Source organism: Blastomonas natatoria (assembly GCF_003201955.1).
Lineage (GTDB): Bacteria > Pseudomonadota > Alphaproteobacteria > Sphingomonadales > Sphingomonadaceae > Blastomonas > Blastomonas natatoria.
This window is the reverse complement of record NZ_QJJM01000003.1, coordinates 1-56,897: the sequence shown is the minus strand read 5'-3', so window position 1 is coordinate 56,897 and position 56,897 is coordinate 1. Positions and strand designations below refer to the sequence as shown.

At 64.6% G+C, this 56,897-nt stretch carries 54 protein-coding genes (1 of these 54 running past the window's edge); 39 read left to right on the top strand and 15 right to left on the bottom strand.

Translation table 11 applies throughout. The features are described 5' to 3' along the window. The 8 genes from C7451_RS04475 to C7451_RS04440 all read left to right on the top strand — a co-directional run. Positions 1–381: the end of an acyl-CoA dehydrogenase family protein gene (locus tag C7451_RS04475; RefSeq protein WP_110297777.1), read on the top strand. It extends 711 nt beyond the left edge of the window; only the last 381 of its 1,092 coding nucleotides appear in the window; its start codon lies beyond the left edge, outside the window; the stop codon is at positions 379–381. After that, positions 378–770, top strand: coding sequence for a Zn-ribbon domain-containing OB-fold protein (locus C7451_RS04470; protein WP_110297776.1), 393 nt, complete (start codon positions 378–380; stop codon positions 768–770). Before C7451_RS04475 ends, C7451_RS04470 begins: the two co-directional genes overlap by 4 nt. A 118-nt stretch (positions 771–888) precedes the next feature. Continuing rightward, the gene (locus C7451_RS04465) at positions 889–2,034 is read left to right on the top strand and encodes a thiolase family protein (protein ID WP_110297775.1); all 1,146 of its coding nucleotides are present in this window, start codon (positions 889–891) and stop codon (positions 2,032–2,034) included. A gap of 3 nt (positions 2,035–2,037) precedes the next feature. Further along, entirely contained in the window at positions 2,038–2,808 is a 771-nt protein-coding gene (locus tag C7451_RS04460) for an SDR family NAD(P)-dependent oxidoreductase (RefSeq protein ID WP_110297774.1), read from the top strand. A gap of 11 nt (positions 2,809–2,819) precedes the next feature. After that, entirely contained in the window at positions 2,820–3,569 is a 750-nt protein-coding gene (locus C7451_RS04455) for a ThuA domain-containing protein (protein WP_110297773.1), read from the top strand. Positions 3,570–3,572: 3 nt separating this feature from the next. Beyond that, on the top strand, positions 3,573–4,781 hold the full coding sequence (locus tag C7451_RS04450; protein WP_110297772.1) for an acyl-CoA dehydrogenase family protein: 1,209 nt from the start codon (positions 3,573–3,575) through the stop codon (positions 4,779–4,781). A 179-nt stretch (positions 4,782–4,960) separates the two neighbouring features. After that, positions 4,961–5,872, top strand: a complete 912-nt coding sequence (locus tag C7451_RS04445) for an SDR family oxidoreductase (protein ID WP_110297771.1) — start codon at positions 4,961–4,963, stop codon at positions 5,870–5,872. A gap of 118 nt (positions 5,873–5,990) precedes the next feature. Next, positions 5,991–6,821, top strand: a complete 831-nt coding sequence (locus C7451_RS04440; RefSeq protein WP_244181589.1) for a helix-turn-helix transcriptional regulator — start codon at positions 5,991–5,993, stop codon at positions 6,819–6,821. A 161-nt stretch (positions 6,822–6,982) separates the two neighbouring features. Here the strand turns inward: C7451_RS04440 and C7451_RS04435 are convergent, their stop codons facing one another. Beyond that, a complete protein-coding gene (locus tag C7451_RS04435; RefSeq protein ID WP_110297770.1) occupies positions 6,983–7,534 on the bottom strand; it encodes a VOC family protein in 552 nt (183 codons plus the stop codon). 100 nt (positions 7,535–7,634) lie between these two features. Here C7451_RS04435 and C7451_RS04430 point away from each other — a divergent pair, with 100 nt between their 5' ends. The 9 genes from C7451_RS04430 (at position 7,635) to C7451_RS04390 (ending at position 15,973) form a co-directional block, all read left to right on the top strand. Beyond that, positions 7,635–8,852 (top strand): aromatic ring-hydroxylating oxygenase subunit alpha, encoded by a 1,218-nt coding sequence (locus C7451_RS04430; RefSeq protein WP_110297769.1) that lies wholly within the window; start codon positions 7,635–7,637, stop codon positions 8,850–8,852. Positions 8,853–8,995: 143 nt separating this feature from the next. Further along, complete coding sequence (locus tag C7451_RS04425; protein WP_110297768.1) at positions 8,996–10,381, top strand: aromatic ring-hydroxylating oxygenase subunit alpha; 1,386 nt, start codon at positions 8,996–8,998, stop codon at positions 10,379–10,381. A gap of 125 nt (positions 10,382–10,506) precedes the next feature. Next, positions 10,507–10,917, top strand: coding sequence for a YybH family protein (locus tag C7451_RS04420; RefSeq protein ID WP_110297767.1), 411 nt, complete (start codon positions 10,507–10,509; stop codon positions 10,915–10,917). Continuing rightward, positions 10,914–11,267: a putative quinol monooxygenase gene (locus C7451_RS04415; protein WP_110297766.1), complete on the top strand. Its 354-nt coding sequence runs from the start codon at positions 10,914–10,916 to the stop codon at positions 11,265–11,267. The genes C7451_RS04420 and C7451_RS04415 overlap by 4 nt, the downstream gene beginning before the upstream one ends. Further along, positions 11,264–12,061, top strand: a complete 798-nt coding sequence (locus tag C7451_RS04410) for an SDR family NAD(P)-dependent oxidoreductase (RefSeq protein ID WP_110297765.1) — start codon at positions 11,264–11,266, stop codon at positions 12,059–12,061. The genes C7451_RS04415 and C7451_RS04410 overlap by 4 nt, the downstream gene beginning before the upstream one ends. A 110-nt stretch (positions 12,062–12,171) precedes the next feature. Then, positions 12,172–13,650 (top strand): phytoene desaturase, encoded by a 1,479-nt coding sequence (locus C7451_RS04405; RefSeq protein WP_110297764.1) that lies wholly within the window; start codon positions 12,172–12,174, stop codon positions 13,648–13,650. Between the two features lie 188 nt (positions 13,651–13,838). Continuing rightward, on the top strand, positions 13,839–14,213 hold the full coding sequence (locus C7451_RS04400) for a GFA family protein (RefSeq protein WP_110297763.1): 375 nt from the start codon (positions 13,839–13,841) through the stop codon (positions 14,211–14,213). A 115-nt stretch (positions 14,214–14,328) separates the two neighbouring features. Further along, positions 14,329–14,922: an LOG family protein gene (locus C7451_RS04395; protein ID WP_110297762.1), complete on the top strand. Its 594-nt coding sequence runs from the start codon at positions 14,329–14,331 to the stop codon at positions 14,920–14,922. 118 nt (positions 14,923–15,040) lie between these two features. Continuing rightward, positions 15,041–15,973, top strand: a complete 933-nt coding sequence (locus C7451_RS04390; protein WP_110297761.1) for a phytoene/squalene synthase family protein — start codon at positions 15,041–15,043, stop codon at positions 15,971–15,973. Here the strand turns inward: C7451_RS04390 and C7451_RS04385 are convergent, their stop codons facing one another. Then, positions 15,974–16,411, bottom strand: a complete 438-nt coding sequence (locus C7451_RS04385; RefSeq protein WP_110297760.1) for a hemerythrin domain-containing protein — start codon at positions 16,409–16,411, stop codon at positions 15,974–15,976. A 158-nt stretch (positions 16,412–16,569) separates the two neighbouring features. Between C7451_RS04385 and C7451_RS04380 the strand changes: the two genes are divergently transcribed. The 6 genes from C7451_RS04380 (at position 16,570) to C7451_RS04355 (ending at position 23,456) form a co-directional block, all read left to right on the top strand. Further along, positions 16,570–17,694 (top strand): efflux RND transporter periplasmic adaptor subunit, encoded by a 1,125-nt coding sequence (locus C7451_RS04380; RefSeq protein ID WP_110297759.1) that lies wholly within the window; start codon positions 16,570–16,572, stop codon positions 17,692–17,694. Positions 17,695–17,706: 12 nt separating this feature from the next. Then, positions 17,707–20,787: an efflux RND transporter permease subunit gene (locus tag C7451_RS04375; protein ID WP_110297758.1), complete on the top strand. Its 3,081-nt coding sequence runs from the start codon at positions 17,707–17,709 to the stop codon at positions 20,785–20,787. A 98-nt stretch (positions 20,788–20,885) separates the two neighbouring features. After that, positions 20,886–21,419 (top strand): peptide-methionine (S)-S-oxide reductase MsrA, encoded by a 534-nt coding sequence (gene msrA, locus C7451_RS04370; protein ID WP_110297757.1) that lies wholly within the window; start codon positions 20,886–20,888, stop codon positions 21,417–21,419. A 90-nt stretch (positions 21,420–21,509) separates the two neighbouring features. After that, entirely contained in the window at positions 21,510–22,373 is an 864-nt protein-coding gene (gene galU / locus C7451_RS04365) for a UTP--glucose-1-phosphate uridylyltransferase GalU (RefSeq protein WP_110297756.1), read from the top strand. 74 nt (positions 22,374–22,447) lie between these two features. Continuing rightward, on the top strand, positions 22,448–22,759 hold the full coding sequence (locus C7451_RS04360) for a hypothetical protein (RefSeq protein ID WP_110297755.1): 312 nt from the start codon (positions 22,448–22,450) through the stop codon (positions 22,757–22,759). Positions 22,760–22,874: 115 nt separating this feature from the next. Next, positions 22,875–23,456 (top strand): hypothetical protein, encoded by a 582-nt coding sequence (locus tag C7451_RS04355; protein ID WP_110297754.1) that lies wholly within the window; start codon positions 22,875–22,877, stop codon positions 23,454–23,456. Positions 23,457–23,653: 197 nt separating this feature from the next. Here C7451_RS04355 and metK read toward each other — a convergent pair whose 3' ends face one another. Then, positions 23,654–24,871, bottom strand: coding sequence for a methionine adenosyltransferase (gene metK, locus C7451_RS04350; RefSeq protein WP_110297753.1), 1,218 nt, complete (start codon positions 24,869–24,871; stop codon positions 23,654–23,656). A gap of 72 nt (positions 24,872–24,943) precedes the next feature. Next, the gene (gene lnt, locus C7451_RS04345; RefSeq protein WP_110297986.1) at positions 24,944–26,479 is read right to left on the bottom strand and encodes an apolipoprotein N-acyltransferase; all 1,536 of its coding nucleotides are present in this window, start codon (positions 26,477–26,479) and stop codon (positions 24,944–24,946) included. 127 nt (positions 26,480–26,606) lie between these two features. Here lnt and C7451_RS04340 point away from each other — a divergent pair, with 127 nt between their 5' ends. Further along, complete coding sequence (locus C7451_RS04340; protein ID WP_110297752.1) at positions 26,607–27,284, top strand: hypothetical protein; 678 nt, start codon at positions 26,607–26,609, stop codon at positions 27,282–27,284. Between the two features lie 162 nt (positions 27,285–27,446). Further along, complete coding sequence (locus tag C7451_RS04335) at positions 27,447–28,532, top strand: sigma-54 interaction domain-containing protein (RefSeq protein WP_110297751.1); 1,086 nt, start codon at positions 27,447–27,449, stop codon at positions 28,530–28,532. 129 nt (positions 28,533–28,661) lie between these two features. Here the strand turns inward: C7451_RS04335 and C7451_RS04330 are convergent, their stop codons facing one another. Then, positions 28,662–29,333, bottom strand: a complete 672-nt coding sequence (locus C7451_RS04330) for a glutathione S-transferase family protein (RefSeq protein WP_031317962.1) — start codon at positions 29,331–29,333, stop codon at positions 28,662–28,664. Between the two features lie 267 nt (positions 29,334–29,600). Between C7451_RS04330 and C7451_RS04325 the strand changes: the two genes are divergently transcribed. Beyond that, entirely contained in the window at positions 29,601–30,140 is a 540-nt protein-coding gene (locus tag C7451_RS04325; protein WP_167398419.1) for an outer membrane beta-barrel protein, read from the top strand. Between the two features lie 73 nt (positions 30,141–30,213). On the opposite strand, the gene gltB is transcribed toward C7451_RS04325, so the two are convergent. The 4 genes from gltB to C7451_RS04305 all read right to left on the bottom strand — a co-directional run bounded on the left by gltB (position 30,214) and on the right by C7451_RS04305 (position 38,358). Beyond that, positions 30,214–34,737 (bottom strand): glutamate synthase large subunit, encoded by a 4,524-nt coding sequence (gene gltB, locus C7451_RS04320; protein ID WP_110297749.1) that lies wholly within the window; start codon positions 34,735–34,737, stop codon positions 30,214–30,216. Positions 34,738–34,803: 66 nt separating this feature from the next. Then, the gene (locus C7451_RS04315; protein WP_110297985.1) at positions 34,804–36,237 is read right to left on the bottom strand and encodes an NAD(P)-dependent oxidoreductase; all 1,434 of its coding nucleotides are present in this window, start codon (positions 36,235–36,237) and stop codon (positions 34,804–34,806) included. Positions 36,238–36,499: 262 nt separating this feature from the next. After that, a complete protein-coding gene (locus C7451_RS04310) occupies positions 36,500–37,303 on the bottom strand; it encodes an undecaprenyl-diphosphate phosphatase (RefSeq protein ID WP_110297748.1) in 804 nt (267 codons plus the stop codon). Between the two features lie 53 nt (positions 37,304–37,356). Continuing rightward, a complete protein-coding gene (locus C7451_RS04305; RefSeq protein WP_110297747.1) occupies positions 37,357–38,358 on the bottom strand; it encodes a hypothetical protein in 1,002 nt (333 codons plus the stop codon). Positions 38,359–38,650: 292 nt separating this feature from the next. On the opposite strand from C7451_RS04305, the gene C7451_RS04300 reads away from it, so the two are divergent. Then, positions 38,651–40,594 (top strand): alkyl/aryl-sulfatase, encoded by a 1,944-nt coding sequence (locus C7451_RS04300; RefSeq protein ID WP_244181586.1) that lies wholly within the window; start codon positions 38,651–38,653, stop codon positions 40,592–40,594. 3 nt (positions 40,595–40,597) lie between these two features. On the opposite strand, the gene C7451_RS04295 is transcribed toward C7451_RS04300, so the two are convergent. Both C7451_RS04295 and tsaD read right to left on the bottom strand, forming a co-directional pair. After that, positions 40,598–41,581, bottom strand: a complete 984-nt coding sequence (locus tag C7451_RS04295) for an NAD(P)H-dependent glycerol-3-phosphate dehydrogenase (protein WP_110297745.1) — start codon at positions 41,579–41,581, stop codon at positions 40,598–40,600. Beyond that, a complete protein-coding gene (tsaD, locus tag C7451_RS04285) occupies positions 41,578–42,768 on the bottom strand; it encodes a tRNA (adenosine(37)-N6)-threonylcarbamoyltransferase complex transferase subunit TsaD (RefSeq protein WP_244181584.1) in 1,191 nt (396 codons plus the stop codon). Before tsaD ends, C7451_RS04295 begins: the two co-directional genes overlap by 4 nt. A 40-nt stretch (positions 42,769–42,808) precedes the next feature. Here tsaD and hemC point away from each other — a divergent pair, with 40 nt between their 5' ends. The 5 genes from hemC (at position 42,809) to C7451_RS04260 (ending at position 48,278) form a co-directional block, all read left to right on the top strand. Then, positions 42,809–43,789, top strand: a complete 981-nt coding sequence (gene hemC / locus C7451_RS04280) for a hydroxymethylbilane synthase (RefSeq protein WP_244181582.1) — start codon at positions 42,809–42,811, stop codon at positions 43,787–43,789. Then, positions 43,789–44,511 carry a uroporphyrinogen-III synthase gene (locus C7451_RS04275; protein WP_110297744.1) on the top strand — a complete coding sequence of 241 codons (723 nt, stop codon included), beginning with the start codon at positions 43,789–43,791 and terminating at the stop codon, positions 44,509–44,511. Before hemC ends, C7451_RS04275 begins: the two co-directional genes overlap by 1 nt. Next, positions 44,508–45,413: a mitofilin family membrane protein gene (locus C7451_RS04270; RefSeq protein WP_110297743.1), complete on the top strand. Its 906-nt coding sequence runs from the start codon at positions 44,508–44,510 to the stop codon at positions 45,411–45,413. Before C7451_RS04275 ends, C7451_RS04270 begins: the two co-directional genes overlap by 4 nt. A gap of 18 nt (positions 45,414–45,431) precedes the next feature. Further along, complete coding sequence (locus C7451_RS04265; protein WP_110297742.1) at positions 45,432–46,055, top strand: NTP transferase domain-containing protein; 624 nt, start codon at positions 45,432–45,434, stop codon at positions 46,053–46,055. An 84-nt stretch (positions 46,056–46,139) separates the two neighbouring features. Next, on the top strand, positions 46,140–48,278 hold the full coding sequence (locus C7451_RS04260) for a transglycosylase domain-containing protein (protein ID WP_110297741.1): 2,139 nt from the start codon (positions 46,140–46,142) through the stop codon (positions 48,276–48,278). Positions 48,279–48,297: 19 nt separating this feature from the next. Here C7451_RS04260 and C7451_RS04255 read toward each other — a convergent pair whose 3' ends face one another. The 4 genes from C7451_RS04255 to petA all read right to left on the bottom strand — a co-directional run bounded on the left by C7451_RS04255 (position 48,298) and on the right by petA (position 51,674). Next, positions 48,298–48,600: a hypothetical protein gene (locus C7451_RS04255; RefSeq protein ID WP_110297740.1), complete on the bottom strand. Its 303-nt coding sequence runs from the start codon at positions 48,598–48,600 to the stop codon at positions 48,298–48,300. A gap of 320 nt (positions 48,601–48,920) precedes the next feature. Continuing rightward, on the bottom strand, positions 48,921–49,763 hold the full coding sequence (locus C7451_RS04250) for a cytochrome c1 (RefSeq protein ID WP_110297739.1): 843 nt from the start codon (positions 49,761–49,763) through the stop codon (positions 48,921–48,923). A gap of 30 nt (positions 49,764–49,793) precedes the next feature. Continuing rightward, the gene (locus C7451_RS04245; protein ID WP_110297738.1) at positions 49,794–51,089 is read right to left on the bottom strand and encodes a cytochrome b; all 1,296 of its coding nucleotides are present in this window, start codon (positions 51,087–51,089) and stop codon (positions 49,794–49,796) included. Between the two features lie 12 nt (positions 51,090–51,101). Then, complete coding sequence (gene petA / locus C7451_RS04240) at positions 51,102–51,674, bottom strand: ubiquinol-cytochrome c reductase iron-sulfur subunit (protein WP_110297737.1); 573 nt, start codon at positions 51,672–51,674, stop codon at positions 51,102–51,104. Positions 51,675–51,927: 253 nt separating this feature from the next. Between petA and C7451_RS04235 the strand changes: the two genes are divergently transcribed. The 7 genes from C7451_RS04235 to C7451_RS04205 all read left to right on the top strand — a co-directional run bounded on the left by C7451_RS04235 (position 51,928) and on the right by C7451_RS04205 (position 56,859). Continuing rightward, positions 51,928–52,389: a tRNA (cytidine(34)-2'-O)-methyltransferase gene (locus tag C7451_RS04235; RefSeq protein WP_110297736.1), complete on the top strand. Its 462-nt coding sequence runs from the start codon at positions 51,928–51,930 to the stop codon at positions 52,387–52,389. A 27-nt stretch (positions 52,390–52,416) separates the two neighbouring features. Then, positions 52,417–53,271, top strand: a complete 855-nt coding sequence (gene hemF / locus C7451_RS04230; protein WP_110297983.1) for an oxygen-dependent coproporphyrinogen oxidase — start codon at positions 52,417–52,419, stop codon at positions 53,269–53,271. 4 nt (positions 53,272–53,275) lie between these two features. Further along, a complete protein-coding gene (locus C7451_RS04225; protein WP_110297982.1) occupies positions 53,276–53,674 on the top strand; it encodes a VOC family protein in 399 nt (132 codons plus the stop codon). Positions 53,675–53,700: 26 nt separating this feature from the next. After that, the gene (locus C7451_RS04220) at positions 53,701–54,096 is read left to right on the top strand and encodes a cupin domain-containing protein (protein WP_110297981.1); all 396 of its coding nucleotides are present in this window, start codon (positions 53,701–53,703) and stop codon (positions 54,094–54,096) included. A 72-nt stretch (positions 54,097–54,168) separates the two neighbouring features. After that, on the top strand, positions 54,169–55,338 hold the full coding sequence (gene metX, locus C7451_RS04215) for a homoserine O-acetyltransferase MetX (RefSeq protein ID WP_110297735.1): 1,170 nt from the start codon (positions 54,169–54,171) through the stop codon (positions 55,336–55,338). Further along, a complete protein-coding gene (gene metW / locus C7451_RS04210; RefSeq protein WP_110297734.1) occupies positions 55,335–55,925 on the top strand; it encodes a methionine biosynthesis protein MetW in 591 nt (196 codons plus the stop codon). Before metX ends, metW begins: the two co-directional genes overlap by 4 nt. Positions 55,926–55,929: 4 nt before the next feature. After that, the gene (locus C7451_RS04205; RefSeq protein ID WP_110297733.1) at positions 55,930–56,859 is read left to right on the top strand and encodes an NAD(P)/FAD-dependent oxidoreductase; all 930 of its coding nucleotides are present in this window, start codon (positions 55,930–55,932) and stop codon (positions 56,857–56,859) included. Positions 56,860–56,897 lie beyond the last annotated feature (38 nt).

Here is a 56,897-nt window from a genome sequence, read left to right as displayed (position 1 = left end):
GGGCTGGCGCGGCGGCTGTTCGACGATACGCTCGCCTATGTCCGCCAGCGCGAGCAGTTCGGCCAGCCGATCGGGCGGTTTCAGGCGATCCAGCACCGGATGGTCGATGCCTATGCGCTGGTCGATCAAGCGAAAAGCGCGCTGATCGCTGCGGTCACTTCGGGCGAAGCGAACGAGATCGCGGGCATGAAGGCGGTGGTCGCGGAGGCCGCGCTCGCCATAGGACGCGAGGCGGTGCAGCTGCACGGCGGCATGGGCACCACCGACGAACTGGAAATCGGCCATGCGCACAAGCGCGTCCTGCTGCTGTCGCAATGGCTGGGCGATCCGGCGAGCGGGCTCGATGCCTATGCGCAGGCAGCGATCAGGGCAGCAGCATGAGCATGCCGCTTCCCGTTGCTGAGGGCCTGTGGACTGACGAAGCCGAACCGCGCCTCATCGGTGGCCGCCATATGCAAACGGGAGAGATCGTCTTCCCGATGCCCGAGGGCGATGCTGCGCAGCATTACGCGCCGCTACCCCTCTCTCCTACCGGTACGCTGTGGTCGTGGACCAGCCAGGATTTCCGCCCGAAATCGCCGCCTTATACCGGACCGGAGGAATTCGTGCCCTTTCTGCTCGGCTATGTCGAGTTGCCCGGCGAGGTGATCGTCGAGACGCACATCGAGGGGGCGGTCCTGAGCGACCTCAAGCTCGGCATGGCGATGGAGCTGGTGCTGATCGAGTTCGCACCAGGCCGGACCACGTTCGCGTTCAGGCCTTCCGCATGATCCAGCCCACCACCTCCCGTTTGTCCCGAGCGAAGTCGAGGGACGTGTGCGCAGAGGGTTGCGCATGCGTCCCTCGACGTCGCTCGGGAACGCGGAAAAGCTCGAGAGCCCTCTTTCCATGACCCAAGTCCACATAATCGGCGCAGGCATTCACCCGTTCGGGCGCACCGAGGGGCGGTCGGGCCGCGATCAGGGCGTGTTTGCGGTGCACCAGGCACTGGCCGATGCGGGGCTGGCATGGACCGATATCGAATGCGCCTATGGCGGATCGGAAGCCGCGGGCAATGCCGATATCATGGTCAACGAACTGGGGCTGACCGGCCTTCCCTTCATCAACGTGTCGAACGGATGCGCGACCGGCGGCAGCGCGCTCGCCTCGGCGCGCAACGCAGTCGCCTCTGGCCAGTGCGACATCGCCATGGCGGTCGGTTTCGACAAGCATCCGCGCGGTGCCTTCAACGCCCAGCCCGGCGACTGGGGCCTGCCCGAATGGTATGGCGAGACCGGCATGATGCTGACCACGCAATTCTTCGCGCTCAAGATCCAGCGCTACATGCAGCTGCATGGCATCAGCCGCGCGACGCTCGGCAAGGTCGCGGAAAAGGCGTTTCGCAACGGCACGCTGTGCGATCATGCCTGGCGGCGCTCGCCGGTCGATCTCGACACTATATTGAACGCCCCGATGGTCAACGACCCGCTGACCAAATACATGTTCTGCTCGCCCGCCGAGGGGGCGGTCGCGCTGATCATCGCCTCGGAGAAAAAGGCGCGCGAACTGGGCGCGGACGGGGTGAAGATTTCCAGCATCGCGGTGCGCACCCGTCCGCCCGGATCGTTCGAGGTGTTCGCGCCCGCAATCAGCGTCGAGCGCGGCGGCAAGCCGACCGAGCTGGCGAGCCAGGCGGCGTACGAAGCCGCCGGCATCGGCCCCGAGGATATCGATGTCGCGCAATTGCAGGACACCGAATCGGGCGCGGAAATCATGCACATGGCCGAAAACGGCTTCTGCCAGGATGGCGAGCAGGAGCAATGGCTGGCCGAAGGGCGCACCGAGCTGCACGGAGAGCTACCGGTCAATACCGATGGCGGCTGTCTGGCCTGTGGCGAGCCGATCGGGGCGTCCGGGCTGCGGCAGGTCTATGAAAATGTGGTACAGTTGCGCGGACGTGGCGGCGCACGACAGGTGCCGGGAAACCCGAAGACCGCGTACAGCCATGTCTATGGCGCGCCGGGCCTCTCGGCTGTCGCGATACTGGAGCGTTAAAATATGGCAATGATGCAGGGCAAGGTCGCGCTGATTTCGGGCGGGGCGGAGGGCATTGGCGGGGCGACCGGGCGGCGCATCGTCGAGGAAGGCGGCTGTGTCGTGCTGGGCGATGTGCAGTTCGACAAGGCCAAGGCGCTGGCATCGGAACTGGGCGAACGCGCGATGGCGGTCTCGCTCGACGTGCGCGATCTCGGCCAATGGCAGGCCGCGGTGCAGGCGGCGCAGGCGACCTTCGGCAAGCTCACCCACCTGGTCAATGTCGCCGGGATTTCCGAGCCGGGATCGGTGGTCGATGTCGATCTGGACAGCTGGAGCCGAACCATCGATATCAACCTCAATGGCACGTTCAACGGCTGCCGCGTCGCCATCCCCGCCATGGCTGCAGCGAAAGAGCCGGGCGCGATCGTCAATATCGGGTCGATGCTCGCGCTGCGGGTGGGCTCGGGCTTTGCCGCCTATTGCGCGTCCAAGGCGGCGGTCACCGCGCTCACCAAGACCATCGCGCTCGACTGCGCCGAAAAGGGCCTGCCCATTCGCGCCAATACCGTGCACCCCGGCGCGATCCGCACGCCGATGTTCGAACGCTATCTGGAAGCGTTGCCGGGGACGGCGGACGAGGTCGAGGCCATGTTCGCCGCAAACCATCCGATGGGCCGCGTCGGCGAGGCGCACGAGGTGGTCAACGCGATCGTCTTCCTGCTCTCCGACCAGGCGAGCTTCACCACCGGAGTCGATTTCACCGTCGATGGCGGCGGCCATTTCCGCAGCTAAGGGAGCGCAGCATGGCAGAACGGATCGATGCGCATTTCGTAGCGGCGGGCAAATATCACGATATCGACTTTGCCCGGCTGGAGGTGCTCAAGCTGCTCGCCGAGCATGACTTCATCCGCACCACCGTCGCGCATGATTATCATGGCGTGGGCGAGCGCTTGCCCGCCTGCCGGTTTCTGGTGACCTATACCTGCGACCTGATGCCCAGCGAGGCCGAAGCCCAGGCGATAGCCACGTTCCTTGAAGCCGGCGGGCGCTGGCTGGCACTGCATGGCACCAATTCGATCCTGCGCTTCACCGATGCCGGGGTGGACAGCCCCGAAGAGCGGCCCGACGTGATGCAGATGCTGGGCACCCAGTTCAAGGCGCACCCGCCCATCGGGGCACCGTTCACGGTCGAGATCGTCGATGCAGGGCACGACGTGACGCGCGGCATCCAGGATTTCGAAGTGGTCGACGAGCTCTACCTGATGAAGCAGATGAGCGACATCCGCACCCTCGCGCAGACCCGGTTCGAGGGCGAGGCCACCGGCTTTGTCGATGAGCACTGGCCCGAAACCGTGGTTCCCGTCATCTACACCCGCGCCATCGGTCAGGGCGGCATATTGTACAATACGCTCGGCCATTGCCGCGGGCATTATGACCTGCCGGGCATGCAGGATTTCTATCCGCATCCGGAAAAATGCGCGTGGAACTACCCTGTTTATTACGAACTGTTGCGCCGCGGCATCGCCTGGGCGACCGGAAATGGCGGAATCTGACCAATGGACATGGACTTTACCCCCGACGAGCTTGCGTTTCAGGCCGAGGTGCGCAGCTTCCTGAAAGCGCATCTGAGCGACCGGCTGATCGAGGGGGCGAAACGCACCCCCGGCGTGTTCGTCGAGCCCGATATCGGCCTCGAATGGCAGCGGATCCTGCACGACAAGGGCTGGCTCGCCATCCACTGGCCGGTGGAGGATGGCGGTACCGGCTGGACCCCGGTGCAACGCTATATATTCGAAAAGGAATGCGCGCTGGCGGGCGCTCCGGCGCTCGCGGTGCTGGGGCTGAAGCTGGTCGGCCCGGTGATCTGCCGGTTCGGCACGCCCGAACAGAAGGAGCGCTTCCTGCCGCGCATCCTCTCGGCCGAGGATTACTGGTGCCAGGGCTATTCCGAGCCCGGCTCGGGATCGGACCTCGCCAGTCTCAAGACCCGCGCGGTGCTGGAGGGCGATACGTACCGCATCAACGGTTCCAAGATCTGGACCACGCACGCGCATTACGCCAACTGGATGTTCTGTCTCGTCCGCACCGATCCCGACGTTTCCGCGCAGCGCGGCATCACCTTTCTCCTCGTGCCGATGGACCAGCCGGGCGTCACCGTCACCCCCATCGTCACCATGGCGGGCGATCATGAGGTCAACCAGGTGTTCCTCGACGATGCGAAAAGCCATGTCGGCAACCGCATCGGCGAGGAAGGCCAGGGCTGGACGATCGCCAAGTTCCTGCTCGAGAACGAGCGCGGCGGATCCTGCTTCGCGCCCAAGCTGATCGCCGATATCGATCAGCTCGCGCTCACCGCAGCCAAGGTTCCCAGCGGCACCAACGGCGCGCTCATCCACGATACCGAGATTTCGCGCAAGCTTGCCTCGTTGCGACTGCGCGCGCGCGCGTTCGAGATCAGCGAACTGCGCATCCTGGCGGAGATCGCCAAGGGCCGCCCGCCCGGCCCGCAGACCTCGCTGGTCAAGCTGTTCTCCGCGAACCTCAGGCAGGAGCTCGACACGCTGGCAATGGACATCCACGGGCTCGCCGGGCTGCAGCTGCCCGCAGAACGCCCGCTTTACGGCAACGAGGCGCCCGAGCCGGTGGGCAGCATCGAGGCGCAGATGGCCGCCGGCCGCTATCTCAACTCGCGCGCCTGGACGATTTTCGGCGGGTCGGACGAGGTGCAGAAGAACATCATTGCCAAGACCGTGCTGGGGTTGTGACACCTGAATTCCTCCCCGGTGCGGGGAGGGGGACCACGAAGTGGTGGAGGGGAAGCGAGGTGACACTGCCTTTGGGGCTTTCCTTATGGTCGCTACCCCTCCACCATTTGCGTTGCGAATGGTTCCCCTCCCCCGAGGGGGAGGATTTGTAAAAGCAAAAAGAGCAAGGAGAGCCCTGAATGGACATTGCGCAGATCATGTACCGGCCCGGCCTGATGCAAGGCGAACGCATCCTTGTTACCGGGGGCGGCACGGGGCTCGGCAAGGTAATGGCCGAGGCCTTCCTCTATCTTGGCGCTGAAGTGCATATCTGTGGACGCCGCGGCGCGGTGCTCGAGGCGACGGCGGACGAGCTGATGACCCGGCATGGCGGCACCGTGGGCGCGCATGTCTGCGACATTCGCGACGCGGCGTCGATCGATGCCATGGTGGCCGCGATCTGGGCGCAACACGGACCACTCACCGGTCTGGTCAACAACGCTGCGGGCAATTTCATCAGCCGCACCGAGGATATCAGCATCAACGGCTTCAACGCGATTTCGGACATCGTGTTTCGCGGCACCTTCTACATCACCCACAATGTCGGCAAGCGCATGATCGCAGAGGGGATTCGCGGCAATTTTCTCGCGATCCTGACCACCTGGGTGTGGAATGGCGGGCCGTTCACCGTGCCCTCGGCCATGTCCAAGGCGGGGATCAACGTGATGACCCAGAGCCTCGCGACCGAATGGGGCCGCCATGGCCTGCGCTTCAACGCGATCGCGCCGGGCACTTTCCCCACCAAGGGCATGACCGAGCGTCTTTCCCCCGGCAATGCCCAAGGCTTGCAGGGCCAGAATGCCGATCGCGGCAACCCGATGGGACGGGTAGGCGAGATGCACGAGCTGGCCAACCTGGCGGTGCTGCTGATGGGGCGCGGCGCGGACTATATCAACGGCCAGACCATCGCCATCGACGGCGCGGGCTATCAGGCCAATTCGGGCAATTTCTACCAGAGCCTGTCGCGCATGGACGACCAGCAATGGGCGGACATGGCGGCGATGATCCGCGGGGCCAATGCGAAGGACAAGGCGGCGCGGACGACCGGGTGAGACAGGGGATCGCCCGGCACCAAAAACCCATCACCGGGCTCAAGCATTCCGTAGCGTTACCCTGGGAGCTGGCGTAAGCTGCCGATCAGGAGAGACGGATCGAATCAAGGGGAAGACCATGATCGAGACAGATGCCACCATCAGGCAGGCCAAGTTCAGCGAGAATGCCGAGGGCCGCAACAGCCCGTTCAACACCCTGGCGCAGCGGGTCACCATCCGCCGGGTCGAGGACATTCGCGATGCTGCGCTGGCCCTGCACGAAATGGCGCAGACGCGCGGGTTCAGGGTCGCTGCCTGCGACGACATCTCTTCCAAGGAGCCGATGGTCGATGCCGATGGCGCGATCATCAACGGCGAGATCTTCGGCTGGATGGCCGATGGCGAACGCTGGTGGGAGGACAGTCGGCTGGCGCTGAACTCGCCACTGCCGCGCGCCTGCCGCTATGAGAGCGAGCCCTTCTGGTGCAACGAGACCGGCATGTTCGGGCGCTGGCGCAACGAATATCTCGAGGACATGGACCTTACCGATTTCCGCAAGCGATCGCTGGTGCACGCCGCGATCGTGGTGCCGGTCCACCTGCCGTTCGGTCAGATTTCGGCGGTCAGCTTCACGCCGATGGACAAGTCGCTCACCGATCTGTCCGAACTGTTCGAAAAGCATGCCGATCTGATGGCATCGATGACCCGCCGTTTCATTGCGGGCTATGTGATGGTGATGCGCACCAAGCGGCGGATGCCGTCGGACTGCATGCTGTCGAAACGCGAAGTCGAATGCCTGCGCTGGGCGGCGATCGGCAAGACCGACAAGGAGATCAGCATGATCCTCGACCGCAGCCACGCGACCATCCGCTATCACATCCACCGCGCGGGCGAGAAGCTCGACGCGGTCAACCGCAGCCAGACCATCTTCAAGGCCGGGCAATTGGGGTATCTGGGCGCGAGTGATTGATGGAACAGCTCTCTCCCCATCAGGGGAGAGACGCGAGACTTGGTGGCTCGCCACCTAGTCGCAGCAGAGAGGGGCTGTGCGCACCGCCCCCTCTCAACTTTGCCTAGCCAGCAAGCTGGCAAGGCTGCGTATCTCTCCCCTGAAGGGGAGAGAGCTATTGGCTAGCCCATCACCCTTACCGGCTCCGTGCCATCCCAGCCTTGCGCCGCCTGCGCGATCACCGCGAAGAACCCCTCGTTGCCACTCGCCGGGTGCAATATCTCGACAATCGCGCCCGCATTGGGCCGGGTTTCGGCCGGACCGCAATCGGCATAGATCACCGCGCCGTCCGCACCGACCTTGGCTTCGACCAGCACCAGGCCGCCACCCGATTCGACCGCCGCGCGCGCGGCCGCAATGTCGTCGGTGAGCAGGCAGACATGGTGCATCGTCTGCCCGCCCGGCCAATAGTCACCGCGATAGATCGAGGGCGCATCATTGTCCTGGCGGATCAGTTCGATCTGCACATCGCCCCATTGCGCCAGCGCGATGGTGAAGGTGCAATCGGATGGCTGCCCCAGAAACCGCGCATCCTCCAGCTGAATCCGCTCCATCACGAAGAATGGCCCCACCCCCATGGCTTCGGTCCAATGCCTGAGCGCCGCATCGAAATCATCCGGCACGAAGGCGATCTGCATCGGCTTGCCGATCGCGGCGATCGTGGCGTTGCGCATGGCGGCACTCCCTCCCCTCACTAAACCAATAGTGTCCTTGGCCTTCCCTCTTCTGGCATGGTGACTGCAATTGCCATTGTCCAATTTGGGAGGCCCGAACATGGCCGAGCGCGATCCTTCCGACAGCCTGACCCCGGACTGGGCGGCGTCGCGCAAGCTGCGCGCGCGCGAGATTCGCCGCAAGATCGTCGCGAACGTGGCGAACAGGACCACCGACATGGCCGATGGCCCGCTGCCTCTGCACAAATCGGTCTATACGGGCGAGGCGCGGTTCGAGGCCGAACGCGAGCATCTGTTCCTGGCGCAACCGCTCGTGGCGGGGCTTTCGGGCGATATTCCCGATCCCGGCGACTATCTGGTGTTCGATGCCGCAGGGCCTTCGATCCTGGTCATTCGCGGCAAGGATGGCGTGGTCCGCGCCTTCCGCAACCTGTGCACCCACCGCGGCGCGAAGCTGGTCGAGCAGGCCGAGCCGTTCACCGGCAAGGCGAGCCGCATTTCCTGCCCGTTCCACGCCTGGACCTTCGACAATCTGGGCAGGCTGGTCGGGCAGCCGGGCAAGCCGGGCTTTGCGGATTGCGCGATCGGCGCGCGCGACCTGCTCGAACTGTCGTGCAGCGAATATCTGGGCCTGATTTTCGTGCGCGCATCCGAAGGCGAGCCGATCGATGCGGCGGCGCATCTGGGCGAATTTGCCGACCAGCTTGCGCTGATCGAACTCACCCGTGCGGTGCCTGTGAAAAAGGGCCTATTGACCGCCGATTCGAACTGGAAATTCGCGCTCGACACCTATGGCGAGGGCTATCATTTCGCCGCGCTGCACAGCTCCACCATCGGTCAGACGCATTATAACGACATCTCGGTGCTCGAACGCTTCGGCCGCCATCACCGCATCAGCTTTCCCGACAAGACCATCGGCGATCTGGTCGGCAAGGACGAGGCCGAGTGGCCCGATACCGAATATGGCGGGGTCCATTATCTCTTCCCCAACACGGTGATCTTCTTCGGCGCGGTGACGCCCGGCGTCTATTTCACGCAAGTCTTCCGCCTGTTTCCCGATGGCGTCGGCAAGACGCGCTGCCAGTTCGCGGTCTATGCGCCTTTCGGCATCATCGACGACGAGTATCGCGGCGTCTGCGAGATGGCGTACGATGCCACGGCAACCGTCGTGCAGACCGAGGATTATCGCGTCGCCAGCCACGGCTATGCGAACCTCTTGACCGCGCCGGCGGATTTCCATGTCGTGCTGGGCGCGAATGAGAGCGCGCCGCAAGCGGTGCACCAGCACATAGCCGAGGCGATCGGAATGCCTTTGTAGCACCCATGGTTTGTCCCATCACCATCTCCGTTTGTCCCGAGCGAAGTCGAGGGACGTGATCGGAAACGGTGGTGCAAGGTCCCTCGACACGCTCGGGACAAACGGATGGGGGCTGAAAACGAGAAGAGATTGAGGAGAGCAAAATGGACAATGCGAGCCGGACCTATCCTGCCGACCGCTGCCCCGCGATCACCGTCGACGAGATTCTCGATCTCGACAGCCGCGAGGTGCCGCCCGAGGTGCGCGGCGACAGCTGGCGCGATCTGGGCACCGAGCCGGTCACCGCGGAGCGCTATACCAGCGCCGCGTTCTTCGAGGCAGAAAAGAAGCACATGTGGCCGAACGTATGGCAGATGGCCGCGCGCGAGGACGAGCTGCTGCAACCCGGCGATTATGTCGTTTATAACAATGTCGGACGCTCGTACCTGATCGTGCGGCAGGATGACGGGTCGGTGAAGGCCTTTCACAATGTCTGCCTGCACCGCGGCCGCAAGCTGCGCACCGAAAGCGGATCGGCGGACGATTTCACCTGCCCGTTCCACGGCTTTGCCTGGAAGACCGATGGCGGCCTCAAGCACATTCCGTGCGAATGGGATTTCCAGCATCTGAAAGAGCGCGACATGAGCCTGCCCGAGCTGCGGGTCGAACGCTGGCAGGGCTTCATCTTTGTTACCGAAAGCGCCGCGCAGGTGAGCTTGCGCGACTATATGGGCGCGGAGGTCTATGACCGGTTCGCCCGCTGGCGGCTCGACGAATGCTATACCGCCTTGTGGGTCGGCAAGGTCATCAACGCCAACTGGAAGGCGGTGTCCGAGGCGTTCATGGAGGCCTGGCACTCGATCGTCACGCACCCGCAGATCCTGCCCTATACCGGCGATGCCAACACGCGCTACTCGATGTGGGGAGATCATGCCAATCTGGCGCTGACCCCGTTCGGGCTGCCCAGCCCGCATCTGGCGGCGGATAACCTCAGCGAAGACGATATCATCGCCGCGTTCAGCCGCACCTCGGGCCGCTCGGCCTCGCTCGAAGGGCGCAAGCTGAGCGAAGGCGAGACCGCGCGCAAGGCGATGGCCGAGATCAACCGCGCCAATTTCCTTGATGCCCTGGGCTATGACAGTGCGGGCATTTCGGATAGCGAAATGCTCGACGCATTCACCTACAATATCTTCCCGAACCTCTCGCCCTGGGGCGGGTTCGTGCCCAATATCGTCTATCGCTGGCGTCCCTGGCCCGACCAGAATGCCACGCTGATGGAAGTGCGCCTGCTCGGCCGCAAGCCCAAGGACGGCACAATGCCCGAAGCGGCGGAAATGCGCTTCCTGACGCCCGACGAGCCTTGGGCCACCGTCACCGAATGGGGCGCGCTGGGCGAGGTGTTCGACCAGGACATGGAGAACCTGCCCTATGTGCAGGAGGGGCTGATCGCGTCTGCCAACAACCGGGTCGAGCTCGGCCGCTATCAGGAGGGGCGGATCCGGCAGTTCCACCAGACTATGGACAAGTATCTGGCGGGGCAATTGCCTTGAAAATGGCGGCACTGCTCCGAGACCCCAAACGCCCCACCTCCGTTTGTCCCGAGCGAAGTCGAGGGACGTATTCGGATAGGGTTGTGAAAGGTCCCTCGACACGCTCGGGACAAACGGAGGTTTGAATGGCGTTCCAAGGCCCAACCGAAGACCAAATCGCGATCCGCGCGCTGATCGACAGCTATGGCGACGCGGTGTTCCGCCGCGATGCGCAGGCCTGGGGTGCGACCTGGGCCGAGGATGCGGTGTGGAACCTGATGGGCACCGAAGTGCGCGGACGCGAGGCGATCGTCGGTCTTTGGACCCAGGCGATGGCGGGATTCCCGTTCGTCGCCTTCTTCGCACAGATCGGGCAGCTCGGCATCCAGGGCGATCATGCGACAGGCCGGGTCTATACCCACGAATATCTCGAACTGGCCGACGGATCGGTCAGCCGTCCGATCGGCCAGTATCTTGATGTCTATACCCGCACCGCCGACGGCTGGCGCTTTGCCGAACGGCATTTTCAGGTTCTCAAGGAGACACAGGCGAAATGAGTATCGTGATTGCAGGCGAAGTCGATTTTCCTCCCGAGAACCGCGACGCCGCGCTGGCCGGCGCCAAGTCCCTGATCGACATGGCCTTGGCCGAGCCGGGATGCCGCCATTATGCCTGGAGCGCCGACCCGCACGATCCGGGCCGGGTGCATGTGTTCGAGGAATGGGACAGCGCCGACGAGCTGCAGGCGCATCTCAAGGGCGAGGCCTATCGCGGGATGCTGGGGCATCTCTCGCAATACACCATCCTCAATGCCGATACGCGCAAATACCGGTTCGACCTCAGGGAGCCGGTCTATGGCCCCGATGGCATCGCCACCGCGCGCTTCCTGAGCGAGACCGCAGCATGACCGACCTGACGGCAAAGACCGCGATCGTCATCGGTGCCGCTGGCGATCATAACATGGGCCAGGTGATCGCACGGGCGCTCAGCGACGCTGGCGCGCACCTCATCGTCTCGGGCCGCAAGAGCGAGCCGCTCGAAGCACTGGCGAGCGAGATCGGCGGTGAGGCGGTGACGTGCGACCTGACCTCCCGCGCCGATGTCGATGCGCTGTTCGATGGCGTCGCAGCCCGCCATGGCAAGGTCGATATCGCGATCAACGCCACCGGCTGGGGGCTGATGAAGCCCTGGGCCGATGTCACCGACGAGGATTTAGCCCAGATGGTCGCGCTGCAGTTTACCGGAGTGCACCATATGCTGAACGCCTGCCTGCGCACGATGACGGGCGGCGGATCGGTGATTCAGATCAGTTCGGCGACCACGCAATGCCTGATCCATGACCATGCCGCCTATATCGGTACCAAGGCTGGATCGGAGGCGCTGATCCGCTGCTTTGCCAATCAGTACGGTCCGCTGGGCATCTGCGCCAATGTGGTCTCGCCCGGCCTCACCGCGACACCGATGGCCGCAGCCGCCGTGGCGACGCCGGGGCTCGAGGCAGCGTTCGCGAAGGAATATCCGCTGGGCCGAATCGGCACCGCGGACGATATCGCGCACACCGTGCTATGGCTGTGCGACGATCGTACCTTTGTCACGGGCCAGAATATTCAGGCCAATGGCGGGCTGACGCTGAGGCGCAATCCGCGGCCCGAGGAAATCGCGGCATCGGTGGGCGCGGCCATGGCCGCACAGGCGGGATAATGGCGGTTTTGCACCCAAAGCGCGCATCTGCTGGCACATTGCATTCGTAACGTTATAGTGCCGCACAATCTGCCCGCGCATTCGGGTCGCAACCAGGGGCCTTAAACCTAGTGAAAAAAGCTGCAGTTATCGGGTCCGGCTTCGGTGGGCTGGCGCTCGCCATCCGCCTGCAATCCGCCGGAATCGCCACCACCGTCATCGAGAGCCGCGACAAGCCCGGTGGCCGTGCCTATTTCTGGGAGAAGGACGGCTTCACCTTCGACGCCGGTCCGACCGTCATCACCGACCCGCCGTGTCTCGAAGAACTCTGGGCGCTGACTGGCCACCATATCAGTGAGGATGTCGACCTCGTGCCGGTCATGCCCTTCTACCGGCTGAACTGGCCCGACGGCACCAATTTCGACTATTCGAACGACGAGGCCAGCCTTCGCGCGGAGATCGCCAAGCTGAACCCGGAAGATATCGCGGGCTATGACCGGTTTCTTGAATACAGCGCCGGCGTGCACGACGAGGGCTATCTCAAGCTTGGCCACAAGGCGTTTCTCGACTTTGCCAGCATGATCAAGGCCGCGCCCGCCCTGATGAAATATCAGGCCTGGCGCTCGGTCTATTCGATCGTTTCCTCGTTCGTGAAGAACGAGAAGCTGCGCGAGGCACTGAGCTTCCACACGCTGCTGGTCGGCGGCAATCCGATGAAGACCAGCTCGATCTACGCGCTGATCCACAAGCTGGAAAAGGACGGCGGCGTCTGGTTTGCCAAAGGCGGCACCAACAAGCTGATCGCAGGCATGGTGAAGCATTTCGAACGGATCGGCGGGACCCTGCGCCTCAATGATCCGGTGACCGAGATCGAGACCATGGGCGACAAGGTCACCGGCGTGGTGACCAAGAGCGGCTGGCGCGAAAGCTTCGATGCGGTCGCCAGCAATGCCGATATCATGCACAGCTATCGCGACCTGCTCGGCAAGTCGGGTCGCGGCAAGCGCGCGGCAGCGAGCCTGAAGCGCAAGAAATTCTCGCCCTCATTGTTCGTCGCGCATTTCGGCATCAAGGGCGACTGGCCCGGCATTCCGCACCACATGATCCTGTTCGGCCCGCGCTACAAGGGACTGCTCGACGACATCTACGATCATGGCGTGCTCGCCAAGGACTTCTCGCTCTATCTGCACCATCCGACCGTCACCGATCCCTCGATGGCGCCGCCGGGGCACAGCACCTTCTATGTGCTCTCGCCTGTGCCGCACCAAGGCAAGCTGCCGATCGACTGGAAGGAAATGGGCCCGATCTACGAGAAGCGCATTCTCGACGAGATCGGCCACCGGCTGATCCCTGACATTCACGAGCGGATCGTCACCAGCTTCCACTATACGCCGCAGGATTTCAGCACCGATCTGAACGCGCATCTGGGCAGCGCGTTCAGCCTCGAGCCGCTGCTGACGCAGAGCGCGTTCTTCCGCACCCACAACCGCGACGATGCCATCCCGAACCTGTATTTCGTGGGCGCTGGCACGCATCCGGGTGCAGGCATTCCCGGCGTGGTCGGCAGCGCGAAGGCGACGGCGACGCTGATGCTCGAGGATATGCTGTGAGCTCATGAATCCTCCCCGAGCTCGTCTCGGGGAGGGGGACCGCCGACCACAGGTCGGTGGTGAAGGGGAAGCGGTGTTGCGCTTCCCCTGATTTTCGGCACTATCCCGCTACCCCCCCACCACCCGCTGCGCAGGCGGTCCCCCTTCCCCATCATGCTGGGGGAGGATTTGAGTAGCAGGAGCCCATCATGCACACCGGATCATGCCTGTGCGGCGCCATCAGCTTCACCGTCTCCGCCCCGCTCAAGGGGCCAGATGCGTGCCATTGTTCGCAATGCCGCAAGCAGTCGGGCCACTACTGGGCCTCGACCGATGTGCAGCGCAGCGACCTTGCCATCACCGGCGAGGAGCATGTGCGCTGGTACCAGTCCAGCCCAAGGGTGCGGCGCGGCTTTTGCAGCACCTGCGGAAGCTTCCTGTTCTGGGACCCGCCGCACAGGGAATCGATGGCGGTGGCCATGGGTGCATTCGACCAGCCCACCGACACGCATCTGCACGTCCATATCTTCACTGCGCACAAGGGCGATTATTACGATATCGCCGACGGCCTGCCGCAGGAATGAGCGCTTCGCTCAAATGCTCCCCGAGCTTGCCGGGGCAGGATTTCGTGTCAGCGAGACTTGCCCCGTCCCGCATTTCCGGCGATGGACCGGGCGATCATCACCATCAGGAATCATCATGACCGCCCCCTTCAAGCGCCTGGCCATCTATTGCGGCTCTGCCACCCCTGCCGACCCCGTCTATATCGAGACCGCCCGCATGGTCGGCGCGACTCTGGCCAACCGGGGAATAGGCGTGGTTTATGGCGGCGGGCGGCTGGGCCTCATGGGTGCGGTAGCCGATGCTGCGCTGGAAGCCGGTGGCGAGGTCATCGGGATCATCCCCGAGGGCCTGGTCAGAGCTGAAGTTGCGCATCACGGCTGCAGCGAGCTGCATGTCGTCCCCGGCATGCACGCCCGCAAGCAGCTGTTCACCGATCTGGCCGATGGCTTTGTCGTGCTCCCGGGCGGGGTCGGCACGATGGACGAACTGTGGGAGGCGGTCAGCTGGTCGCAGCTCGGCTATCACACCGATCCGGTCGGGCTGTTCAACGTGAATGGTTTCTACGACCAGCTCATCGCCTTCAACCGGCACATGATCGATATCGGCTTCATCCGTCCGCAGCATGCGAACATCCTCATCGTCGACGACGCGCTCGACGGCTTGCTTGACAAGATGGCGTCCTATCAGCCGCATCAGTCGATCTTCTCGATGACGGCGGATGATCTGTAATGAGCCTCCTGCGATGATCCGTTTTCCGGCGAAAGCCGGAAGCCAGGGCGAGATTGCGCCTGCACGCTCTGGACTCCGGCTTTCGCCGGAGAACGAGCGCCGACGGAAGGGCGGCTGAATGGATAGGACCGCCCTGGTCGCCCATGCGCGCGATTCGATCGCGCGCGGCTCGAAATCCTTCGCGCTCGCCTCGAAGCTGTTCGATCCTGTGACCCGCGAGCGCGCCTGGCTGCTCTATGCCTGGTGCCGCAAGTGCGATGACCTCGCCGACGGACAGGATATGGGCCATGGCATGAGCGCGGTCGCCGATGCGAAGCAGCGCGTCGCCTATATCCGCGCACAGACCGATGCCGCGCTCGCCGGTGCGCCGACCGACGACCCCGCCTTTGCCGCGCTGGCTGTGGTGGCGAGCGAATGCCGCCTGCCCCGCGCGATCATCTTCGACGTGATCGAGGGGTTTGCGCTCGACGCCGATGACTGGCGTCCGCGCAGCGAGCACGACCTCTACCAATATTGCTATCATGTCGCAGGCGCCGTGGGGCTGCTGATGGCGATCGTGATGGGGGTGGCCCCGCAGGATGAGGAAACACTCGACCGCGCCTGCGATCTCGGCCTCGCCTTTCAACTCGCCAATATCGCGCGCGACCTTTCCGAGGACGATTCGGTGGGGCGCTGTTACCTGCCGGTGGAGTGGCTGTCGGAAATGGATATCCCGCCCGGCCAGCACATGAAGCCCTGGCTGCGAAGCCAGCTTGTGCCGCTGGCCAGAAGACTCGCCGATCGGTCGGAAGCGCATGAAGCCTCTGCCCGGGTCGGCGCGGCCCGGCTGCCCTTTCGTGCGCGCTGGGCCGTGCTGGCGGCGGCGGGCATCTATGGCGACATTGCGCGCGAGGTGCGCGCGCGCGGATCAGGCGCCTGGGACCACAGGGTAGTGACCAGCCGCCGTCAGAAGATCGGCTGGGTGGCGAAGAGCCTGGCTCAGGCCCTGCAGAGCCCGGCACCTGTCAGTCGCGAAGGTCTGTGGACCCGCCCCCGGGCCGCGCAGCGGTAATCAGCCCGCCCGCGCCGCGCGCAAGCGTTCCGCCATGGGATAGATTTCGGCATGTTCATGATCGATGCGGTCGGCCAGCGCCTTGAACACCCTGGCGGATTCGATCCTGAAGCCCTCGGGGTCGGTCAGCAGCGCATCGGCGCGCTTCCAGCGATCGACGAAGTCGAGAAAGGCATCGGCCAGTCCGCCCGCTTCCTGCCAGAAGCGCTCGGCCATTTCGGCAATCCGGGGGTCGGCTGCATTGCGCAGCGCGGGGTAGAGAATCTCGTCCTCCAGCGCCAGGTGGATGCGCAATATGCCGGTCAGCCTCGCCAGCATCAGCGTGATTTCCACCGCCGAGGGGCGGTCCGCGATATGCCTTGATCGCGCTTCGATATCCTCGACAATGGCAAGACATGCCTCGTGCTGCGCCTGCATTTGACCAATGCGCCAGTTCATGACGGTGCGTCCTCCCCCGTGCCGACGAGCTTTCGGCACGCCCTGCGGGACTAAACCAGTTTAGTTAATGCGCGCCTAATCAGACGGCGCAGGCAGAAATGCACATCGATTTCAGTTCGGCGCTTGCCAGAAAAACTGGTTGCATATAGAAACCCAATATGCGCTTCGTCACCGCTCGCCCTCATGGGCTCCTCACCCTGTCGCTGATTGCTGGCTGTTCGCTGGCCCTGACCGCCTGTTCGGGCGGAAGCGATGCCGCGCAGCCCGTTTCTGCGGACAAGGTCTATCCGGTGACGATCGCGGTCGTGCAGCCTGCATCGACCTCCGCGCTGATCACCGCAGCAGGCACCGTCCGATACCGGTACGAGACGCCGCTGGGTTTCACCACCGCAGGCAAGATTGCCAGCATCCGCTTTCAGGAAGGTAACCGGGTCACGCCCGGCGCACTGATCGCCGCGCTGGATGCGACGCAGGTCAGCGCAGGCCTGGAAAGCGCCCGTGCCGAACAGCAGCGCGCCCAGGCAGAGCTTGGCCGCTTCCAGCAGCTGTTCGAAAAGGGCTGGGTGACCAAGGCCCAGCTTGAGCGCGCCGAGGCAACCGCACGCGCTGCCGCAGCGCAGGTGAGCACCGCCGGGTTTGCCAGCGGCACGTCGCGCATCCTCGCGCCTTCCGGCGGGGTCATTCTGGCGCGCACCGCAGAGCCGGGCCAGGTGGTCGCGGCAGGCACGCAGGTCGTGGTGCTGGGCGAGAGCAGCGGCGGCATGGTGCTGCGTGCGCCAATGATCGACGGCGATATCGCGCGGCTTTCCCCCGGCATGCCCGTAACGGTCCGCATCTCCGCGCTGCCCGAAGGCGAGATCGAGGCTGTGGTCAGCGAGATCGATGCGCGAGCCAATCCTGCATCCGGTGCGTTCGAGGTGACGATCGCCCTGCCCGCCAATCCCGCACTCCGGTCCGGCCAGATCGGCACGGCGCAATTCCGGGTTGCCGCCGCGCCCGATGCTGCGGGGCTCGCGGTTCCCGCGAGCGCGGTGTTCAACGTCCGGGCGGACGAAGGATTTGTCTATCTGCTCGATCCGAAAGCGAACCGGGTCCGCACACGTGCCGTCCAGATCGGACGGGTGGATGACAAGGAACTCGTGATCACCGGCGGGCTGAAGCCCGGGGACCGCATCGTCTCGTCCGGCCTGGTGCTGCTGACCGATGGTGCAAAAGTGAAGCCGCAGGCCTCGAGCCAGCCGAGCCGCACACGTGCCGCCGCTGCCCCTGTTGACGTCCGCTAGCGCGCGCTGTCCATGAACCTCGCCGCCTTCACCATCAGCCGATGGCAGCTCAGCCTGGTCGCATTCATGCTGCTGGCAGCGCTCGGCCTGACCTCGCTGCTGACCATCCCGCGCTCGGTCGATCCGCATTTCCCGATTCCGGTCATCACCGTGATCATCGCCCTGCCCGGCGCGGACGCAGCGGATATCGAACAGACGATAGCCAAGCCGATCGAGGAGGTGCTGCGCGGCATTGACGATATCGACGAGATCCGCGCCGGCATCACCGACGGCTTCGTCACCGTCACTGCAGAATTCGACTGGGACGGCGATCCCGACCAGTATTTCAACGATGTCGTGCGCGAGGTCAGCGCCATCCGCAGCCAGCTGCCCGAGGGCATTACCGAGCTGCGCTATCGCAAGGCGCGCACCACCGAGGCAGCGGTGCTGCAGCTGGCCATGGTCAGCAAGACGGCGAGCTGGCGGCGGATGCAGAAATATTCCGAGGACATCCGCGACACCTTCGTGCGCTATCCGGGCGTGCGCAACACGGTGATCGATGGGCTGCCTCAGCCCGAGGTGCAGGTCGCGATCGACAGCCGCCGCCTGGCCGAACTGGGCCTCGCCCCTTCCGCCATAGCCGATGCCTTGCGACGCGGCGGCGCGGAACTGCCCCCCGGCGCCGTGGACAGCGCAGGCCGCCGGTTCAATGTCGAGGCAGGCGGGGCCTATCGCGATCTCGGCACGATCGCCAACCTGCCGATCCGTGCAGGCAACGGCACGCTGATGCGCATCAGGGACGTGGCCGATGTCCGCTGGGGCGAGGCCGAGCAGCTGTATATCACCCGCTTCAACGGCGAACGAGCGATCTTCCTGTCGATCCTGCAGAAGGACGGCTTCGACGTCATCCGGCTCAAGGCCTCGCTCGAGGAGGAACTGAAGCGGCAGCAGGACAATTTCCCGCCCGATATCCGGCTTGAACAGGTCTTCGACCAGAGCCGCGATATCGAGCACCGGCTGAGCGAGCTCACCCGCGACTTCTCGATCGCGCTGGGTCTCGTCATCATCACGTTGCTGCCGCTGGGCTGGCGCGCATCGGTGATCGTGATGATCTCGATCCCGCTGTCGCTCGCCTCGGGTCTGCTCGCGATCAGCGTGATGGGCTTCAACCTGAGCCAGCTCGCGGTCGCTGGCTTCATCGTCGCACTGGGCCTGCTGGTCGACGATTCGATCGTGGTGACCGAGAATATCGCGCGGCATCTGCGCATGGGCAAGCGGCGCTCGATCGCCGCGATCGACGCCACGCGCGAGATCACGCCCGCGGTGCTCGGCTCGACCGGCGTGCTGATCTTCGCCTTCACGCCGTTGCTGTTCCTGCCCGAAGGCGCGGGCAAGTTTACCCAGTCGTTCATCTACACGATCATCTTCACCGTCTTCGCCTCGCTGGTGATCTCGCTGACGATCATTCCCTTCCTGGCGAGCCGCATCCTGTCGCGCGACGAGGACCCGGAAGGCAATGCGATCCTCAAATGGCTGACGCACCAGATCGAGCGGCTCTATCGCCCGATCCTGCACGGCGCGCTCGACAAGCCCAAGCAGACCTTCTGGGCCTCGATGGCGCTCACCCTGTCGGCTTTCGCGCTGATCCCGGTGCTGGGCTTCAGCCTGTTCCCCTATGCCGATACCAGCTATTTCCGCGTCACCATCGATGCCGAACAGGGCAGCAGCGTCGCCACCACCGACGCGCTGGTGCGCAAGGTCGAGGCGGTGCTGGCGAAGGAGCCCGACATCAAGGTACGTGCGGCGAACACCGGAAGCTCGAACCCCCAGGTCTTCTACAATGTCTTCGCGCTCGATCAGCGGCCCAATTTCGGCGAGGTCTTTGCCGTCATGGACCGCTGGCATCCCGATCGCAGCCCCGAGATGATCGCACGCATCCGCGAGCGGCTGGAGCAGATTCCCGGAGCGCGCTTCAATGTCGAGCTGTTCCAGAACGGCGCACCGATCGCCTCGCCCGTGGCGCTGCGCATCACGGGAGAAAATCTCGATACGCTGCGCGACCTCGCCGCCAAGGTCGAGACGATCCTGCGAACTACCCCGGGCGCGCGCGACGTCATCAACCCCGTCGCGACCGACGGCATCGATCTCGACATCGGCATCGACGATGCCAAGGCGGCTTTGCTCAACATCGCGCCAGGCGAACCGCGCCGCGCGATCCGTCTGGCGCTGTCGGGCGAGAATGCAGGCACCTTCCGCGATCCCGAAGGCGACAGCTACCGTGTCGTCGTGCGCCTGCCGCTCGATGATACCCAGCCGATTTCGGCGCTCGACCAGGTCTATGTCGCCAGCCGCACCGGCGAGGCGATCCCGCTGTCGCAGATCAGCACGCCGAAGCTCGAGAGCGTACCTCCGCAGATCCAGCGCTATCAGCTCGAACGGTCGGTGACCGTGACCGCCAATGCCCAGCCCGGTGCGCTGCCTGCCCGGATCAGCCAGCAGGCAATGGACGAGGTCGGCAAGATCAAGCTGCCGCCGGGCTATCGCGTGTCTGCAGGCGGCGAGGCGGAGGCGATCAATACCGTGTTCGGCGGCCTTGGCCCGATCATCCTGATCGCGCTGTTCGGCATCTTTGCGGTGCTGGTCGCCGAATTCGGCCGCTTCCGCGAGACGATCGTCGTGGCAGGCGTGATCCCGCTCGGCACGTTCGGTGGATTTGTCGCGCTGTTCGTCACCGGATCGTCGCTCAGCTACATGGCGATCATCGGCTTTGTCGCGCTGGTCGGTATCGAGATCAAGAATTCGATCCTGCTGGTCGATTTCACCACCCAGCTGCGCCGCGAGGGCATGGGGCTGCGCGCGGCGATCGAGCGCGCGGGCGAAGTGCGCTTCCTGCCGGTGCTGCTGACGTCGGTGACCGCCATCGGGGGCCTGCTTCCGCTCGCGATCTTTGGCGGTTCGCTCTACGCTCCGCTCGCCAGCGTGATCATCGGCGGGCTGATCTCCTCCACCCTGCTCTCGCGCATCGTCACTCCGGTCATGTACCTGCTGATCGCCCGCGGCGGCGAGAAGGACGACGCGGCCAAGGCACCGCCGGTGCTCCCGGTAGACGCTTAGGGTAGTTGTATTGGGCGACGGGCGCTCTATTTCTGGAAGCGAACAGCCCTGACCGCCCGGACCGGGCAGGCCGGGGAACAGCAAGAAGGACAATCAGCATGACCCAGCAGACCGCCATCATCGCCGGAGGCTGTTTCTGGTGTACCGAGGCCGTGTTCAACGACGTCATCGGCGTGAGCAAGGTCGAAAGCGGCTATATCGGCGGCACGACCGAAAACCCGACCTACAAGCAGGTATGCAGCGGCACCACGGGCCATGCCGAAGCGATCCGCGTCACCTTTGATGACGAGCAGCTGAGCTATGCCGATCTGCTCGACATCTTCTTTGCGACGCACGATCCCACCCAGCTCAACCGCCAGGGCAATGACGTGGGAACCCAATATCGCTCGGCCATCTTCCCGCTCGATGCCGTGCAGCAGGTCGAGGCTGAAGCTGCCATGAGCCGCAACCAGGCCAACTGGCCCTCGACCATCGTCACCACGATCGAGGAGCCGACCACCTGGTATCCGGCCGAGGACTATCACCAGGAATATTGGCAGGGCGAAGGCCAGCGCAATCCCTATTGCCTGGCGGTGATCCCGCCCAAGCTGCAGAAGCTGCGCAAGAGCTTTGCCGCGCGCGTCAAGGCCTGAAGCCCGCAGCAGCCGGGTGGCGGCTTGACAGCCGGGCGGCACGCTGCGAGGTCTCGCGTCGGCTGTCGGGGCCGATAAAGAGGACATAACGTGAAGCCCATCCGCAAAGCTGTGTTTCCGGTTGCCGGCCTTGGCACCCGGTTTCTGCCTGCCACCAAGGCGATCCCCAAGGAAATGCTGCCGATCGTCGACCGCCCGCTGATCCAGTATGCGGTCGATGAGGCCCGCGAGGCCGGGATCGAGCAGATGATCTTCGTCACCGGCCGCGGCAAGAGCGCGATCGAGGACCATTTCGACATCGCGTTCGAGCTGGAAAAGACGATGAGCGAGCGCGGCAAGTCGCTGGAAGTGCTCGAGCCCACGCGTCTTGGCCCAGGCAATTGCGCCTATGTGCGCCAGCAGGAACCGTTGGGCCTGGGTCATGCGATCTGGTGCGCGCGGGATATCGTGGGGGACGAGCCGTTCGCGATCTTCCTGCCCGACGAGTTCATGGTCGGTTCGCCCGGCTGCATGAAGCAGATGGTCGAGGCCTATAACCGGCTGGGCGGCAACCTGATCAGCGTCCTCGAAGTGCCGCGCGAGGCAGTGTCGAGCTATGGCGTGATCGCGCCGGGCCGCCGCGACGGGCCTGTCACCGAAGTCACCGGCCTGGTCGAGAAGCCGAGGGTGGAAGACGCGCCATCCAACCTCATCATCTCGGGCCGCTATATCCTGCAGCCCGAGGTCATGCAGACGCTGAAGAACCAGGAAAAGGGCGCGGGGGGCGAAATCCAGCTTACCGACGCCATGGCGCGCATGATCGGCACCCAGCCGTTCCACGCGGTCACCTTCGACGGCAAGCGCTATGACTGCGGCTCCAAGGCCGGATATGTCCAGGCGACGCTCGCGATCGCGCTGGAGCGCGAGGACATGGGCGCGGAAATCCGCGCCTTTGCGCTCGACCTGCTGAAATAACGGTTCAGCCTCGGCTCAGCCGGGCTATAGCAGGGCAAGGGCCGCGCGGATCCGTGCGCCGGAGGGTCGAATCGATGAAGCCATTTCTGCCGCTTGTCCTGCTGGCGCCGCTGGCGCTGACCGGCTGTATCGCCAGCGCTGTCGGCACGGTGGTCACCGCACCCGTCAAGATCGTGGCCAAGGGTGTGGATCTTGCCACCACCAGCCAGTCCGAGGCCGACGAGAACCGCGGCCGGGCCATGCGCAAGGCCGAGGAACGGCTGGGCAAGCTGCAGCGCCAGCGCGACAAGGCCCTGCGCAAATGCGATGATGGCAATGACGAGGCATGTGCCGAGGCGCGCGACATCCAGGAAGAGATAGACGATCTGCGCGACCGCGTGATGTAGGGACCGCTGCCTGTCAAAGCGGGTCTGGTCACGAATCGATCCTGCGGTTAAGGGCGACCACAAGGCGGGCCGCATCGCATGCAAGTCCCGCGTTGATGAAAGGCCTCGACATTCCATGGACGGACAGCAGCTATTCTTCCTGATCGCCGCTCTGGTGATCGCCGCGATGATCCTCATCTGGGCACTGGTCGGGCGCAGCGGTGGCGCCGATGGCCATGCCGATCATGGGCACGATGCGCATGGGCACGATGCGCATGGGCATGATGATCATCACGGAGCGGGACACGATCATGGCCATGCAGCGGTCGAAGCGCCACCCGCCATCATCCCGACCATCGGCGGCGCGCCCGATCCAACGGTCGCGGCCCTCTCCACCGCCGACGTCGATGCCCAGATCGCGGCGCAGGCAGCCGAGGCCGAGGCCAGCGGCAAGCCGCGCATCGCCGCAGCCGTCGGCGAGCCCGATGATCTGCGCAAGATCAAGGGCATCGGCCCCAAGCTGAACACGCTGCTCGGCGAGCTGGGCGTGGCCCGCTACGATCAGATCGCGGCCTGGACTGCGGCGGACGTTGCCGAAATCGACCCCTATCTCGGCACCTTCAAGGGCCGCATCGAGCGCGATGGCTGGATCGAACAGGCCGGCTTCCTGGCGCGCGGCGACATTGCCGGGTTCGAGGCGAAGTTCGGCAAGCTGTGAACGTCATTCGTCACCCTGAACTTGCTTCAGGGTCCATTTCGCCTCTTGCGGCTTCGGCTTGAGGGGCATGATGGATCCTGAAACAAGTTCAGGATGACCGAAATGCGGACGGCTTCTCAGCCACTCCATTGTCCCAACAAAAAGGGCCGGGTCATCACCTTGATGACCCGGCCCTTTTTTTGTTCGCTTGCGTCAGATCAGGCGAGCGCAGCCTTCAGCTTGTCGGCGAGATCGGTCTTTTCCCAGGGGAAGAAATCGCCTTCGGGCTTGCGGCCGAAATGGCCATAGGCGGCCGACTTCTGGTAGATCGGCTTGTTAAGGCCCAGATGCTCGCGGATTCCGCGCGGCGTCAGGCGGACGAGCTGCGGCAGCACCGCCTCGATCTTGTCGTCGGCGACCGTACCGGTGCCATGCGTGTCGACATAGAGCGACAGAGGCTCGGCAATGCCAATGGCGTAGGACAGCTGGATCGTGCAGCGACGCGCAAGCCCTGCAGCGACGATGTTCTTCGCCATGTAGCGGCTGATATAGGCGGCCGAACGGTCGACCTTGGTCGGGTCCTTGCCCGAGAACGCACCGCCACCATGCGGCGAAGCGCCGCCATAGGTGTCGACGATGATCTTGCGGCCGGTTACGCCCGCGTCGCCATCGGGACCGCCGATCTCGAAGCGGCCGGTGGGGTTGACGTAGATCTTGGTTTCGTCGGTGATGAAGCCCTCGGGCAGAACGTCGTGCATCACGCCGACGACATAATCGTACAGCTTCTGATACTTGTCGGCATCGCCCTGGCCCTCGTGCCAGTAATAACCGGGGGCATGCTGGGTGGAGACGACCAGAGCGGTAGCGCGCACCGGCTTTTCGTCCTCATAGGCAAGCGTCACCTGGCTCTTGGCGTCGGGCTCAAGGAAATCGACGACCTTGGCGTGACGGTCGGCGGCCATGCGCTCGAGAATCTTGTGCGAATAGTCCAGCGTCGCGGGCATCAGGTCTTCGGTCTCGTCCGAGGCATAGCCGAACATGATGCCCTGGTCGCCCGCGCCTTCGTCCTTGTTGTCCTTGGCGTCGACGCCCTGTGCGATTTCCGCCGACTGGCCGTGCAGATGGTTCTCGAAGCTGAAGGTCTCCCAGTGGAAACCGTCCTGTTCGTAGCCGATGCGCTTGACGGTCGCGCGGACAGTCTTCTCGATTTCCTCGAGCGCGCCGGGGGCCCATTCGCCGTTCTCGTAGACACCCTTGCAGCGGATTTCACCGGCGAGCACCACGCGCTGGGTGGTGGTCAGCGTTTCGCAGGCGACGCGCGCATAGGGGTCCTTGGAAAGGAACAGGTCGACGATCGAATCGGAAATCTGGTCCGCGACCTTGTCGGGATGGCCTTCGCTGACCGATTCGGAAGTAAAGAGGAAGCTCTTGCGCATGGATCGCCTTTTCGCTGAGGCCCGCCGAGCTACCCGGAGGGCACATATAAAGATTTCCTTATATGACCGCCCTTAACGGCGGAATGCACGCAGTGCAACCGCGAACAGCATCAGCAGGCCTGCCAGGCCCAGCGACAGCAGGTTGCCGAAACGCGCAAAAGGTGTCGCAGCATGGGCTCGCGGCAGGCGCGCGTCGATATGGCCTGCCTCGTGATGCGGAATGCTGTCGAGCAGTCGGCCATCGGCATCGATCACCGCCGAGATGCCGGTGGGGGTGGAGCGGATCACCGGCAGCCCCTCTTCCAGCGCGCGCATGCGCGCCTGGGTGAGATGCTGCGGCGGCCCCCAGGGACCGAACCAGGCATCGTTGCTGGGGTTGAAAAGGAAATCGGGACGGTTGGCGCGATCGGCGACCTCGCCCGAAAACACGATCTCGTAGCAGATCTGCAGACCCATCCGGCCGACCCGCCCCAGATCGAGCGTCTGGGGGCCGGGACCCGGGGTGAATCCGATCGTGCCGGGGACCAGCCGCGCCAGGCCCAGCGGGCCAAGGATCTCTTCATAAGGCAGGTATTCGCCTCCCGGTACCAGGTGACTCTTGTCATAGCTGCCCAGGATTTCACCACGGCTGGAAAAGACGAATACGCTATTGGCTGCAGCGATGGCCTGACCCTGGCTGTCAAAATCCAGCTTGGCCCCACCTGTCACCAGCAGGTCGCCATCGTTCAAAGGCCGGGTCAGCCGTGCGCGAACACCAGCCGCCGTTTCGGGATAGTAGAAACGACGGGGATAGCCATCCTCGACAAAATCCTCGGTCGCGGCCTCGGGCCAGAAAACGATGCGCCCGCGCGGAGCCTTGCGGTCCGCAGTTTGGGCGGCCAGCCGCGCGAAATTGCGCATTGCTTCTTCCGGGTCATACTTGTCCGACTGGTCATTGTTGGGCTGCACCACGGTGATCGGCATGTCGGTCAACCCGGCAGAGACGGGAGCCAGAGCCCAGCCGCCGAGGCTCACTGCTGCAACGCCCGCAGCCAGACCAAATGCGGGCTTGCCCTGGCGCTGGACCGCCAGCAGCAGCGCGCCCGCCGTCAGCATCACCAGCGCGCTCAATCCATAGGTGCCGACGATCCGCGCCGCCCATCCGGCATCGAGCGCAACGATGGCCAGCGGGTTCCAGGCAAAGCCGGTAAACACCCAGGCGCGCATCCATTCGGTAACGAGCCACAGCGCAGCAAGCCCCAGGATGAAGCGCAGGTCTGCGCGCGCCCGCACAGGGGGCGTCAGCCATCGGGCCGAGAGTGCCGCCAGCGCCGGAAACACTGCCAGATAGCAGGACAGCCCCACCACCGCGACCCAGCCGAGCCAGTGCGGCATGGCATCCTGATAGGTAAAGGCAATCGCGATCCAGTTGAGCCCGACGGTGAACTGCCCCAGGCCGAACAGCCAGCCGCGCGCAAAGGCCGCCTTGCGGCCCGGTGCCGTGGCAATCAGGTGGATCAGCAGCGCCATGCACGCCAGCGTCACCGGCCACAGGTTCAGCGGCGCAAAGCCGGTGGCGGAAAGGCCGCCCGCCAGCAGGGCGAGCCATTTGGGAAAGCGCTGGATCATCTGCGGGCCGCTATGCCCGCGCCAGCGCGCGCTGACAATCGGCGTTGCAATCGACGTGTCACAGACCAGCGTGGATTCAGCCAAAATGAGGTGACAGGCCGCATCGAGCCCAGCATAAGCTTGGCCGATGACCAGCCTCGCCGCCCTGTTGCTCACAGCGCAAGCCGCTTTTGCCCCTGTCGCCCCGCCAGCCCTCACTCCGGCCCAGCGTGACGACCTTACCTGTGCGGCGGCGTTCGCGATCATCGCTTCGGAACAGGCGCGCGGCGTGACCTCGGCCCTGGCCTATCCGACCATGGTCAGCCGCGGTCGGACCTATTTCGTTAAGACTGCCGAGCGAATCGTTACCGAAACCGGATCGAGCGATGAGGCGATCGGCGCTGCCCTCACCGGGATCGTGCAGCAATTGCAGACCGACGCTGCCCGGTCGAACGATCCGGCCGGCGTGGTCGATGCCGTGATGGAACCGTGCCTCGCGAAGCTGGACGCCACGGTACCCGTCCCGCCGCCGCCCTCGATGCTGCAATGCGCGGCCTATGTGCAACTGGCCTATGAGGACGTCCGCAATCGCGAGGGTGATTCGAGCACGGCGCGCGATCTCAAGACCCTGGCCAGCGTGCTGGAATCGCGTGCCCGCGACGAAATGCGCGATGAGGGGCTCAGTGGCAACGAAGCCGATGCCAGGCTGATCCGGACACGCGAAGCGGCGCTTGCAGCAGAAGCTGCCCGCAGGGCCGATGACGAGGGCTCCGACATCGACTTCGAACATTGCTTCAACCTGGCCAGGCCCGCCGAAAAGCGCTGACCGGCCGTCGCCCCAGATCGGGACGCGACTTATCCACAGCCCGTCAAAAAAATGGCGAAATCTGTCACCTCACCTGACGGCTTTACGTATCGTTAACGATTGACCCCTAAATCGTTAACCAGAGACGGCAAGCACAGCCGGTAACGAAACGGGGCAAGCAAGATGGAACAGATCGACGGACAGGCCATGGCCGAACTGATCGTGGGGAACAGCGTTGCGATCCGCGAGATTCGCGGCCTGGTGCGCTTCGCGGCACAGACCAATGCTTCCGTCCTGATCACCGGCCCATCGGGCACCGGCAAGGAACTGGTTGCACAGGCGCTCCACCGCGCCTCGCAGCGGGCTGCCGCACCGTTCGTCGCGGTCAACAGCGGCGCCATCCCGCGCGAGCTGATCGAATCCGAATTATTCGGTCATGAAAAGGGCAGCTTCACCGGCGCCATCGCCCGCCGCCTGGGCCATTTCGAGACCGCGAACAACGGTACGCTGTTTCTCGACGAAATCGGCGAGATGCCGCTCGACATGCAGGTACGCCTGCTGCGCGTGCTCGAGGACCAGAAGGTCCGCCGCATCGGCAGCAACGACGATGTCCGCGTCGACGTCCGCCTCATCGCGGCAACCCACCAGTGCCTCGAAAGCGCGATCGGCGAAGGCCGGTTCCGGGCCGACTTGTTCTACCGCCTCAATGTCCTGCCGATCGAACTGCCTGCGCTGTCCGAGCGGATCGAGGACATTCCGATGCTGGTCCAGCATTTCCTCTCGCGCGGATTTGCCGCCGACAATCCGCCGGTGTTCACCGATGAAGCCATGGCCATCCTGATGGCGCATGACTGGCCCGGCAATGTCCGCGAACTCAAAAATCTGGTCGAGCGCGCCGCGGTATTCTTCCAGGGCATGGAGGTCGGCACCGACCAGATGGCGATGCTGCTCCGCCCCATCCGCTCGACCCGGCCCGAGGCTTCGGCTCCGATCGGCCTGGCGGTGCCCGGCAATGTCGTGCCCATGGGTTCGGCTCCGGCGTTCAATGGCCAGACCGCGATCATCCAGCCTGCAACACCGACCTTCGGCAAGCCCATCGACCTGCGCGAGCATCTGCAGAACGAGGAACGCCGGGTGCTGATCGAGGCGCTCGAATCGACCAATGGCGTTGTCTCGGCGGCTGCCCGTCTGGTCAAGCTGCAGCGCACGACCTTTGTCGAGAAGATGAAGCGCTATCAGATCGGCCGCGAAATCGCGCTGAGCGCGTAATCAAACCCCTATCGCCACCCTCCGCATCAAATCCGTTTTCTGGCGAAAGCCGGAATCGAGGGGCGGGTGCAGTGCCATGTCACTCCTGGGCTCCGGCTTTCGCCGGAGAACGGGTCAGGCCAAAACCCCTCAGAAATCCGCTTCCTCGTAATGCGACGGCGGTTTGATCACTTCCATCCGTTCGGCGAGCAGCGGACGAAAGGATGGCCGCGACTTGAACTTGCGGTACCAGTCTGCGGTTTGCGCATGCGCGAGCCAGTCGATGCCGCCGAGATAGTCGGCGATCGAGATATGCGCAGCTGCTGCAAGATCGGCCAGGCTCATTGTCGCGCCCGCGATCCAGGCGTGATGGTCGAGCAGATAGTCGATATAATCCAGATGCGTATTGGCCAGCCGCATGGCCTCGCGCAGCACTCGGCCATCGGGCGGCTGGCGATAGATCAGCCGCTTGCGCATGCGCTCGTGCATCAGCGGCGCGACGACATCTCCGAAGAACTGCTCGTCGAACCAGGCAACCAGCCGCCGGATCTCGGCGCGGTTGTCGGCTGACCCGTTGATCATCGGGTTCTTCTCGACCGTTTCCTCGAAATATTCGCAGATCGCCCAGCTGTCGCACAGGGTCTGGTCGCGGTCGCGATGGCGCATCACCGGGGTACGCCCGGCAGGATTCATGTCGAGAAACTCGTCGCGCTGTTCCCAGGGCGATTCGCGCACCAGCTCATAGCCGATGCCCTTTTCCCCCAGCAGCAGGCGGACTTTGCGCGAGAACGGACACAGAGGGAATTGGAACAGCTGCCACATGCGATCATCCATGCAACAGCCGCGCGAGTGCGTCCATAGAATGCTGGGGGTGTCATCAGCATTTTACGGCCCTGCCGGGGTCAGGACCGCAGAGACTGCCTCCGCCTTTCACACCAGCCCGAAGCTGAACGGAAAGTCATTTTGTTTCGACGAACGAATGGATTCTGTCGATTTGCCGCATCTTTCGTTCAGCTTCGCGTCGGGTTGCGGCCGCTAGACCGGCTGGGACGCCGGGCAAGACCTGGCGCGCACATGAAGGACAAGACAATGAAAACACTGACCCCCCTCAAGATCGCGGCGCTTTCGGCTGCCGCCGCATTGCCATTCGCGCTGTCGGCCCCCGCCATGGCGCAGGATGCCGGCCAGCCCGAAGTCTATGTCGGTGGCCAGGTTGGCTATCACGACCTGGGCAGCAACCCGATCGGTGCCGATGACGGTGCAATCTACGGTGTCTATGCCGGTGTCGACGTTCCGGTCGGCCCGACGCTGATCCTGGGTGCCGAGGGCAACTACAATCTTGGCTCGAACGCCATCGACAGCGAATATGGCGTGGCCGGCAAGATCGGCGTGAAGGTCGGCGATCGTGGCCAGCTGTTCGCGCGCGGCGGCTATCAGTGGGTGAATGTCGATGCATCCAAGGTGCTGAACGTGCCCGTTCCGGCTGCATTCGATGACACCGATGGCGACTATCTGGTTGGCGTCGGCGGCCAGTACAAGATCGGTCCCAACACCGCGCTGCGCGTGACGGTCGATACCCTGGGCTTCGACACCACCCGCGTTGCCGGCGGCCTGTCGTTCAACTTCTGATCGATCGACGCTAACCGGCAACGGGCAACATGGCCCCGCCCGCCCCTTTCCCCCGGGGCGGGCGGGGTTTTTCTTACTCTGCCGCTTCCATCGCGACCGCATCGCTCAGCGGCTGGGCAAGACGGGTGAGCATTTCCTTGGGGCAGACTTGCCAGAATTGCGGCAGATAGCGGTCCCAGTTGCGCAGGATTTCCTGCGCCCACTGGCTGTCCGTCCCCTCGATATGCGCCGCGATCAGGCCCTTGAGACGGTCTTCCCAATAGCTGCTGTCGATGCGCTGCCAGACGATCGATTCGGGGTTGGCCTGGGCCTCGAAGCGATCGTTCCGGTCGAGCACGAAGGCCATGCCGCCGGTCATCCCTGCGCCGAAATTGCTGCCGGTCTCGCCCAGGATCACCGCCGTGCCACCGGTCATGTATTCGCAGCCATTGGCGCCGCAGCCTTCGACCACGACTTCCGCTCCCGAGTTGCGCACGGCAAAGCGCTCGCCCGCCTGACCAGCGGCGAACAGCTTGCCCGCCGTGGCGCCATAGAGCACGGTATTGCCGATGATCGTGTTGGCATGGCTGACCAGCGGCGAGCTGACCGTGGGCCGCACGATGATGGTGCCGCCCGAAAGCCCCTTGCCGACATAGTCATTGGCATCGCCGAACACCTCGAGCGTGATGCCCCGGCACAGGAACGCGCCCAGCGACTGGCCCGCAGAGCCGCGCAGCCGGATGCGGACATGGCCCTCGTCCAGCGCCTTCATGCCATAGATGCGCGTGATCTCCGCCGACAGCCGGGTGCCGACCGCACGGTGCGTGTTGCGGACATTATAGGTCAGCTGCATCTTCTCGCGCCGGTCGAACACGGGGCGCGCATCCTTGAGGATCAGCGCGTCGAGGCTGTCGGGCACCGGGTTGCGCCAGCTGTCCAGGTTAAACCGGCGCTGGTCGTCGGCCACATCCACCTTGGCGAGGATCGGATTGAGGTCGAGATCGTCGAGATGCTCGGCCCCGCGGCTGACCTGGCGCAGCAGATCGGTGCGACCGATGATCTCGTCGAGGCTGCGGAAGCCAAGCCGCGCCAGAATCTCGCGCACTTCCTCGGCGATGAAGGTCATCAGGTTGATGACCTTTTCGGGCGTGCCGGTGAACTTGGCGCGCAGCCGCTCGTCCTGCACGCACACGCCCACCGGGCAGGTGTTGCTGTGGCACTGGCGCACCATGATGCAGCCCATGGCCACCAGCGACAATGTGCCGATCCCGTATTCTTCCGCACCCAGGATGGCGGCGATGACGATATCGCGCCCGGTCTTGAGCCCGCCATCGGTGCGCAGCTTCACCCGGTGACGAAGCCCATTGAGCGTGAGCACCTGGTTCGCTTCGGACAGGCCCATTTCCCAGGGCGTTCCCGCGTATTTAATACTGGTTTGAGGGCTCGCGCCGGTGCCGCCGACATTGCCCGAGACGAGGATCACGTCGGCATGGGCCTTTGCGACGCCGGCGGCAATCGTGCCGATGCCCGCCGCCGAGACCAGCTTCACGCAGACGCGTGCATGCGGGTTGATCTGCTTGAGGTCATAGATCAGCTGCGCCAGATCCTCGATCGAATAGATGTCGTGATGCGGCGGCGGGCTGATCAGCGTCACCCCGGGGGTGGAGTGCCTGAGCTTGGCGATATATTCGGTGACCTTGAAGCCGGGTAGCTGCCCGCCCTCGCCGGGCTTCGCCCCTTGCGCGACCTTGATCTCGATCTCCTCGCACGCGCCCAGATATTCGGCGGTGACGCCGAACCGCCCTGAGGCCACCTGCTTGATGCCGCTATTGGCATTGTCGCCATTGTCGCGCGGCGAATAGCGTTCGGAGGCCTCGCCGCCCTCGCCCGAGACCGCCTTGGCGCCGATACGGTTCATCGCGATCGCCAGCGTCTCGTGCGCTTCGGGCGACAGCGCGCCCAGCGACATGCCCGGCGTGACGAAGCGCTTGCGGATTTCGGTGATCGCCTCGACCTCGTCGAGCGGCACCGGCTTGGCCGCGTAGTTGAACTCCATCAGGTCGCGCAGATAGACCGGCGGCAGCTCGCGCACGCCTGCAGCGAATTGCAGATATTGCGAATAGCTGTCCTTGGCGACTGCGGTCTGGAGAAGGTGCATCAGGCCGGCGGAATAGGCATGCGCCTCGCCGCCATCGCGCTGCTTGTAGAATCCGCCGATCGGCAACCGCGCGACATTGCTGTCCCAGGCCGCATCGTGGCGCAGCTTGGCGTTCAGGTGCAGCGAGGCATAGCCTTCGCCCGAGATCTTGGAGGGCATGCCGGGGAACAGGTCATTGACCAGCGCGCGGCTCAGACCCACCGCCTCGAAATTATAGCCGCCGCGATAGCTCGAGATCACCGCGATGCCCATCTTGGACATGATCTTGAGCAGCCCCTCGTTGATCGCCTTGCGGTAATTGGCGATGCACTTGTCGAGGCTGATATCGCCGCACAGGCCGCGTGCCTGACGGTCGGCAATCGACAGTTCGGCGAGCCAGGCGTTGACCGTGGTCGCGCCTGCACCGATCAGCACCGCGAAATGGTGCGTATCGAGGCACTCGGCGGTGCGCACGTTGATCGAGGCATAGGCGCGCAGACCCTTGCGCACGAGGTGCGTGTGCACCGCGGCCGCCGCCAGGATCATCGGCACCCCGACATGGTCCTCGTCCGCCTTCTCGTCGGACAGGAAAATCTCGGTACTGCCCTCGCGCACCGCCTGCTCGGCCTCGTTACGGATGCGCGTGATCGCGGCGCGCAGCTGCTCGGGTCCGCCTTCGGCCGGGAAGATACAGTCGATCTCGGCGACCAGACGCCCGAAATCGGCCTTGAGCCTGCCCCATTCGGCATTGGTCAGCACAGGGCTGTCGAGCACCAGCACGCGCTCGTTCTGGCTGTCCTGCTCCAGGATGTTGGCCAGGTTCGAAAAGCGCGTCTTCAGGCTCATCACATGCCGTTCGCGCAAGGAGTCGATCGGCGGGTTGGTGACCTGGCTGAAATTCTGGCGGAAGAACTGTGCAATCGGGCGCGGCTTGGCGCTCACCACCGCCAGCGGCGTATCATCGCCCATCGACCCGATGGCCTCCTTGCCGTCCTCGGCCATAGGCGCGAGGATCGTCTCCATGTCCTCGATCGTCAGGCCAGCTGCGACCTGACGCCGCGTCAGTTCGGCCCGGTTCATCTCGCCGATGCTGTCGGGACCGCCGGACGGCAGATCGTCGATCGTGCGGAAGCCCTTGACCAGATCGCGATAGGGCTGCTCGGCGGCGATCCGGTCCTTGATCTCGCGGTCGTGGTAGAATTTGCCATCGTGCAGGTCGACCGCGATCATCTGACCCGGCCCGAGCCGACCCTTTTCGATGATGGTGCTTTCGGGCAGCACGACCATGCCGGTCTCCGACCCGATGACGAGCAGATTGTCATTCGTGAGGCTGTAACGCAGCGGACGCAACGCATTGCGGTCGACGCCCGCCACGGCCCAGCGGCCATCGGTCATCGCCAGTGCTGCGGGGCCGTCCCAGGGCTCCATCACGCTCGCCATATATTCGTACATCGCCTTGTGCTCGGCCGGCAGCACCTGGTCGCCCTGCCAGGCCTCGGGCACAAGCATGATCTTGGCGGTCGGCGCCTCGCGGCCCGAGCGGCAGATCGCCTCGAATACCGCATCCAGCGCCGCCGTGTCGGAGGCGCCGGCGGGGATCACCGGCTTGATGTCCTCGCTGTTCTCGCCAAAGGCAAGGCTGGCCATCTTGATCTCGTGGCTCTTCATCCAGTTCTTGTTGCCCCGGATGGTGTTGATCTCGCCATTGTGGGCCAGGCAGCGGAACGGCTGGGCCAGCCACCATTGCGGGAAGGTGTTGGTCGAATAGCGCTGGTGGAAGATCGCGATGCGGCTCTCGAAGCGCGGATCGGTAAGGTCGGGATAGAAGACCGACAGGCTCTCGGCCAGGAACAAGCCCTTGTAGATGATCGAGCGGCACGACAGCGAGCAGATGTAGAAATCACTGATCTGCGCGGCGATCACCTTGTTCTCGATCCGGCGGCGGACGAGATAGAGCTGCTTTTCGAACTCGGCGATATTCTGCTCGTCGGGCATCGGCCCTGCGATCATGATCTGCTCGATCTCGGGCCGGGTACGCTGCGCCTTGTCGCCGATCACCGCGATGTTCACCGGCACCTGACGCCAGCCATAGATGGTGTAGCCCGCCTCGATGATCTCGCTCTCGACGATCGTGCGGCAGGTTTCCTGCGCCTGCAGGTCGGTGCGCGGCAGGAAGACCATGCCGACAGCAAGCTTGTTGGGCAGCACCTTGTGGCCCGAATCGGCAATCGCATCGTCGAAGAAGCGCACCGGCAGGTCGACATGGATGCCAGCGCCGTCGCCGGTCATGCCATCGGCATCGACCGCGCCGCGGTGCCACACGGCCTTGAGCGCATCGATCGCGCTTTCGACGACACGGCGCGAGGGCTTGCCGTCGGTGGCAGCGACCAGACCGACGCCGCAGGCATCGGATTCATAATCGGGCCGATACATGCCCTCGCGGGCAAGGCGTTCGTGCTCGGGCGTGGGGAAGTGGGTCATGTCTCGTGTCTTTCGTCTCGACCGGCCGGGGCTTGGCGCTCATCCGGCCAGGTCCGTCATTCTTGCTCAGGCGGCGACCATTTCGGCCCCGGCGCGGGCCCTGGCCTTCAAGTATTTGTGCATGTGCTCGGCCACATCGCGGCCGTCGCGGATCGCCCAGACGACCAGCGACGCGCCACGCACGATATCGCCTGCGGCAAACACGCCATCGAGGCTGGTCATCATCGTCTTGTGGTCGACGCGCAGCGTACCCCAGCGCTGAACCGACAGTTCTTCGCAGCCGAAAGCGGTCGGCAGGTCTTCGGGATCGAAGCCCAGCGCCTTGATGACGAGATCGGCGGGGACCGAAAAATCACTGTCGGGATCGGGCTCCGGCGCGCTGCGGCCCGAGGCATCGGGCGCGCCCAGGCGCATGCGGCTGGCGCGGACGGCGGTGGCCTTGGGTGTGCCTTCGACCGCGACCGGCCCGGAAAGCCAGACGAATTCCACGCCCTCTTCCTCGGCGTTCAGAACCTCGCGCTGCGATCCGGGCATGTTGATCCGGTCGCGACGATAGAGGCACTTGACCGAGGCCGCGCCCTGGCGGACGGCGGTGCGCACGCAGTCCATCGCGGTGTCGCCGCCGCCGATGACGACGACATTCTTGCCTTCAGCATTGAGCGCGCCGCTGTCGAACGCGGGCACGTCGTCCCCAAAGCCCTTGCGGTTCGAAGCGATGAGATAATCGAGCGCGGGCACCACGCCATCGGCGCCGATTCCGGGCACCTTGATGTCGCGCGCCTTGTACACGCCGGTCGCGATCAGCACCGCATCGTGCTTTTCGCGAAGATCGTCCATGCTGGCGTCACGCCCGACCTCGAACCCGCAATGGAAGACGATTCCAGCCTCTTCGAGACGCGTGACGCGGCGCATGACCACGTCCTTCTCGAGCTTGAAGCCGGGAATGCCATAGGTCAGCAGCCCACCCGCGCGATCGTGCCGGTCATAGACATGCACCTCATATCCGCCCATGCGCAGATACTCGGCAGCCGTCAGGCCTGCAGGGCCCGCGCCGATGATGCCGACCGACTGGCCGCGGGGCTTGCCGACGAGGACCGGCTCGACCCAGCCCTGTTCCCAGGCAGTATCGGTGATGTACTTTTCGACCGAGCCGATGGTGACCGCGCCATGGCCCGAAAACTCGATCACGCAATTGCCTTCGCACAGCCGATCCTGCGGGCAGATGCGACCGCAGATCTCGGGCATGGTCGACGTAAGGTTCGACATTTCGTACGCCTCGCGCAGCCGCCCCTCGGCGGTCAGACGCAGCCAGTCCGGAATATGGTTGTGCAGCGGGCAATGGGTCGAGCAATAGGGCACGCCGCATTGCGAGCAGCGCGCCGACTGCGCCTGCGCGGCAGCACCATCGAACTTGTCCGAGATTTCCTCGAAATCTTCCGAGCGGTCCTCTGCGCTGCGCTTGGGCGGATAGGCCTGGCCGCGGTCGACGAATTGCAGCATCGCCAGCTTCTCAGCCGCCAGCGCCGCTGCGGTTGCCATAGTGTCTTCGTGCTGGTCAGCCATGCCCCTGCCTTCATCTGCGCAATCGATAGGCGCGCGAAAAATTGCGCGCGCCGCAACTGACGCAGCTTTAGGCGATCACGGGCGCAGAGTCACGCACTTTTGCGTCAATAGGTCAGCATTGTTGACTATTGATCGGCTGGCCAGGTCATTTCGTCGCAGCCTGGGACATTTTCACGATCATGATAGTTCCGGTTCGGACCTACCTATTGACAAGCCATACCAGCGCCGCAGCGCCCGCGATGATGCGATACCAGGCGAAGGGCACGAATCCGTAGCGCGTGATGATCTTGAGGAACGCCTTGACCACCACCAGCGCCACGACGAACGATACGACGAAGCCGATCGCGATCGCGCCGAAATCATCGGGGGTGAGCATCTCGCGGTTCTTGTAGAGCTGCAGCACCGTCGCGCCGGTGAGCGTCGGCAACGCGAGGAAGAAGCTGAACTCCGCAGCCGTCTTGCGATCGACACCCATCGCCATCGCGCCCAGGATCGTCGCGCCCGAACGGCTGACGCCGGGGATCATCGCGATGCACTGGACGAGGCCGATGCCGATCGCGGTCTTGAACGGAACGCCGGAAACGCCGCCTGCATCACTCGTTTTCGCGAGCTTTTCGACCACCAGGATCGCCACTCCGCCGATGATCAGCGCCCAGGCGACGACCACCGCATTTTCGAGCAGCTTGTCAATCTGGTCGCCGAACGCCAGCCCCAGGATGACCGCCGGGAAAAAGGCGATCAGCAGGTTGCGCGTGAACGCCACCGCCGAGGGCTCCCAGCGCATCAGCCCGGCGAGCACGTCCATGAAGGTACGCCAGTAGAGCACCACGATCGCCAGGATCGCGCCCGGCTGGATCGCGATGTTGAACACCGCCCAGGCTTGGGCATCGAAGCCCAGCAGCTCGGTTGCCAGGATCAGGTGCCCGGTAGAGGAGACCGGCAGAAATTCGGTCAGACCTTCGACGATGCCCAGCAATATGGGGATAAGATACATTTCGATCATGCCGTCTTAAGAAGGGCGGCATGGGCGCAAGTCAACCAGTTATCGGGCGCTTATCAGGCGGAAAGGCTGGCCGTCAGCTTGGCGAATGCTTCCTGCGAAACCCCGGCGACACCCTCGCGCCAGCGCTGCGGATCGGCGGTCATCGTGTATTTGCGCGACTTGTTGGTGCCTACCCCGCCAAGAAAGCCGATGACGTTGCTCACCGTCTCCAGCGTCTTGGCCGTGCCGCCGGTGGTGTCCGCAAACGTGCCGTAATCGCCGCCCATCGCCACCGGCTCCTTGAGAACGACCGACCCGATCTTGCCGCCCGGAGCGAATACGGTCAGCTGGCTGGCATCGGGAAAGGCAGCAAGGCTCGACTTGACCTTGACCGATGAGCTGTTGGTGAACCAGCCGCCATAGCTGTCGGCATCGGCAAAATCGACCAGCAGCAGCGCGTTGATCACAGGCACGCCCGAGGATTTGGCGTAGGTTTTCGCGTTCATGCTGGCATTGACCACGCTCATGTTGAAGCTGAAATCGAACCCGCCGCCGGTCATGATGCCCAGCCATTCCTGCAGCACGATGGGATCGCCGAGCGCAGCGGGGCTGAACAGCCGTGCCCTGGCCTTGTCGTCGCGTCCGGTGATCAGCGTGCGCTCTTCGCCATTGGGCAGCGGCTTGACCTTGCTGCCATAGGCCGCGACCAGCCCCTGCCGGTCGGCGAGCATGATCCCCATGTCGGTCAGCCGGGTGGTGAACGCCGCATGGGCCGCTTCGGTCGCCTCCTTGAAATCGGCGTCAGAAAGACCCGCCAGATAGCTGCGCGCGGTCGACTTGCCGCCGAAACCGCCGCCCATCAGCCCGCCGCCCGCCTTGGCGCGGTCGATCCGCTCGGTGAGATAGCCGACCGCGAACGATCCGATCACCGCCTGGCGAACCCCAGCCAGCGCGGCGGGGTTCTTCACCGCGACCGGCGACTTGGCCTTCCCGGCAGCAAGCGCAGGCGCGGGCAGTGCGGCAAAGGCAGCAGCGCTGGCCGAGCCGATCAGAAAATTGCGGCGGTCGAGCGTCATTCATTCCCCCTTTGCCCAAGCGACGATCCCGGCGGGCGCTGAACCCGCCGGGATCGCCTTTTCATCACCTGTCACCGGCCAGCAGGGTCGCGGATTGCCGAATATTCGGTGGCCTGCGATGAAAAGCGGATGCTGCGTTGAACACAGGTCTAGTCCGTGCCCGGCCTCTGCCGCACCCCATTTGGGGGGGATTTGCAATGTCCGGCGATCAGAGGCTGACAGCCGGAGAATAATATGGCAGCATGACTGCCAATAAATAGCGCGGTGCAAGCGCGAGAGCAGGAGGGTGCACATGAAACGGGTGTGGAAAACGGGAGCGATGGCGCTGGCGCTGGTGAGTGGCGGAAACGCACAGGCACAGCTGACCGATGCCGAGCGCTCGGCGGTACTGGCGCGGCTTCCCGCCGACGACGGCAGCGACATGGCCGATGCCACGCGCGGCAAGATGGCCGAAATTCCCGGAGGCGTGATCAGGACCAGTGATGGCAGGACAGTCTGGGACGCATCCGCCTTCGATTTCCTCAAGGCCGAGACCGCACCTGCGACAGTCCACCCCTCGCTCTGGCGGCATGCACGGCTGAACCATATTCACGGCCTGTTCGAGATCGTGCCCGGCAAGGTCTGGCAGCTGCGCGGCTATGACATCTCGGTGATGACGATCATTTCGGGCAGGACCGGCTGGATCGTCATCGACCCGCTGCTTACCGAGGAAGCCGCCGCCGCCGCGATGCAGCTCGCGCAAGCCAAGATCGGCAAGCGGCCGATTTCCGCCGTGCTGTTCAGCCACAGCCATGCCGACCATTTCGGCGGGGTGGGCGGCATCATCACCGCCGACGAGGTGAAAAAGCGCAAGGTGCCGATCGTCGCGCCGCATGGTTTTGCCGAAGAGGCGGTGAGCGAGAATGTGCTCGCGGGCAACGCGATGACCCGGCGGTCTGCCTATATGTTCGGCACCGCGCTCGCGCCGGGAGCCGAGGGCCGGGTCGACAATGGCCTGGGCACCGGCCTGTCGATCGGTACCACCGGTTACATGGCGCCGACGATGCTGATCGGGCCTGAGGGCGGGCTCAAGACCATCGACGGGGTGCGCTTCGATTTCATGGATGCGGCGGGCACCGAGGCACCGGCCGAATTCCTGTTCTACCTGCCCGATTTCAAGGTGCTGCACACCACCGAGGTTTCGGTGAAGACGCTGCACAACATCCTCACCCTGCGCGGCGCGCAGGTGCGCGATGCGCTGCGCTGGTCGAAGATCATCGATGGTGCGCTGGTCAAATGGGGCGGCGAGGCGGAAATCCAGATCGCCTCGCACAACTGGCCGACCTGGGGCCAGGCGCGCGTGGCAAACTATCTGGAAAACCAGCGCGATGCCTATCGCTATGTCCATGACCGCACGCTCGCCCGCGCCAATGCCGGAATGACGCTGCACGAGGTGGCCGACGGCATCGCCGAGCCTTCCGCCCAGCAGGCTGCCTATGGCGCGCGCGGATATTACGGCACGATCAACCACAACATGAAGGCGACCTATCAGCGCTATTATGGCTGGTGGGACGGGGTTCCGGCGAACTTCAATCCGCTGCCACCGGTCGCGGCGGGCAAAGGCTATGTCGCGCTGGCAGGCGGCGCGGACAAGCTGCTCGAAGCAGGCAGAAAGGCACAAGGCGAGGGCAACCACCGCTGGGCCGCAGAGTTGCTCAATCACCTCGTCTTTGCCGATCCGGCCAACGCCGCCGCCAAGGCCGCGCTCGCGGACAGTTACGAGGCTTTGGGATTCGCCGCCGAATCGGGCACCTGGCGCAACTACTATCTGGCAGGCGCCGCGACGCTGCGCGGGACCGAACTGCCGCGCAAGGGATCGAGCACGCAGAGCCGCAGCTTCATCAGCGCCATTCCCACGGCGGAATTCTTCGACGCGCTGGCGACGCGCTTCGCTGCCGAACGCGCAGGCAACATGCGCGCAAGGATCAACTTCATCCTGCCCGATACGAAGGAAACGCTGGGCATCATGGTCAATGGGGATGTCGAGATCCCGCGTTACGGCACGACGCTGCCCGATGCCGATGCGACGGTGACGCTGAACCGCAAGGATTTCGATGGCATCGTCATCGGCGAGACCGATTTCCCGACGCTGATGAAATCGGGCGCGATGAAGATCGAAGGCGATTCGGGGCTGTTCCTGCGCTGGCTGATGCTGCACCCGCCGTTCGACCCGGCGTTCGCGGTGGTGACGCCCTGAGATCTATTCGGCAGTGAGCGGGCGGGCGAGCAGCGCAGCAACGGCATCGCCCGCCGCTACGTCGCCTGCCAGCAGCGCGCAGACGGTATCGACGATCGGCATTGCCACGCCGCGCGCCCTGGCGACGCGCTGGAGCACCGGCGCGGTGAACGCGCCTTCGGCCACCGTGGCGCGGTCGGCGAGCACATCCGCCGCCTTGCGCCCCTCGCCCAGCGCCTTGCCGAGCGAAAAATTGCGCGAGCTGACAGACGAGCAGGTCAGCACCAGATCGCCGAGGCCCGACAGGCCCGACAAGGTTTCCGCCTGCGCCCCGCATGCGAGGCCGAAGCGGGTCATCTCGGCAAAGCCGCGCGCGATCAGCGCCGCGCGCGCATTCTGGCCCAGGCCCAGCCCCTCGACCACGCCGCAGGCGATGGCGAGCACGTTCTTCACCGCGCCGCCGATCTCCGCGCCGATGATGTCGGTGCTGAAATAGGGCCGAAACGCCGGGCGCCAGACCATCGGCGCGATCCGGTCCCATTGCCCCTCATCGGCGCAGGCCAGCGTCACGGCGGTCGGCTGGCCGCGTGCGACCTCGTGCGCGAAGGTCGGGCCGGAAAGCACGGCGAGCGGCCGGCCCGGCGCGGCAGCGCGTGCGGTATCGACCATCAATTCGCCGGTCGCTTCCTCGATGCCCTTGCAGCACAGCACCAGATCGCCCGGCCCCTCGGGCAAGCCAACAAGCACGCGGCGCATATGCTGGGCGGGCGTGACGACCAGCAACAGCGGCAGACCAGCGAGCTCGGAAAGACTGCCCGTTGCGCGGATGGCAGGGTTGAGGTCTATGCCGCTCAGATAGGGGCTGTTGCGGTGGTCACGGTTGATCTCTTCGACCACCGGCGTCTCGAAAGCCCAGAGCAGCACCTCGCGCCCATCGCTCGCCAGCATCTGCGCCAGCGCGGTGCCCCAGGCCCCGCCGCCGATCACACCCAGGGTCCGATTGCTCATGCCTTCACCCCCGCCCCGCGCGCCGCTTCGGCTTCAGGATCGAGCGGCCAGCGCGGGCGCGCAGGCATATCGAGCGGATCGGTGAGGCCCAGCGCGAACCGCTCCGCGCCAGCCCAGCCGATCATCGCGGCATTGTCGGTGCACAGCCATAGCGGTGGGGCGACAAAGCCCATATCGTGCCGGGCCGCGAGCGCCTCAAGCGCCGAGCGGATCGCGCCATTCGCCGCCACCCCGCCTGCGACGACCAGGGTTTTGGGCTTACTCGGAACCCCACCCCCGTTTGTCCCGAGCGTGTCGAGGGACCCATCACAACCGTTCCGATCACGTCCCTCGACTTCAGCCAAAGGCTGAAGTTTATCCTGAGCGACGCCGACAGGCGGCGTCGAAGGGCTCGGGACAAACGGGGAGGGGCTTGAACTCGACTGCGAAAGCGCCTTTTCCAGCCGATCCACCAGACAATCCACCACCGCCTGCTGGAATGCCGCCGCTATATCCTCGGGCCGGTGCATCCCGCTCTGTGCCGCGCGCAGCACCGCGCTTTTCAGGCCGGCGAACGAGAAATGCGGCTCCGCGCTTCCGAGCAGCGGGCGCGGCAACGGAACCGCCTTCGGGTCGCCGGTCTTCGCCAGCGCCTCGACCCTCGGCCCGCCGGGATAGCCCAGGCCCAGGATCTTGGCGGTCTTGTCGAACGCCTCGCCCGCCGCATCGTCGATGGTCGTCGCCAGCCTGCGATACTGGCCCACGCCATCGACCCGCAGGATCTGGCAATGCCCGCCTGATACGAGCAGCAGCATGTAGGGGAATTCAAGCGCAGCATCGGCGAGGCGCGGCGAGAGCGCATGGCCCTCCAGATGGTTGACCGCGATCAGCGGCTTGCCTGCCGCCATCGCCAGCGCCTTGGCGGTGACCAGCCCGACCATAACCCCGCCGATCAGCCCGGGACCTGCCGTCGCGGCGATCGCATCGACATCGCCGAGTGACATGCCCGCATCGTTGAGCGCCGCCTCGATCAGCGGGGTGAGCGTCTGCACATGCGCGCGCGCCGCGATCTCGGGCACCACCCCGCCATAGGGGCGGTGCGCGTCTTCTTGCCCCGCCAGCCGGTGCGCCAATATGGTCCGGTCCGACCCGATCAGCGCCGCCGCGCTTTCATCGCAGCTCGATTCGATGCCCAGGATGATTGCCATAAGGCTTCCCCTTATCGGCATACGCCGCTAGCACAAGGGCATGGCGGATAAGATGATGACGGGCCTGCCCGAGGGGATAGCGGAAATTCTGGAGCAAAGGCCGATCCGGCTGGGCACGCGGGCGTCGCCGCTCGCCATGGCACAGGCGCGGATGACGGCAGCGGCGCTGCGGGAGCGATGGGGATTGGCCGAAGAGCAGGTCGAGCTGTCGCCCGTGGTGGCGAGCGGCGACCGCATTACCGACCGACCGCTCGCCGATGTCGGCGGCAAGGCGCTTTGGACGCGCGAGCTCGACTGGTCGCTGGGCGGCGGGGCAATCGACCTGTCGGTGCATTCGATGAAGGATGTCGAGACCGTACGCCCCGAAACCTTCCTGATCGCCGCGATGCTGCCGCGCGCCGATGTGCGCGACGTGCTGCTCGGCGCGACCAGCATCGAGGCGCTGCCCGAAGGCGCGCGCTTCGGCACCAGCTCGCCGCGCCGCGCCGCGCAGATCCGGTCGATGCGTCCGGACATCACCACCGTGCTGTTCCGCGGCAATGTCGCCACCCGGATTGGCAAGCTGCAGGCAGGCGAGGCCGATGCGACGCTGCTCGCGGCCGCCGGGCTCGACCGGCTGGGCGAGACGCTGGACGGCATGGTATCGGCGCGGCTCGACAGCGACACCTGGCTCCCCGCCCCGTCGCAGGGCGCGGTGGGCATCGAAGTGCGCAGCGACGATGCACCGATGCGCGCGCTGGTCGGCGGAATCGACCATGCCGAAACCTCGATCTGCGTGTTCGCAGAGCGTGCGCTGCTGCTTGCGCTGGGCGGCAACTGCCATTCTGCGGTGGCAGCGCTCGCCCGCATGGACGGCGATACGGTGCATCTGCGCGCAATACTCTATTCCGAGGATGGCGCGGACGAAGTCGGCGGCGAAACCCGCTTTACCGGCACCGATGCCGACGCTCCGGCGCGGCTTGCCGCCGAGCTGCTGGCGCGCGCACCGGCAACGATCACGAAATTGTTCGATCCGGGCTGATGGCTGCTCCGAGAATCATCGTGCTGCGGCCGCAGCCGGGGGCCATGGCGACCGCACAGGGCCTGCGCACAGCCGGACACGATCCATTGATCTCGCCGCTGTTCGTCATCGAACCGGTGGCATGGACCCCCGCCGACCCCCAGGCCTATGACGCCTTGCTCATCGGCAGCGCCAATGTCTTTCGCCACGGCGGTCCGGCGCTGGCCGACCTCAAGGGTGTTCCGGTCTATGCGGTAGGCGGCAAGACCGCACGCATGGCAACCGATCTGGGGTTCAAGGTGCGCGGACAGGGTACAGGCGGTCTTGCCGCCATGCTGCCGATGCTGGTCGAGGACGGGCATCTGCATGTGCTGCGCCTTGCTGGCGAGGACCGCGTCGATCTGCCCGCCACGCGGCTGGCGATCGACACCCGTATCGTGTACCGCTCGCGCGCGCTGCCGATGCCGGACGAACTGCGCAAGGCGCTGGCCGAGCCGGCCATCGTGCTGCTCCATTCGGCCCGCGCTGCCCAGCATTTCGGAGCTCTTGTGGATCAGGCCGGAATCGATCGCGGCCATATCAGCCTTGCTCTTTTTGCGCCGGCGCTGCTCGATGCAGCAGGCAAGGGCTGGGACAGGATCCGCGTGGCCGCTGCCGCCGATGACCGGGCCTTGCTGGACGCGGTCGCCATGCTGTGCCAGCATGGGGCGGACCCACAGGCGAAGATGCCGGAGACAGAATGAACGTTGACACCTCTCGCCAGGGAGCCTTCCGCCAGGGACAGGGGCCGAGCGGGCGCACCCTGATGATCATGCTGCTGCTGGCCTTTGTCGGCGGCGGCGTGCTCTCCGGCTGGATCTTCACGCGGTCGGGCTGGTTCGATCAGCCCGCGCCGCCGCAACCCGTGACCGACAGCAATGTCATTACCGCAGGACCTCCCGCCCCGCCCCAGGGCCCGGTTCCGCCCGCCATGGCGCCCGGCATGCTGACTGGCCCGGTGCCCCCGGGCGCGCTGGATCAGCGCGTCGCCGAGCTGGAAAACCGGTTGTCGCTGATCAATGTCCAGGCACAGGCGGCATCGGGCAATGCGGGCCGCGCCGAGGGTCTGCTCATCGCCTTTGCCGCGCGCCGCGCGCTCGATCGCGCGTCGGCGCTCGGCTATCTGGAAGGACAGCTGCAGCTGCGCTTCGGCGCGGCCCAGCCCAATGCCGTCGCCACCATCATCCGGGCATCGAAGAACCCGGTGACGATGGACCAGCTGCGCGCCCAGCTCGACGAGATCGGCCCCTCCCTGGTATCCGGCCAGGGCACGAACGAGGGATTCTGGGATGCCTTGCAGCGCGAGATGCGCGAACTGTTCGTAATCGAGCAGGAAGGCACCGTTTCGCAGACCCCGACCCAACGGGTGCAGCGCGCACGACGCTATCTGGAAGCCGGGCGGGTCGAGGCGGCGCTGGCCGAGATCGAGCAGCTGCCCGGCCGCACCAAGGCCGATGACTGGATGGCCAAGGCACGCAGCTATGCCGAAGCGCGCCGCGCGCTCGACATTATCGAGAGCGCCGCGATCCTCGAACCGCGCGGCCTGCGCGATGCGAGCGGCCAGCCGATCGAACAGCCCTCGCCGCTGGCCCCGCCCGCGAACTGACCGCGCAAGACCCGGTGCATGTCTGACTCCCTGCCGCTGACCATCGTGCTCGCAGGCGGGCAGTCGCAGCGCATGCAGGGTGAGGACAAGGCGCTGGCTGAAATAGGCGGACAGCGGATGATCGACCGGGTTCTGGACCGTCTGCGTCCGCAATCCGCCGCGATCTGGCTCTCGGCAAGGCACGATCATGCCACCGGGCTGCCGCATGTGCCCGATGATGCCGCGGGACCGGCTGGACCGGTCGGCGCCATCCGGTCGGTTGCCGGTGCGGTGATGCGCGGCGGTGGCCACAGTTTTGTGACCTGCCCGGTCGATGCCCCCTTTGTTCCGCATGATCTGGTGGCGCGTCTCACCGCGCAAGGTCCGCTCGCCATGGCGCGCACCGATGGCGCTTGGCAGCCGGTCTTTGCACTGTGGGACGCGCGTGCGGTGCTGGCCGCGCTCCCGCCGGAGCGGTGCTGCGAACGCTGGTCGCTCCAGCGGCTGGGCGAAACGGTCGGCATGCAAGCAGTCGATTTTGCCGACCCGGTGGCGCTGATGAACGTGAACACGCCCGAAGATCTGGCATGGGCCCGCGCGCATGCGCTTGATGAATCAGGGAAACGGCTTGGCGCAGCGGTATCAACGCGATATTCAGCATAATGAAAGCCGAAAAGCATATAGAGCGGCACTTTGCCGCCGCTCCCAGACACGGCGCGCAATAGGGAACACAGGGGCCAATCCGGCATGGCGGTGAAAGACAAGGGCGGTACGTCCGCACCCAGGAGCGGAGCCCGCCTATGGTTCTGGCGCATCGTCAAGATCGGTGCAGCAGCCTCGATATTCGGGCTGATCGCGCTGGTCGTCGCGGTAGCCACGGTCATGGGCTCGCTGCCCAGCTTCAACGATCTCAAATCCTCGCCCAATGGCCAGATGATCCTGGTCAAGGCCGCCGATGGCACCGAGATCATGCAGCTCGGCCCCAGCTTCGGCGAATGGCTGGATATCGAGGACATCCCGCAGGTGATGAAGGATGCGATGATCTCGGTCGAGGATCGGCGCTTTGCCTATCATCCCGGCGTCGACGTGATCGGCATCGGCCGCGCGATCTTCACCACCGCGAGCGGCGGCGGCCGGCTGCGCGCGACCTCGACGATCACGCAGCAGCTGGCGCGCAACATCTTCCTCAGCAACAGCCGATCCTATACCCGCAAGATCCGCGAGGGCATTCTCGCGCTCGCGCTCGAGCAGAAGTTCAGCAAGGACCAGATCCTCGAGCTCTACCTCAACAAGGTCTATTTCGGTGGCGGCGCCTATGGCGTCGATTCGGCCTCGCGCAAGTTCTTCAACCATGATGCGACCAGCCTTTCATTGGCCGAGGCCGCGATCATCGCCGGGCTGGTCAAGGCCCCGTCGCGCTATTCGCCCACCGCAGATACGGAAGCTGCGATCGGCCGTGCCGGCGTGGTGCTGCAGGTGATGCAGGATGTCGGCACGATCACGCCAGCGCAAGCTGCTGGCGCCGATCTGGAAGAGGTCAGGTTCGCACCGGAAAAAGCGCAGAATTCGGTGCGCTATTTCACCGACTGGGCGCTGCCGCAGCTCGATACGCTGATCGAGGACAATGGCGAGCCGATCGTGGTGTGGACAACGCTGGACCTCAACATGCAGCGCGCAGGCACCAACGCGATCCAGGCCTATGTGCCTGGCGGCGCGCAGGGCGCATTGGTCGCGCTCGACCGGGACGGCGCGGTGCGTGCGATGGTCGGCGGCACCGATTACGTCACCTCCAATTACAACCGCGCCACCAGCGCGCTGCGCCAGCCGGGATCGGCCTGGAAGCTGTTCGTCTACATGTCGGCGCTCGAGGCGGGCTACAAGCCCGAGGATATCGTCACCGACGCGCCGATTACGATCGGCGGCTGGACCCCGCGCAACAGCGGCGGCAGCTATGCCGGCGACATCTCGCTGCGCACCGCCTTTGCCTATTCGAAGAACACCGTTGCCGCACGCATCGGCGAGGATGTCGGCACCAGCACCATCGCCAACATGGCCCGCCGCTTCGGCATCACCACCCCGATCACCACCCTGCCCTCGATGGTGCTGGGATCGTCCGAGGTGCGCGTGATCGACATGGTGCGCGCGTTTGCCGGGGTCAGCTCGGGCGGCGTCGCAATCCAGCCCTATGGCATTACCAAGGTCACGACGAGCAAGGGCGAGCTTCTGTACCAGCATGAGGCAGACCTGAGCCAGGTGCTCGTCCCCCCCTATGTCACCGCCGGGATGACCGACCTGCTGCAGACCGCCGTGAACGTCGGCACGGGTCGCGCGGCGCAAATTGGCCGTCCGGTTGCTGGCAAGACCGGGACAACGAACAGCAACAAGGACGGCTGGTTCCTCGGCTTTTCGAGCGGCATCACCACCGGTGTGTGGATGGGCCGGGACGATGCAAGGCCGGTGGGCGGCCTGCAGGGCGGCACCGCGCCCGCGCGCGCCTTCGCCGCGTTCATGAAGGTGGCTGTCGCCAAGCGCAAGGTGGAGCCGTTCGAGACCGAGCCCACCCTGCCCGAATCGGAGCTGGAGCCCGATGACGAGGCCTATTTCGGCTCGCCCGACGATGTCATCTTCATCGACGAGAACGGCAATGCCATTGAGCCCGGCGCAGGCCCCGGCCTCCCCCAGACCGGCGGCGGCATCCCCGGCGAGGTGCAGCAGCCCGAGCGGCTCGACGAGAATTTCATCGATCGCGCGCTGGGCCGCGACACCCCGCCGCAGCGCCCGCAGGTCCGCCAGGCCGAACCCAGGCCCCCGGTGCGCAGGCCTCCACCGAACCCGCAGGAGGATCGGGCGGCGCCGAGGCTGCGCGATGAGGATGAGGGGCAGTAGGCTGGGTGCGGAGGGCGTATTACGGTTGGCGAAGCCGCTGCTCGTCCAAGATGATCTCCGCCGCTGCTGACACTTCAAAATTTCCGGTCTCAACGAGATGTACCAGCAGATCGACGATTGACGAACAATCGTAGTTTTCGAGGCAATACAGCAGCGTGCCGCGATTGTTCAAGAGTTCAGGTCGCTGGATCAGCCTGACGAGTGAATCAAAAAGCCGGGGGTCTTTTGTATCAGAAAGCTCCAATGCGAGAGAGTTGCGCTCTTGGTGACAATCAGTCACCTCAAGGCGGCGCAACTTCTCGACGATCTCGTCTTCAAACATTGATTCAAATTGGCAGAATGCGCCAATATCCGCAACAGCGTCACAGGCAGAATGGCAAGTCTCGGCCAGTTTAGGTTCTGAACCGCCCCACCACCGCTCAGCCTGAGCCTGTCGAAGACCTCGCTATTACGGCCGCGTGCGTGCACGGCCCCCTCTCCCAGCTTCGCCTAATTCGCTGCGCTCATAAGGCTTCGCAACCCTCTCCCTCGAGGGGAGAGGGGAACGTGGCGCGCTGATCGCACACCCCCAAACGCAATCCGGCCCGGAAGCTTGCGCTGCCGGGCCGGATCGGTTGTCAGTGGTTCGAAGCGTCGTAAAGCTCAGTGCTTCACGCCTGCCCAGACGTTGCGATAGGCCATATAGCCCAGCCCCGTCGCGATGATCAGGAAGATCAGCACGGCCCAGCCGGTCTGGTGGCGCTTTTCGAGCGTGGGCTCGGCGGTCCACACCAGGAACGCGGCGACGTCCTTGGCCATCTGTTCGCGGGTGGCGTTGGTGCCGTCCGAATAGGTGACGATGCCGTCGCTGCCCAGGGGGTTGGCCATCGCGATGTTCAGGTTCGCGAAGTACGGATTGTAGTTGAGGCCCGGTCCCGGCATCGCGTCGGGGAACTTCTTGGCGAGTTCCGCCGGCGGCTCCTGATAACCGGTGAGCAGCGAATAGACATAGGCCGCACCGCCGTGACGCGCCTTGGTGATCAGCGAAAGATCAGGCGGCAGGGCGTTGTTATTGGCGGCGCGCGCTGCAGTTTCGTTCGCGTGCGGCGAGGGGATGTAATCCGAAGCGATCGACGGACGCGTGGTCGGCTCGCCCGTGGCCGGGTCGATCGACGGCGTCTGGGTCGGCCAGTTGGCAGCGATCGCCTTCACTTCGTCTTCGGTATAGCCAAGCTCGGTCAGGTTGCGGAACGCGACCAGACGCATCGAGTGGCAGGCCGAGCAGACTTCCTTGTAGACCTGGAAGCCGCGCTGCAGCTGCTGACGATCGAACTTGCCCATCGGGCCATCACTGCTCAGCGCCAGCTTCTTGGGGTGGAGGTGGAATTCATGCTCTGCCGTCGGCTGGGGCGGCTCGCTGATATAGGCGGCCGCACCGACACCGAAGGAGACCAGCAGCCAGCCGCTGAAGAACAGCCCGACCAAAAATGCACCAATGCGAATCATGTCGAATGACTTTCCTTTTAGCGTCTGGGCTTATTCGGCCGGCTGCAGCACAGGGCCGCCTGCCGTGCCGGAGCTGGCCTTGCCGAGCACGCTTTCCGTGATCGAGAAGGGCAGCGGCTTGGGCTTTTCGATCTTCGAGATGATCGGCAGGATGATCAGGAAGTGTGCGAAATAATAAGCCGAAGCCAGCTGGCTGAGCATCACATAGGGTTCTTCAGCCGGTGCACCGCCCAGATAGCCGAGCAGCAGCACGTCCAGCACCAGGATGATGAAGAAGGTGCGGAAAAGCGGGCGATAGTTGCCCGAACGGACGGGCGAACGATCGAGCCAGGGCAGGAAGAACAGCAGCAGGATCGATGCGAACATCGCCAGCACACCGAGCAGCTTGGCCGGCACGATGAAGAAGTCGAAGGTGAAGGCGCGCAGGATCGCGTAGAACGGCCAGAAATACCATTCGGGAACGATGTGCGCCGGGGTCGAGAGCGGGTTGGCGGGGATGTAGTTGTCCGGGTGACCCAGCGCGTTCGGCGCGAAGAACAGCACCGAGCAGAACAGGATCAGGAACACGCCCAGGCCGAAACCGTCCTTTGCCGTGTAATAGGGGTGGAACGGCACGGTGTCCGATTCCTGCTTCACTTCCACGCCGGTCGGGTTCGACGAACCGGGAATGTGCAGCGCCCAGATGTGCAGGATGACGACACCGGCAATGACGAACGGCAGCAGATAGTGCAGCGAGAAGAAGCGGTTCAGCGCAGCATTGTCAGGCGCAAATCCGCCCAGCAGCCACTGCTGGATCGGCTCGCCGACCAGCGGGATCGCGCCGAACAGGCCGGTGATCACCTTGGCACCCCAGAAGCTCATCTGACCCCAGGGAAGCACATAGCCCATGAAGGCGGTCGCCATCATCAGCAGGAAGATGACCAGGCCGAGCAGCCAGATCATTTCGCGCGGCGCCTTGTAAGAGCTGAAATAGAGGCCGCGAAAGATGTGGATGTAGACGACGATGAAGAAGAAGCTGGCGCCGTTGGCGTGCGCATAGCGCAGCATCCAGCCCCAGTTCACGTCGCGCATGATGTGCTCGGTGGAATCGAAGGCGACCAGCGCGTTGGGCGCATAGTGCATCGCCATGATGATGCCGGTGACGATCTGGATCGTCAGGGCGATCCCGGCGAGCACGCCGAAATTCCAGAAATAGTTGAGGTTGCGCGGCACAGGATAGCCGCCGCCGATGGCGCCGTAGACCAGACGGGGGAGCGGCAGGCGCTCATCCAGCCATTTGGTCAGATCGGACTTCGGTTCGTAGTGCTTGGCCCAGGAAAAGCTCATCTCTTATGCTCCTCAACCGATCTTGATGACAGTATCTGACAGGAACGCGAATTCCGGCACTTCAAGGTTGGCCGGCGCCGGACCCTTGCGGATGCGGCCGGCGGTATCATAGTGCGAACCATGGCACGGGCAGAAATAGCCGCCGAATTCGCCCTTTACCTCACCCTGCGCTGCGCCCAGCGGCACGCAACCCAGATGGGTGCAGACGCCCAGCGTGACCAGCCAGTTGGTCTTGCCGTCGACGGTGCGCTCTTCCAGAGTCTGCGGGTCGCGCAGCGAATCCACCGGCACCTTGTCCGCCGCAGCGATTTCCGCGGGCGTCAGGTTGCGGATGAACACGGGCTGTTTTCGAAACACGGTCTTGATCGCCTGACCGGGTTGCACCGCCGAAATGTCGACTTCGGTCGAGGACAGCGCGAGCACGTCCTTGCTGGGCGCCATCTGCGTGATCAGCGGGATGAGCACGGTGGCACCACCCACGCCAGCAAAGCTGACGGCGGCGATATTGATGAAATCGCGGCGGCGGACGCCATCGGATTCGACGGCAGCGGTGCCATCCTGATTCATCGTGACTTGTTCTGCCATGTCGCTAACCTGACCCTCAAGTTATTGAAAAGGATACGTTTATTATCGATGTAGGAAGCGGCATGGCACGGCTTTGCCCCTGGCCCGTCCGCATGATTGCGCGCCAGATAGACGCAAAATCGTCATCTTGCCAACAAGGAAATTGGGGCTTTGCTGCATAGCGGCCATCTATCATGCCCCTGTCATCAACCATTTTTTCCTTCCGGGCCTCCGCCCCCGGTGACAGCCGCGACGCACGCGCTATGAAGGCACGATGCGGATTGCCCTGTACCAACCTGAAATTGCCGGGAATGTCGGTGCCATCCTGCGGCTGGCTGCATGCATGGGGGTTCCGGTCGAAATCATCGAGCCGTGCGGTTTCGTGTTCGACGACAAGCGGCTGAAGCGGGCGGCGATGGATTATGGCCCGCTGGCCGCGATGACCCGCCACACCGACTGGCCGAGCTTTCAGGCGTTTGTGCGCGACAGCGGCGCACGGCTCGTGCTGATGAGCAGCAAGGCTTCGCACAGCATCTATCGCACCGCATTTCAAGACAACGACATCCTGCTGATGGGCTCTGAAAGCGCCGGCGTTCCGGATCACGTGCGCGATGCCTGCGACCTTCAGACGACCATTCCGATGACGCCGGGTGTCCGATCGCTGAACATATCGGTGGCCACCGGCATTGCGCTGGGCGAAGCACTGCGGCAGACACGAAGACTGGGTGAGGCGTGATTGGCCATCACCGAAAAGGGGAGCGCGATGACTGACTGGACCGAACACAAGCCAAAGGCCCGCGCCTGGTTCGAAAGCCTGCGCGATGCGATCTGCGCCGAGTTCACTGCGATCGAGCGCGAAGCGGGCAGCGACGCGAGCTTCGAATACACCCCCTGGGAGCGGACCGAGGCGGACGGATCGCCGGGCGGTGGCGGCGTGCGCGGGCTTATCAAGGGCAAGGTCTTCGAAAAGGCAGGCGTCAACGTGTCGACCGTCGAGGGCCGGTTCAGCGAGGAGTTCGCCAAATCGATCCACGGCGCGGGCGATGACCCGCGCTTCTTTGCGACCGGAATAAGCCTGGTCGCCCATATGTCGAATCCGCACGTGCCTGCGGTGCATATGAACACCCGTTTTCTTGTGACCACCAAGGCATGGTTCGGCGGTGGAGCCGATCTCAACCCACCTTTGCCTTACGCGCAAGATACGGATGATTTTCACGCCCGGATGCAGGCCGCGTGCGACAAGCACAATCCGGACTATCACGCGAAGTTCAAAGCATGGGCGGACGACTATTTCTACATCCCCCACAGAGGCGTGCACCGCGGCGTGGGCGGCATTTTCTACGATCACCTGGAGTGCCCGGACGAGGCGGCGTTCGACGCCAATTTTTCCTTCACGCAGGATGTCGGCCGCGCGTTTCTCGACATTTTCCCCGCTTTGGTCCGCCGCCGCATGGGTCAGGAATTTTCGCCGGCAGAAAAGCACCAGCAGCTGGTCTGGCGCGGCCGCTATGCCGAATTCAACCTGATCCATGACCGGGGGACATTGTTCGGCCTCAAGACCGGCGGCAATATCGACGCGATCCTGATGAGCCTGCCACCTGAAGCAGTGTGGGAATGACGTGATGACCGTCGAGCGGCTGGACCATGTCAATATCGTTGCCGATGACCTCATGGGCACGGCGCAGTTTTATGCAGAACTGCTAGATCTCGACATCCGGCTGGCCCCGCCGCCGCTGACGCCCGAGAATGCGCGCTGGGCCTATGACCGCAACGGCCAGGCGGTCATCCACATCAACAGCGTCGATTGCCCTCGTCGCTTCGACCGCGAAATAGTGTCCGGCCCCACCGGTTCGATTCACCATATCGCCTTCCGCTGCCAGGGTTTCGACGCCGTGGAAGCGAAACTGAAGGCCCGCGGTGCGCAATATTCGGCCAGCGAGGTCAAGGCCAATGGCCTGCGGCAGCTGTTCACGCTCGACCCCAATGGCGTATTGCTGGAGCTGAACTTCTTTTCAGGTTGAAGATCCGGCGCAAAGGGAGCCTGTTGATGACGGTCCACTCGATCCACACCGCCCCTGTGCATCTGGGCTTGGATGCACGCGCGCTGCCGCAATCTGCGATGACCGGCATGCAATGGTATGCCGATTATGAAGCGCGGACCGCCAGTGACGGCGCGGAAGGGCGGCTGGTTTCCCAGTTCACCTTCAACGAGCCATGGACGATGTGGGAAATGCACCCGAACGGCGATGAAATGGTGCTGTGCCTAGCGGGCCATATGACGCTGCACCAGGAAGCAGCCGACGGATCGGTGAGGACGCTGGAGCTTGGCCCCGGCGACTATGCGATCAACCCGCCCGGCGTCTGGCACACGGCAGATGTCGCCGGCGAGGCGACGGCCTTGTTCATCACCGCAGGCATGGGGACCGTACACCGCGCACGATGAGGCGCGTCGGGGCCGCCGCTCTTCCTCGTCACCCATTGACAGCCGCACGGCTTGCCGCCAATCCCGCCGCCCATGGCGAGTGCATCTGCCCCTCTTCTTGACGAACGCTTCGGTCTCGACCGGCGGATCACGCTGCTCGGGCCGTTGCCGCTCGATTGCGGAGCGGCGCTTGCGCCGGTGCAGATCGCCTATGAAACCTATGGCGCGCTCAATGCCGACAAGAGCAACGCGATCCTGATTTGCCATGCGCTGACCGGGGACCAGTATGTCGCCTCGACCCACCCGATCACCGGCAAGCCTGGCTGGTGGCAGCGGCTGGTGGGGGAAGGCAAGCCGGTCGATCCGGCGCGCGACTTCATCATCTGCGCCAATGTGATCGGCAGCTGCATGGGTTCGTCGGGCCCGGCGACGGTCAACCCCGCCACGGGCGAGCCCTGGGGCATGGACTTTCCGGTCCTCTCGATCGCAGACATGGTCCGCGCGCAGGCGCTGCTGCTCGATTATCTCGGTATTCCGGTGCTGTCCGCCGTGATCGGCGGGTCGATGGGGGGCATGCAGGCGATCAGCTGGCCGGTGCTCTATCCCGATCGGGTGCGCGCGGCTCTGGTCATCGCCTCGACCGCGCGCCATTCGGCACAGAATATCGCGTTTCACGAGGTCGGTCGTCAGGCGATCATGGCCGATCCGCGCTGGCGCAAGGGCGCCTATTATGCCGATGGCGACGTTCCGGCATCGGGCCTGGCCGTGGCGCGCATGGCGGCGCATATCACCTATCTGTCCGAGGCGGGGCTGACCGAGAAATTCGGGCGCCGCTTGCAGGATCGCAGTGGCCAGGGTGCCAGCCAGGACTGCAGCGGCAGCGGCTTCGGCTTCGATGCGGATTTCCAGATCCAGAGCTATCTGCGTCACCAGGGCATCAGCTTTGTCGACCGGTTCGACGCCAACAGCTATCTCTACATTACCCGCGCGATGGACTATTTCGACCTTGCCGAGCCCTATGACGGCGTGCTGGCCAATGCCTTCATGGGCACGAAGACGCGCTTCTGCCTGATCAGCTTCGATACCGACTGGCTCTATCCCACTGCAGAATCGCGCCGTATCGTCCACGCGCTCAATGCCGCAGGCGCAGAGGTCAGCTTCGTCGAGCTGTCCTCACCCTTCGGCCATGATGCCTTCCTGCTCGACTGCCCCGAAATGAACCGGATCGTCGATGGCTTCCTTCGCGCCGGGGCCAATCCATGAGCGCATTGCGCCCCGACCTTCAGATCATTGCCGAGAATGTGACCGCCGGCGCGCGCGTGCTCGATGTCGGTTGCGGCGATGGTGCGCTGATGGCGGCGCTGCGCGACAGGGCCGGGGTCAGCGCACGCGGGCTGGAGCTGAACCCTACCAATGTCAGCGCGGCGGTGACGCGCGGGCTTTCGGTCATCCAGGGCGATGCCGACACCGATCTTGCCGATTATCCTTCGGACAGTGTCGACTATGCGATTCTCAGCCAGACGCTGCAGACGACGCGTGCGCCGCATCTGGTGCTGGAGGAACTGCTGCGGATCGGGCGGCAGGCGTTCGTCAGCTTCCCCAATTTCGCCCATTGGCGCATCCGCCTGTCACTGCTCACGCAGGGCAGGATGCCAGTCACCCGGCTGCTGCCCGAAAGCTGGTACGACACGCCCAATATCCATCACGTCAGCATTGACGATTTCCGGGATCTCATCGCATCGCGCGGCTGGACCTGCGATGGCGAGTGGTTCCTTTCGGGCGGCAAGCCCACCGCGCGCGGCATGGCCAATCTGCTGGCCGAACACGCGGTCTTCCTGTTGAGGCGCTGAAACGATGAAAATCGGGATTATCGGAGCGGGTCTGGCCGGGCTGACCGCCGCGCGGCACCTGGCGGATGCAGGTCATGCCATCACCCTGTTCGACAAGGCGCGGGGACCGGGTGGCCGCATGTCGACGCGGCGCACCGAAACCCCACAGGGAATGGCGTTCTTCGATCATGGCGCGCAATATTTCACCGTGCGCGATCCGGGTTTTGCCGAAACCGTGACACGCTGGGAGGCGGACGGCATCGTCGCGCGCTGGCCGGCTGCGGATGAAAATGCCTGGGTTGGTATGCCGGGAATGAACGCCATCATCAAGGCCGAGGCTGCCCCGCATGACGTCCGCTGGAATTGCCGGATCGAAAGCATCGCGCGCGAAGGCACGGGCTGGCGTCTGACGCATGCCGAGGGTGACGAGATTTTCGATGCCGCAATCGTCGCGGTTCCGGCCGAACAGGTTGCGCCACTGCTGGATGAGCACGCTCCCGAATGGGCAGCGCTCGCCGAGCAGACCGTGTCGAAGCCTTGCTGGACAGTGATGGCGGCGTTCGCCGATCGGGTCGATCATGCGGCGGATGTGCTGCGCAATGACGGCGCCATCGGCTGGGCCGCGCGCAACAGCGCCAAGCCGGGTCGCACGGGGCCGGAAAGCTGGGTGATCCAGGCGTCGCCGGACTGGTCGACCGAGCATCTGGAAGACGAGGCCGGCGATGTGATCGCCGCGCTGATGACGGATCTGGCGCGGGCCACTCGATCTGCACTTCCGGACACAGTGGTCGTCCAGGCGCATCGCTGGCGCTACGCGCTGTCGGGCGCGGCGGGCCGGACGCTGCTGTGGGATGAAGGATCGAGGCTGGGGGTGTGCGGCGACTGGCTGGTCGGACCCCGGATCGAGAGCGCCTGGGTCTCGGGCCGGACGCTTGCGGCAGCGATGCTGCGCTAGTCGGTTCGCCCGAAGATCAGACGATCGCGCCGGGGCCG

Bases quoted from the DNA above. Each gene is read 5' to 3' on its own strand.
- C7451_RS04430 (WP_110297769.1), top strand. From the start codon at position 7,635: ATGGCCGAGCGCGATCCTTCCGACAGCCTGACCCCGGACTGGGCGGCG.
- C7451_RS04420 (WP_110297767.1), top strand. From the start codon at position 10,507: ATGGCGTTCCAAGGCCCAACCGAAGACCAAATCGCGATCCGCGCGCTG.
- C7451_RS04245 (WP_110297738.1), bottom strand. From the start codon at position 51,089: ATGAGCTTTTCCTGGGCCAAGCACTACGAACCGAAGTCCGATCTGACC.
- C7451_RS04260 (WP_110297741.1), top strand. From the start codon at position 46,140: ATGGCGGTGAAAGACAAGGGCGGTACGTCCGCACCCAGGAGCGGAGCC.
- C7451_RS04235 (WP_110297736.1), top strand. From the start codon at position 51,928: ATGCGGATTGCCCTGTACCAACCTGAAATTGCCGGGAATGTCGGTGCC.
- C7451_RS04450 (WP_110297772.1), top strand. From the start codon at position 3,573: ATGGACATGGACTTTACCCCCGACGAGCTTGCGTTTCAGGCCGAGGTG.
- C7451_RS04270 (WP_110297743.1), top strand. From the start codon at position 44,508: ATGAACGTTGACACCTCTCGCCAGGGAGCCTTCCGCCAGGGACAGGGG.
- hemC (WP_244181582.1), top strand. From the start codon at position 42,809: ATGGCGGATAAGATGATGACGGGCCTGCCCGAGGGGATAGCGGAAATT.
- C7451_RS04325 (WP_167398419.1), top strand. From the start codon at position 29,601: ATGAAAACACTGACCCCCCTCAAGATCGCGGCGCTTTCGGCTGCCGCC.
- C7451_RS04360 (WP_110297755.1), top strand. From the start codon at position 22,448: ATGAAGCCATTTCTGCCGCTTGTCCTGCTGGCGCCGCTGGCGCTGACC.
- C7451_RS04385 (WP_110297760.1), bottom strand. From the start codon at position 16,411: ATGAACTGGCGCATTGGTCAAATGCAGGCGCAGCACGAGGCATGTCTT.
- C7451_RS04440 (WP_244181589.1), top strand. From the start codon at position 5,991: ATGATCGAGACAGATGCCACCATCAGGCAGGCCAAGTTCAGCGAGAAT.
- C7451_RS04330 (WP_031317962.1), bottom strand. From the start codon at position 29,333: ATGTGGCAGCTGTTCCAATTCCCTCTGTGTCCGTTCTCGCGCAAAGTC.
- C7451_RS04305 (WP_110297747.1), bottom strand. From the start codon at position 38,358: ATGACGCTCGACCGCCGCAATTTTCTGATCGGCTCGGCCAGCGCTGCT.
- C7451_RS04220 (WP_110297981.1), top strand. From the start codon at position 53,701: ATGACGGTCCACTCGATCCACACCGCCCCTGTGCATCTGGGCTTGGAT.
- C7451_RS04255 (WP_110297740.1), bottom strand. From the start codon at position 48,600: ATGTTTGAAGACGAGATCGTCGAGAAGTTGCGCCGCCTTGAGGTGACT.
- C7451_RS04275 (WP_110297744.1), top strand. From the start codon at position 43,789: ATGGCTGCTCCGAGAATCATCGTGCTGCGGCCGCAGCCGGGGGCCATG.
- C7451_RS04205 (WP_110297733.1), top strand. From the start codon at position 55,930: ATGAAAATCGGGATTATCGGAGCGGGTCTGGCCGGGCTGACCGCCGCG.
- C7451_RS04400 (WP_110297763.1), top strand. From the start codon at position 13,839: ATGCACACCGGATCATGCCTGTGCGGCGCCATCAGCTTCACCGTCTCC.
- metK (WP_110297753.1), bottom strand. From the start codon at position 24,871: ATGCGCAAGAGCTTCCTCTTTACTTCCGAATCGGTCAGCGAAGGCCAT.
- C7451_RS04315 (WP_110297985.1), bottom strand. From the start codon at position 36,237: ATGCTGCAATTCGTCGACCGCGGCCAGGCCTATCCGCCCAAGCGCAGC.
- C7451_RS04395 (WP_110297762.1), top strand. From the start codon at position 14,329: ATGACCGCCCCCTTCAAGCGCCTGGCCATCTATTGCGGCTCTGCCACC.
- C7451_RS04265 (WP_110297742.1), top strand. From the start codon at position 45,432: ATGTCTGACTCCCTGCCGCTGACCATCGTGCTCGCAGGCGGGCAGTCG.
- msrA (WP_110297757.1), top strand. From the start codon at position 20,886: ATGACCCAGCAGACCGCCATCATCGCCGGAGGCTGTTTCTGGTGTACC.
- C7451_RS04465 (WP_110297775.1), top strand. From the start codon at position 889: ATGACCCAAGTCCACATAATCGGCGCAGGCATTCACCCGTTCGGGCGC.
- petA (WP_110297737.1), bottom strand. From the start codon at position 51,674: ATGGCAGAACAAGTCACGATGAATCAGGATGGCACCGCTGCCGTCGAA.
- metX (WP_110297735.1), top strand. From the start codon at position 54,169: ATGGCGAGTGCATCTGCCCCTCTTCTTGACGAACGCTTCGGTCTCGAC.
- C7451_RS04225 (WP_110297982.1), top strand. From the start codon at position 53,276: ATGACCGTCGAGCGGCTGGACCATGTCAATATCGTTGCCGATGACCTC.
- lnt (WP_110297986.1), bottom strand. From the start codon at position 26,479: ATGATCCAGCGCTTTCCCAAATGGCTCGCCCTGCTGGCGGGCGGCCTT.
- C7451_RS04310 (WP_110297748.1), bottom strand. From the start codon at position 37,303: ATGATCGAAATGTATCTTATCCCCATATTGCTGGGCATCGTCGAAGGT.
- C7451_RS04250 (WP_110297739.1), bottom strand. From the start codon at position 49,763: ATGATTCGCATTGGTGCATTTTTGGTCGGGCTGTTCTTCAGCGGCTGG.
- C7451_RS04380 (WP_110297759.1), top strand. From the start codon at position 16,570: ATGCGCTTCGTCACCGCTCGCCCTCATGGGCTCCTCACCCTGTCGCTG.
- gltB (WP_110297749.1), bottom strand. From the start codon at position 34,737: ATGACCCACTTCCCCACGCCCGAGCACGAACGCCTTGCCCGCGAGGGC.
- C7451_RS04375 (WP_110297758.1), top strand. From the start codon at position 17,707: ATGAACCTCGCCGCCTTCACCATCAGCCGATGGCAGCTCAGCCTGGTC.
- C7451_RS04435 (WP_110297770.1), bottom strand. From the start codon at position 7,534: ATGCGCAACGCCACGATCGCCGCGATCGGCAAGCCGATGCAGATCGCC.
- C7451_RS04355 (WP_110297754.1), top strand. From the start codon at position 22,875: ATGGACGGACAGCAGCTATTCTTCCTGATCGCCGCTCTGGTGATCGCC.
- C7451_RS04415 (WP_110297766.1), top strand. From the start codon at position 10,914: ATGAGTATCGTGATTGCAGGCGAAGTCGATTTTCCTCCCGAGAACCGC.
- C7451_RS04470 (WP_110297776.1), top strand. From the start codon at position 378: ATGAGCATGCCGCTTCCCGTTGCTGAGGGCCTGTGGACTGACGAAGCC.
- C7451_RS04460 (WP_110297774.1), top strand. From the start codon at position 2,038: ATGGCAATGATGCAGGGCAAGGTCGCGCTGATTTCGGGCGGGGCGGAG.
- metW (WP_110297734.1), top strand. From the start codon at position 55,335: ATGAGCGCATTGCGCCCCGACCTTCAGATCATTGCCGAGAATGTGACC.
- C7451_RS04295 (WP_110297745.1), bottom strand. From the start codon at position 41,581: ATGAGCAATCGGACCCTGGGTGTGATCGGCGGCGGGGCCTGGGGCACC.
- hemF (WP_110297983.1), top strand. From the start codon at position 52,417: ATGACTGACTGGACCGAACACAAGCCAAAGGCCCGCGCCTGGTTCGAA.
- C7451_RS04410 (WP_110297765.1), top strand. From the start codon at position 11,264: ATGACCGACCTGACGGCAAAGACCGCGATCGTCATCGGTGCCGCTGGC.
- C7451_RS04300 (WP_244181586.1), top strand. From the start codon at position 38,651: ATGAAACGGGTGTGGAAAACGGGAGCGATGGCGCTGGCGCTGGTGAGT.
- tsaD (WP_244181584.1), bottom strand. From the start codon at position 42,768: ATGGCAATCATCCTGGGCATCGAATCGAGCTGCGATGAAAGCGCGGCG.
- C7451_RS04335 (WP_110297751.1), top strand. From the start codon at position 27,447: ATGGAACAGATCGACGGACAGGCCATGGCCGAACTGATCGTGGGGAAC.
- C7451_RS04390 (WP_110297761.1), top strand. From the start codon at position 15,041: ATGGATAGGACCGCCCTGGTCGCCCATGCGCGCGATTCGATCGCGCGC.
- C7451_RS04445 (WP_110297771.1), top strand. From the start codon at position 4,961: ATGGACATTGCGCAGATCATGTACCGGCCCGGCCTGATGCAAGGCGAA.
- C7451_RS04455 (WP_110297773.1), top strand. From the start codon at position 2,820: ATGGCAGAACGGATCGATGCGCATTTCGTAGCGGCGGGCAAATATCAC.
- C7451_RS04340 (WP_110297752.1), top strand. From the start codon at position 26,607: ATGACCAGCCTCGCCGCCCTGTTGCTCACAGCGCAAGCCGCTTTTGCC.
- C7451_RS04425 (WP_110297768.1), top strand. From the start codon at position 8,996: ATGGACAATGCGAGCCGGACCTATCCTGCCGACCGCTGCCCCGCGATC.